Raw genomic sequence first — 55,309 nt, 5'->3', positions numbered from 1 at the left:
GGCGACGCCAGCGCGAACGCGAGTACCGGCAGGCTCGTCAGCAGGCCCGCGACGCCGGCGGAGACGCCGAGGTCGGCGCGGATCGCGTCGACCACCGGGGACACCGCGACGAGGGGCCCACGCAGGTTGAGGGCGACGAGGACGATCGCCGCGACGAGCAGGGGGCCGCCCGACCCGGGGACGTACGGACGTCGTCGGTCCGTCTCGGGCTGCGTGGTCACTCGATCCACCCTCACCCATCCCGTCGGCGCACGACGCCCGGTGTGAGACACGACGCGGGGCGGACGAGGGGTGATGTTGTCGGGGGTCGCTGCTAGACCTCGTCGCATGACGACCTGGGGCGAGGTGGAGTCCGTGGCGCCGGAGCTGGCCGCCGCGGTGCGGGCGTGCTTCGAGCGGGGGAAGCACAAGACGATGGCGACGCTGCGGGCGGACGGATCCCCGCGCATCAGCGGGACCGAGACGGAGTTCGCCGGCGGCGAGCTCACGCTGGGGATGATGCCCGGCTCGGTGAAGCTCGCCGACGTGCGGCGCGATCCGCGGATCGCGCTGCACTCCCCCTCGGTCGATCCGCCGGAGGACCCGTCGGCGTGGCCCGGGGAGGCGAAGGTGGCCGGGCGGCTCGTCGCGGTGGGGCAACCGGGCGCCGAGGGTGCGGCCTTCGTCCTCGACGTCACCGAGGTGGTGCACACCTCGATCGCGGCGTCGGGGCAGGCGTTGGTGATCGCCTCGTGGCGCCCGGGAGGTCAGGTCCGCCGCGTGGAGCGGGCCTGACCCCCGGGAGGCCTCAGTGCGCGATCAGCTGGCCGAGGCGCTTGGTCAGCTTGACGTTCTCCCGGTAGTCCACGGGGATGACGATCACCGAGGGCAGGTCGCGGCGGGCGAACGCCTCCTGCAGGGCCGGGCGGAGCTCGTCGGCGCTCTCGAGCCGGCGGGCGTGGCAGCCGAGGCCCTCGGAGATCTTGACGAGGTCGGGCGACGGGAAGTCGGTGCCGAAGTGGCGGCCGAACTCGACCTCCTGCTTCCAGGAGATCAGCCCGTAGCCGTTGTCCTCCCAGACCAGGTTGACCGGCGCCACCCCGAGCCGCACCGCGGTGGCCAGCTCCGGGCCGTTCATGAGGAAGCCGCCGTCGCCCGACACCGTCACGATCCGCTGGTCGGGGTGGACCAGTGAGGCCGACACCCCGCCCGGGATGGCGATGCCCATCGAGCAGAAGCCGTTGGAGATGATGCAGCTGTTCGGCGTGTACGTCGGGTAGTGCCGCGCGATCCACATCTTGTGGGCCCCGACGTCGGAGATCAGGATGTCGTCGTCGTCCATCTCGGCCCGCAGGTCGGCCAGGATGCGCTGCGGCTTCATCGGGAAGTCGCCGGTCTCGGCCTCGGCGCTCGCGCCGCCCTCGCTGATCTCCTCGGTGAGGTGCAGGCGGGCCTTCGCGTGGACGTCGATGTCGGGGAACCGCTGCCTGTCGGTGAGCCCCTCGTTGATCGCCCACAGGGCGGCCGCGATGTCGCCGACGATCTCGACGGTCGGGCGGTAGGCGCCGTCGACCTCCGCCGGGTCGAAGTCGATGTGCAGGAGCCGCTTGGAGCGGCCGATGTTCCAGCGCGCCGGCGGCCACTCGACCATGTCGTAGCCGACCGCGATCACGAGGTCGGCGGCCTCGAAGACCTCGGTCACGTAGTCGCGCGAGCCGAGGCCCACCGCGTAGAGGCTGCGGTCGTGCCGGTCGGAGAGCGCGCCCTTGCCCATGAAGGTCATGCCGGCGTAGATGCCGGTCTCGTCGACGAAGCGCTCCAGCTGCCGGCTCACCCGGGTGCGCACGCAGCCCTGACCCACCAGCAGCACCGGCCGCTCGGAGCGGGCGATGAGGTCGAGCGCCGCGGCGATCGACTTCTCGTCGGGCACCGGGCGGCGGACCTTCTCCGGCGGGACGATCGGGGCGCTCTCGACCTCGTGCTTCGCGATGTCCTCGGGGAGCTCGACGTGCGTGGCACCGGGCTTCTCGGCGACCGCGAGCTTGAACGCCTTGCGGATGACCTCGGGGATCGTCGTCTGATCGCGCAGCGAGGTGGTCCACTTGGTGATCGGCGTGAACATCTCGACGACGTTCATCGCCTGGTGCGACTCCTTGTGGAGCCGCGTGGTGGCGCCCTGCCCGGTGATCGCGACGAGCGGCGAGTTGTCCATGTTGGCGTTGGCCACGCCGGTCACGAGGTTCGACGCCCCCGGGCCGAGCGTCGACAGGCAGACCCCTGGGTTGCCGGTGAGCCGGCCGTAGACGTCGGCCATGAAGGCGGCGCCCGACTCGTGGTGGGTCGGCACGAAGCGGATCCCCGAGTCGCGCATCGACATCAGGAGATCGGCGTTCTCCTCGCCGGGTACACCGAACACGTACTCGACGCCCTCGGCCTCCAGGCACCGCACGAACAGATCGCTGGCCCTCACGGTCACGCTCCCCTTTGATCGCTGACGGGGAGTCCTGTACCCGGTCACCGGGCGAACTCACCCGTCCCGGACACCCGTGTGACGGTCGGGACGCCCCGTGGGGGGCGGTGAACCGGTCCAGTGCGTCCCCGCCTCAGCTCCGTGGCGTCGTCGTGGCCGTCCGTGGGCGGGGTGCCGACGCCGGGTCGGCACCCGAGCCGGGTCGCCGCGATGCCGTGCTCGGGGGCTCGTCGGCGGTGGCGGGCCGGCTGGCCGCATCGTCCGCGGTCCGGCCGGTGTCACCGTCGTCGGCTCTGTCGGTGGTGGCGGGACCGGACCCGGAGGGCGCGCCGGCCAGCCCCGAGACCGCGGCGAGGTCGTCACCGATCTTGAGGTCGTTGAGGAACAGCGTGCTGTCCTGGCCGATCGACTCGTCGCGGTAGATCCCGGTCTTGAGGTAGGCGCTGCCCTTCACGTTCGACTCGGGCGTCCGGTAGCCCGACAGCGTCTGCTTCCCGTTGCAGTAGGCGTCGATCGTGCCGCCGAAGGTGATGCCGAGCTGGAAGGAGAACGCCCCCGGCCCGACGGGGCAGAAGTCCTTCTGGTTGCCGCCGTTGTTGGCCAGCCGCAGCTGCCCGTTGCCGACCTCGACCGCGAGCGGCGGGCTGCCCGTCCCCGGCTGCTTGAACTGCATGATCAGCTGCCAGGTGCCGGTGTCGGTGGGGAAGCCCTGGTCGAAGAAGCCGGAGTAGCCGACGAACTTCGTCTCGCCCTCCTGGAACTCGGGGACGTCGGGCTCGGCCTCGGTCCGCTTGCCGCCGCCGGGCATCTCGAACCTCACGGCCTCCCGGCCCGGCACGTTCGGCGACTCGGCGCCGCTGGGGTCGGTGGCGTTCTGGTTGTTCCAGGGGGTCGACTTGAAGCCCTCGAGTCCGTCGGTCAGCGAGAAGGCGGCGTCGGTGTCAGTCCCCGCGCTCCCGCCGTCGTCCTCGGGGGCCGTGGTCGTGGCCGGGGCGCGGCCCGAGGTGGTCGACCCCGCCGATGGCGCCCGGCGGGAGGTGGAGCCGGCCGACGTCGTGGCCGGGTCCTCCTCGGCGCCCGGCGCTTCCGTGGCGCGGGTGGTGCTGCGGCGGCCGTCGGTGCCCTCGCTCGCACCCGAGCCGGGCGGCACGGTGGGGGTCACGGAGGCGCCCCGGCGGGTCGCGGTGCCGCCCGGGGCGGCGCCGGTCGTCGGCGCCACGGAGGTGGTCGGTGCTGCGGACCGCGTCGATCCGTTGCTGCGGGCCGATCCGCCGCTCCCGGTCGGCGCCGCCGTGCCGGTGGGTTCAGCCGCACCGGTGGTGAGGTCCCCGCCGCGGGTCGGGGCCGCATCCGCGCCCGTGTCCGCATCGGTGCCGGCGTCCGGCGGTGCGCTGATGGTCGACGCGACGCCGGGCTGCTCGGCGTAGGTGGTCGAGCCCTCCGGCTGCGCCTCGGGTCCGCCGGGCTGCTCGACGTAGGTGGTCGAGCCCTCCGGCTGGGCGTCGGGTCCGCCGGGCTGCTCGGCGTAGGTGGTCGAGCCCCCCGGCTGAGCGGCGGGTCCGCCGGGCGCCGTGGTCGTCGGGCGGGCCTCGGCGGACGGCGTGCCGGGGACCGCGGTCCCCGGCCCGGCGTCGTTCGGCACCGCCGCGACCACCTTGCCCAGCGACCCCACGGCCCACTGCGGCGCCGTCGTGCCCTGCGCGATCGGGAGCTCGGCGTAGCTCGCGTGCACCGGCGAGCCGAGGGCCTGCTCGAGGGACGGGAAGGCGGCGGTGGCGGGGCTGTCGCAGACCGGGTCGCCCGGGGCGCAGATCTCGATGGTGCGGGCGTCGAGCGCCCCGAAGCCCACGGCCCGGGGTGGGAGCACGCCCTGCCCGGTGGTGCCCTCGGGGACGGCCCGGGTGCGCGGGCTGCGCGCCGGGTCGCCGAACAGCCCGACGGCCTGCACCTGACCCGCGGGGATGCGCTGCTCCTGCCCGGTGCCGATGCGCGACGCGAGGTCTCCCGCGACCTGTGCTCCCTCGGAGTAGCCGAACAGCATGATCGCGCCGGACGGGCAGCCCTCGACGTGGTCGCCGATCGCGGCCGACAGCGCGTCGACCGCGGCGGACTCCGCCTGGGCGTACGACCCGCCCGCCGCAGGAGGCGGCACCGTCACGACGGAGACCTTCTCCCCGAACTGCTGCGCGAGCGGATCGGTGACCCCGGTCAGCACCTCGGAGCCGGCCCCGCTGCCGCCGACGGAGTACAGCGTCACCGGCCGGCAGGAGTCGGGCAGGGCCTGCGAGGACGCCAGGGTGGCCACTCCGGTGCCCACCGCCCCGACCAGCACCGCCACCATCACCAGCGCCGCCACCACGAGCGACGACAGCGGCCGGCCAGCGGCTACACGCTCCGGTGCGGGACGGCGCCAGGACGACGAGGCGGGCGCGTCGACGGGCGTCTCGGACCGCGGGACGACCGGCCCCGAGGAGTCGACCCGAAGCATCGTCGGGATGTGGTCATTCGGGGCGACCTGGCGCCCGGTGGCGCCCGGGGGCGTCGTCGGGACGGACCGCACCGCGCCGTCCGGGGTGACCTCGAGGACCGTCGTGTCACCGTCGACGAGCTCGACCCGGAGGACCCGCCCGCGCCGGGCCGCGTGCCGGCGCGCGGCCGCCAGCGCGACCTCGTGCGGGTCGCGGCCGCCGACGGGCAGCTCCCGCCCGTCGGCCAGCACCGTCACCCCGCCCGAGGCGCGCACCACCTCGAGCTGCACGTCCGCCGCGCCCACCCGGTCCTCCGCCTGCTCGCCGTCACCCCGATCCGGACTTCAGGGTCGGCGGTCGACCGCGACCGTGGGTGCGCTTTGGAGAAACTCGTGCCACCGATTTCCCGGCGCCCGTACATGGTCCGTTCGTGACACTGAGCGTCAGCATGGCCGCAGTGCGGACACTCAGACGACCCCGAGCGACTCCCTGAGGAATGCGACCTGCAGCCGCAGCAGGTTCTCGGCCACGACCTCCTGGGGCGTCATGTGCGTGACGCCGGAGAGCGGAAGCACCTGGTGGGGCCGCCCGGCCGCGAGCAGGGCCGAGGAGATGCGCAGGGTGTGCGCGGCGACCACGTTGTCGTCGGCGAGCCCGTGGATGAGCATCAGCGGGCGCATCGGCGCCTCGGCCGTCGCGGGGGTCGCCGCGTCGGAGATGATCGAGGACCGGTCGTAGGCCTCCGGCCACGACTGCGGTGTCCCCAGGTAGCGCTCCGTGTAGTGGGTGTCGTAGAGCGCCCAGTCGGTCACCGGGGCGCCCGCGATCGCCGCGTGCACCGCGTCGGGGCGGCGCAGCACCGCGAGGGCGGCGAGGTAGCCGCCGAAGGACCAGCCGCGGATCGCGACGCGGGACAGGTCGAGGTCCTCGACCTCCTTCGCGGCCGCGGCGAGCGCGTCGAGCTGGTCGGCGAGCACCGGCTCGGCCAGGTCGCCGTGCACGGCCCGCTCGAACGCCGGGCCCCGCCCGGGGGTCCCGCGCCCGTCGGCCACGACCACCGCGAAGCCCTGGTCGGCGAACCACTGGCTCGTCAGGAAGGCTCCGCGCGCGTCGACGACCCGCTGCGAGTGCGGCCCGCCGTAGGGGTCGAGCAGCACCGGCAGCCGCTCGGAGCCGGGGATGTGGTGGCGCGGCAGGAGCACCGCGGTCGCGAGGCCCCGCTCCCCCGCGGCGAAGACGTGCACGCGCGGCTCGAGGTCGGGCGACTCGGCGAACGAGCGCAGCACCGTCGAGCGACCTCCGCCCGACACGGTGGTCACCGCGCCGTCGTGCTCCAGGGACACCTGCGAGACCACGAGCACCCCGCCCGCGAGCCGCCCGGAGGCGACGCCCGACTCCGCGCTGACCACCGAGACGCCGGCCTCGGGCGAGTACATCGCGAGCACCGTCGAGGTCGGCGTCCCGGCGCGCGACGCGGTGAACAGCACGGTCGTCCCGTCGACCGCGGCGACCCCGCGGACCTGGAGCTCGGGTCCGGTGACGACCTGGTCGCCGACGACGAGGCGCCGCGCGTCGTCGACGTCGGAGCACCAGACGAGGGAACCGTCGTCGAGGTGCGCCGGGATGCCGGGCACGAGGTCGACCCAGGCGTCGTCGGTCTCGGTGCGCACCACCGCCGAGGTCCCCGACGAGGGGTCGACCCGGCGCAGGGTCACGCTCCGCTGGTCGCGGGGCGCGGTAGTGACGAGCAGGTCGTGGCGGTCCCACGTGACGTCGGCGAGGTACTCGTCGGGGTTCCCGACGTCGACCCGCGACCCGTCGAGCCCGATCACGTGCAGCGTCACGGTCGCGTTGGTGGTGCCGGCGGCGGGGTAGGCGACGACGGCCGGGTCGCGCTCGGGGTTGGCCGGGTCGGCGATGTGCCAGCGGGTGACCGCGGTGTCGTCGACGCGGGCGACCGCGAGCGCCGAGCCGTCGGGCGCCCACCAGTAGCCCCGGTAGCGGTTCATCTCCTCGGCGGCGACGAAGTCGGCCAGGCCGTAGGTGACGTGCTCGGCCTCGGGGCTCGCGACGACGCTCTCGCGCCCGTCGGCGAGGACGTGCAGCGCGCCGCCGCGCACGAAGGCGACCGCGCCGCCCGTGGGGGCCGGGCGCGGGTCGACCACCGGCCCCTCGACCGGCAGCGGCTCCGGCGCCGACCCCGGGGTCAACGCGACGGTGAACGCGCGGCCGGAGAGGACGAAGGCGGCCGTGGCGACGTCGCGGTCGCAGGCGTAGTCGACGACGCCGCCGGACTGCTCGCGCACGCGCTCGCGGCGGGCCTTCTCCTCGGGCGGCAGGTCGTCCTCCCCCGGCACGTCGAGCGCCAGGGGGTCGACGAGCAGGTGCTCCTCGCCGCTCGCGACGTCGAACACCCACAGGCAGGTCACCGGGTCGTCCCCGCCGCGGCTGCGCAGGAAGACCACCCGCGACCCGTCCGGGGCCACCGTCACGCCGCGCGGCGCCCCGAGGGTGAAGCGCCGGGTCGCGGCCTGGCGGCGGGGGAAGGAGTCCTGTGTCATCGCGGCGCTCACGGCCGGTCATCCTGCCTCGTCCGTCCCGTCGACGAAGCCGACGACGAGGCCGGGCGCGCCCCGGACAGAAGCGCGGGACCTGAGGCGGTCGGTCGTGATAGCCATCGCTGATGCAGCTCCACCAGCTCGAGTACCTGGTCGCGGTGGCCGACGAGGGCGGGTTCACGCGGGCCGCCGAGCGCCTGCGGATCGCGCAGCCGGGCGTGAGCGCCCAGGTCCGCAAGCTCGAGCGGGAGCTGGGGCACCCGCTGCTCGACCGCTCCGGACCGCGCGTCCGCCCCACCCCGGTGGGCGTGGCGGTGGTGGCCGCGGCCCGCGCCGCCCTCGACGCGGTCGCCGGCGTGCAGCGGGTGGTCGACGAGCTCGACGGGCTGCTGCGCGGGGAGGCGCGCGTCGGGATGGTGACCTCGGGGGTGTTCCTCGACGTCCCCGGGGTGCTCGCGGACTTCTCGGCGGCCCACCCGCAGGTGACGTGCTCCCTGCTCGAGGCGGGGTCGGGGCGGCTCCTCGACCTGGTGCGCGCCGGCCGGCTCGACGTCGTGCTCGTGGGGGCTGCGGGCGACCTGCCCGACGACCTCGCGACCCGGACCGTCACCGAGGAGACCCTGGTGCTGGCGGTGCCGCCGGGCGACCCGCTGGCCTCGTCGTCGTCGGTGGCCCCGGGCGGGCTGGCGGGCCGCGACGTCGTCGCGCCGGTCGAGGGCAACGCGCTGCGGGAGGCGTTCGACCTGGCCTGCGCGGGGGTGCCGGTGCGCGTCACCTGCAGCGCGAGCGACCCGGCGGTGCTCGCGCGGCTCGCCGCCCGCGGGCTCGGCGCGGCGGTGCTGCCGGCCTCGCTGTCGGCACTGCACACCGAGGACCTCGTCACGGTGCCGTTCGACGCCCCGCACGTGCGCGCCCGACTGGTGCTGGCCTGGCCTCGAGGGGCGACGAGCCCGGCCGCCGACGCCCTGGTGCGGGCGCTGGTGGCCGCTACACCTCCCGCCACTCCGCCACGACCGTGAAGCCCGGCGACCGCCCCTGCGTCCCCAGGCTCCCGGGCCGCCCCTCGCGCCGCTCGTAGAGCCACACCCGCCAGCCCCGCTCCCGCAGCTGGTCGGCCAGCTCCTCCAGCACCTGCCGGTCGTCGCCCTCGGCCGTGCGCAGCTCGTTGCGCCGCGGCGCGTCGAGGCTCCCCTCGAACAGCCGGGCGTGCAGGTGCCATCGCGGGCTCATGAGTGCACCATACCTGGTGCACAGGCGATCTGCCGTCATGCACTATGTCTGGTGCACGTCACCGTGCTGTGGTGGACCCCAGGGAGGTGCGTGCGCGTCTCGACGCCGCCCTCCGGGAGCGCGAGGCCGCCCGTCGGGCCGCCGAGGCCGCGGAGGCCGAGTTCGTGGCGGCGATGCGCGACGCCCTCGCGGCCGGGGTCACCGTCACCGAGGTCGCCGAGCTGACCGGCTACCACCGCAACAGCGTCCGCCGGATCGTCGACGCCGAGGACGGAGCCGGCCGGGGCGGGGCAGGCCGGGACTGACCTCACACCCGCCCCGCGGCATCGTCGGGAAGACTCGGATCCCGTGGCCACCGCGACCCGCTCCCCCTCGACCCTCGCCACCGTCTTCCGCGTCGTCGCGATCGCCGAGGCGTGCTCGTGGACGGGCCTGCTGATCGGGATGGTGTTCAAGTACCTCGTGGTGTTCGACGACCTCGGGGTGAAGATCTTCGGTCCGATCCACGGCGCGCTGTTCGTCGCCTACGTCCTCGTCACCCTCGCCGCGGCCCGCACCTTCCGCTGGAGCGCCGGGCGGACGGTCGTCGGCCTCGCGGCGAGCATCCCGCCCCTGGCGACGGTGTTCTTCGAGCGCGCGGTGGACCGCCGGGGCGGCCTGGTGCGTCCGACCGGCGGATGATGCGCCGCGCCTGATCAGCCGTGTTGAATACCCGATCGTGACGACGCCCCGCCCCTCGGAGCGGCGCCTGGTGCACGTCCTGTTCGTCGACCTCGTCGGGTTCACCAGCCTCGTCGAGCAGCTCGACGCCGAGGACGTCGCGGTGCTCCAGGAGCACTACTTCTCGCAGGTCGCGGGGCTCGTGGCGGCCGGCGGCGGGCAGGTGGAGAAGTACATCGGCGACGCCGTCCTCGCGACGTTCGGGCTGCCGGTGCTCGGTCCCGACGACGGCGTCGGCGCGGTCCGCGCGGGCCTCGCGGTGATCGAGTCGATGACCCGCGTCGAGGCCGAGCTCGGGCTGCCGGCGGGGACGCTGCGGGTGCGTGTGGGGGTGCACACCGGCGAGGTGGTGGTGACCTGGGCGCCGGACGGGTCGTGGCGCCTGTCCGGCGACGTCGTGAACACCGCGGCCCGGCTGCAGTCGGTCGCGGCGCCGGGCACGGTCGCCGTCGGGCCCGACACCGCGCTCGCGGTGGGCGAGGCGTTCGTCGTGGAGCCGCTCGGGGAGGTCGCGCTCAAGGGCAGGGCCGAGCGGGTGGCGGCGTACCGGGTGGTGCCGCGCCCCGCCGGTGCGGGCGGGCGCGTCGCGCGATTCCGCGACGCCGCCGCCGACCTCGCCCTGCTGGCCGAGGCCCACCGCGGGGCGCGCGGCGCGGAGCGGCTGACCGTGCTCGCCCCGCCGGGAGTGGGCCGGACCCGCCTCGTCGAGGAGTTCCGCGCCCGCACCGCCGCCCCGGTGTGGCTCGCGCGGGTCCGGCGCGACGAGCCCGGCTACGCGCCGGTGGCGGCGCTGCTGACCGAGGCCGGCGTCACCCCCGCGACCGTCGTCGACCGGCTGACCCGCCACGGCGTCGTCGGGCCCCGCGCCGAGGTCTCCGCCCGCCACACCGCGGCGCTGCTCACCGGCGACCGGCTCGACGGCACGCCCGAGGAGCTGTGGACCTCCTGGACCGCGGTCCTCGACGCCCAGGGCGGCCCCACCCCGGTGTGGGTGCTCGACGACGTCCACCTCGCCGGGGCCGACCTGCACGCCTTCCTCGCCCACGCCACCGCCGCGCCCCACCGGACCGCGCGCCTCGTCGTCCTCACCGCGCGACCCGGCGAGCACTCCCCCACCGGCGCGGTCCACGTGCTCGACCCGCTCACCGACGACGACGTCGCCGCGGTGGTCGCCGACCGCGCCGAGCTGGCCCCCGACGTCGTCGCGCGGATCCAGCGGGCCGCGGGCGGCAACCCGCTCTACGTGGTGGAGCTGCTGCGCTCGTGGGAGCTCGCGAACCCGGGCACCGCGGGCGTGCCGAGCACGGTCCGCGCGATCTACCTCGGCCAGCTCGACGCGCTGCCCGCCCCGTCGCGGGCCCTGCTGGGGCAGGGGTCGGTGGCCGGGCGGACCCTGCCGGCGTCCGCGCTGCCCGAGCTCGGCGTGCCCGAGCCCGAGCGGCCCCTGGCCGAGCTCACCGGGGCCGGGCTGCTCACCGGCCCGCACCCCGGGGTCGACGACCCGGCGTCCTACACCTACCGCCACGCCGTCCTGCGCGACACCGCGTACGCGACGCTGCCCCGCGCCCGCCGGGCCGCGCTGCACCTGCGGTTCGCGACGTGGCTCTCCGACCGCGGCGGCCGGGTCGAGCTGGTCGCCCGCCACCTCACCTCGGCGCTCGACGAGGCGCCGGCGTTCGGCGGGCCGATCGACGGGCGTGTGCCCCGCGACGAGCTCGCCCGGCGGGCGGCGGCGGCACTGACCCGGGCCGGCGAGGCGGTGATCGGCAGCGAGCCGCAGCGAGCCGCGGAGCTCTTCGCCCGCGCCCACGACGTCGGCGTCACCGCCGACCCCGCCCCGTCCGGGCTCCGCGCGTACCGGCGCCTGCGCCACGCCGAGGCCCTGCGCCGGGCCGGGCGGCTGGTCGACGCGATGCCCGCCTTCACCGCCGTGGCGGAGGCCGCGGAACCCGGGACCCACGCCGCCCGGGCCGGGGCCGCGCTGGGCTACGAGGACGCGCTGTTCGACAGCCGGCTGCCCCGCGCCGAGTGGGGCGCCCGGTCGCTGGAGCTGCTCGGCGACGCCCTCGCCCTCACCCCGCGCGACGACGCGGGGCTGCGCTCCCGGCTGCTCGCCGCCCTGGCCCGCGCCCACGGCTACGGCGGCGACGCGGCCACCGCCCACGCCCTGGGCGAGGAGGCGATCGCCCTCGCCCGCGGCGCCGACGACCCCGGCGCCCTCGCCTACGCCCTGCTCGCGCGCCGGCCGATGCTGGCGGCGCCCGCGTCGATCCGCGCCCGCCTCGCCGACGACGCCGAGCTGGTGGCGACCGCGCGGGCCGCCGGGGACCGCGAGCGGGAGTTCGAGGCGCTGCGGGTGCACATGGTCGACCGGCTCGAGGTGGGGTCGACCGACGAGGCCGTCGCCCTCGCCGCCGAGGCCGGCCGACTCGCCGAGCGCCCGCTGCACCTCTGGTACCCCGCGATGTGGCGGGCGATGATGCAGCTGCACCACGGCCGGCCCGACGAGGCCGCGGAGGCCGTCGAGCACTTCCGCCGCGAGGGCGAGCGCTGGCACTACGGCGACGCGGGCCAGGTCCACGGCGTCCAGCTGCTCACCCTGCACACCCTGCTCGGCACCCCCGGGCTCGCCCTGCCGATGCTGCGCCGGACCGCCGCGGAGGTGGGCGGGCGGACCTGGATGCACGTCGCCGTGGGCCACGCCCGGGCCGGGCAGCTCGACGAGGCCGCCCGCCTGCTCACCTGGTGCGCCGCCGACGGCTTCGCGATGCTCGGCCACGACGGCGCCCGGGCGTTCCTGCTCGCCGAGGCCGCGGAGATCGCCGACGCGGTCGGCGACGCGGTGCTCGGCGCCGTACTGCACGACCTGCTGGCGCCGTGGGACGGGCTCGCCGTGGTCGTCGGATCGGGCGCGCTGTGCCTCGGCGCCGCCGAGCACTTCCGCGGCCTCGCCGCCCGGGCCGCCGGCCGCGACGCCGCCCACCACCTGCACCGCGCCCTCGAGTTCAACGAGGCGACGGGGGCCGTCCACGCCGCGGCGCGGTCCCGCGCCGCCCTCCGCCCGGAAGGAACCGCCCGATGCTGACCGACGACGAGGCGCTGACCGCCGTCCGCCGCTGCTGGACCTCCGCCCTCGACCACCTCGAGGGCCTTCCCGACGAGGCCTGGGCCGGGCCCACGCGCTGCACCGGCTGGACCGTGCTCGACCTCGCCCGCCACGCCGCCTGGGGCACGTCCATGGAGGCCGACGCCCTGCGCCGCTCGCGGACCCGCGAGCCCGGCAGCGGGGAGGGGATCGAGCCCGCGGACGACGTGCTCGCCGCCCTGCGCGGCTCGGTGGCCGACCTGGTGGGCGAGCTGGAGCGCGCCGACGAGCTCGGTGCGGCCGTGGAGATCCCGTTCGGGGCCGTCCCCACGCCGTTCGCGCTGCAGGTCTTCACGATGGAGGCCGGGTTCCACGCCGACGACGTGGCCGCGGCGCTGGGTCACGACGAGCCGCTGGGCCACGACGTGGTGCGCGCCACCGCCGCCGTCCTGCCCCCGGTGTTCCCGGTGCTCGCGGGAGCGGCCGCCGCGGAGCCCCCGGCCGACGGCACGGTGATCGGGCTCGCCGGGACGTCGTTCGACCTGCGCTTCGGCTTCCTCGACGGGGCGTGGCAGGCGGCGCCCGACGAGCCGCTCACCGCCACGATCGCCGGTTCCGACACCGCGGTGCTGCGGTTCGCCCTGGGTCGGGCCGGACTCGACGGGCTCGCGGTCACGGGCGACGCCGACCTCGCGGCCGGGTTCAAGACGTGGTTCATGGGCCCGTAGGGCTTGTGTCACCTCGGTGACACAGCGGAGGTCGTCCAGTGGACGGACATCGTCGGGTGCGGCGGGCAGGGTTCACCTCGCCCGCAGCACCGCACTCCCAGGAGGCCCGGCGATGACCGTCATGACCGAGTCCTACGGCACCGGCCTCATGACGACCCCCCGCCCCGCACGGCCCGCCCCCCGCCCGGAGCAGGAGTGCGCCACCGACGCCCACGCGCTGGCCGAGGCCGTCGTCGGCCGGCGTCTCACCGGGGCCGAGCGCGCCGACCTCGACCGCTTCTGGCGCACCGACTGGTCGACCCACCGCCTCGTCCTGTCCGACGAGGACGACCGCGCGCTCGCCGCCACCGCCCTCGCCCTGGGCACCCCCGTCATCCACGGTTCCGGCCCCGGCTACGCGCTGACCTCCCACCCCCACCCGGCCGTCGTCCGGGCCCTGCGCCACGGCCTGGGACGACCGGAGTCGTGGACCCCCGCCGTCACGACCACCCGCGAGCGCCTCCTCGACCTCGTCGACGTCGAGGCCCTGCACCCCTCGCCCGAGGAGTTCCTCGCCGGGATCGACGAGCGGCTCGAGCACGGCCCGGTGGCCCTGACGCTCCCGGCCTCGGCCGCGGTGCCCGCCCACCTGACGACGCGCTGCGACGGGGTGGCGACCGTGGAGGTCGTCGTGACGGGCGCGTCGTGCCCCTCGACGGCGTTCCTGGCCGCGGCGCTGGAGCGCGCGGGGGTGGCGTTCCTCGCGACGACCCGCCCCTACGCGACCTGCGCGAGCACCGGCCGGCGCGGGCCGGTGCTCGACCGGGTCGGCGCCGTGCAGAAGGAGTTCGGCCGGATGCGCCCGGGCGCCGTCGTCCTCGCGCACCGCAGCGAGTGGCGGGCGCGGTGGCGCCAGGCCCCGCTGCACGAGGCGGGGTGATGTGTCAGCACTGCGGCCATGCTGACACTCGACGTCACAATCGCCACCGTCACGACAGGCCCGACGACCCCCGCCGCTCCAGCCCCGCCGGGTCCAGCACGACGACGCGGCCCCGGCGCAGCTCGAGCAGCCCCACCGCCGCGAGGTCGCGGAGCACCTTGTTCACCGTTGCCCGGCTCGCGCCCGCCAGCGACGCGAGCTCGTCCTGGGTGAGCGGGATCTGCGTGGGGTCGGAGCTGCCGCGGTAGACGCGCTCGAGGTCGGTGAGCCGGCGCAGCACCCGCGTCTCCACCGGCAGGTGCAGCGCCTCCACCAGCAGCCCGGAGAGCCGGCGCACCTGCGCGGCGAGGGTCTGCAGGACGAAGGCGTCGGCCCCCGCGTTGGTGCGGCGCAGCCGGTGGAAGGTGTCGGCGGAGAACGACCACGCCTCGGTCGCCTCGAGCGCCACCACCGACGCCGACCGGCGCGCCCCGGAGTCGATGAGCGCGAGCTCCCCCACGGTCTCGCCCGGCCCGACGACCGCGAACGTCACCGTGTCGCCCATCGGCGTCGCCGCGCGCACCGCGACCCGCCCGGAGTCGAGGAGCAGGAACGTGTCGGCGGGGTCGCCCTCGTGGAACACCACCTCGCGCGGGGAGAACCGGCGCCGGCGCCCGCTCGCGAGCACCTGGCGGCGGTCCTCGGCCGACATGTCCGCGAGCAGCTCCACGGGGCGAAATCGTAGTGCGGGCGCCGACTAGGCTCGATCATCGTGAGCAGTACGGGAGACGCAGCGGCGCGGAGCTCGACCCCGGGGGCGGCCAGGCGGTCCCTCACCGGCGTCAAGCCGACCGGGGAGCCCCACCTCGGCAACCTCGTCGGCGCCATCGAGCCCGCGATCGCGATGACGGGCGAGTACGAGTCGCTCTACTTCATCGCCGACTACCACGCCCTCACCACGGCCCGGGTACCCGAGCAGCTCGCCCACTGGACCCGTTCGGTCGCCGCCACGTGGCTGGCCGCGGGCCTCGACCCGCAGCGCACCGTGTTCTACCGACAGTCCGACGTGCCGCAGACCTTCGAGCTGACGTGGATCCTGTCGTGCCTCACCGGCAAGGGGCTGATGAACCGGGCGCACGCCTACAAGGCGGCCCGCGACGCCAACCTCGCCGCCGGGGAGGACGCCGACGCCGGGATCAACATGGGCACCTACAACTACCCGATCCTCATGGCCGTCGACATCCTGATCATGGAGGCGCACGTCGTCCCGGTGGGGCGCGACCAGCTGCAGCACGTGGAGATCGCCGCCGACATCGCGGGCAGCTTCAACCACCTCTACGGCTCGCACGGCTACCGCTTCCCTATCCCGGAGGCGGTCATCCCGCCGGAGACCACCGGGCACACGCTGCCGGGCCTCGACGGCCGCAAGATGTCGAAGTCCTACGACAACTACATCCCGCTGTTCCTGTCCGCACCGAAGCTGCGCAAGCTCGTGCGGCGCATCCCCACCGACTCCACGCCGGTCGAGGACCCGAAGGACCCCGACTCGTCGGCGGTGTTCCAGATCCTCGCCCAGTTCGCGCCGGCGGACCAGGTCGCCGACACCCGCGCCCGGCTCGAGGCGGGCGGGGTCGGCTGGGGCGAGCTGAAGAACCAGCTCGCGGACGTGCTCGAGGAGCGGCTCGGGCCGATGCGCGAGCGCTACGAGGCGCTCATGGAGCCCGGCAGCGAGCTCGACGAGGCCCTCGCCCGCGGCGGGGACGTCGCGCGCGAGCGGGCCCAGCGGGTGCTCACGTCGGTCCGGTCGGCCATCGGCATCGACCGGTAGGTCCCGCCGCCGCTCAGCGCAGCGTGGGGACCTCGTTCATGCCCGAGCCCACGTCGCGCGGCCGGCGCGGCGCCGGCACGGCGTCGACCAGCTCGGCCGGGGTGTCGGGGACGCGCGGGATCTCGGCGAGCCACATCGCGAGGGCACCGCGGCGCAGCTCCTCGCGCTCGCGTCCCTGGTCGACCAGGTCGCCGTCGACCGCCGAGCCGCGGCGCAGCAGCGCCCCGAGCCCGAGGGCCGCGAGAACCGAGACGGCGCACCACGCCCCGACGAGAACGGCGACCCATCCGAGGACCGTCATCCCAACCTCCTGCGTCGGCGTCGTCTTCGTCGCGGACGGTGATCGACCCGGAGGTCACCGTTCTCGTCCGCGCACCGTGACTATGGCAGCACGAGGCGTGATGAGGGGCTCAAACCACACGAATGGACGTACAACCTGAGACCGCTGAGCGCGTCGTGCCGACCGTTGGACGTAGCTTCACAGCCAGTTGACCTGACCGCGCTGCGCCGGGCGGCTCAAGCTCCTGCGTCCACCTGCAGCAGCCCGCCGATGCGCTCCGCGACGGACGCCGCCTCGTCCGTGTCCCGATAAGGGTGACGCGGACCGAGGAAGAAGCGCAGTCCGTCCTTCGGGCGACGCGGGATGACATGCAGGTGAAGATGCGGCACCGACTGGCTCACCACGTTGTTGACCAGCACCAGCGACCCGGGCGCGTCCATGGCCGTCTCCACCGCCCGCTCGAGGCGCTGGGCGAGCGCGAAGAAGCCGGGCACCTCGTCGGGCGGCAGGTCGGCCAGGGTGCTGACGTGCCGGCGCGGGACGAGCAGGACGTGGCCCGGGAACACGGGCTTGAGGTCGAGGAAGCCGACCGTGTGGTCGTCGCGGTGGACCTCGTGGGCGGGGGCGTCCCCGGCGACGATCGCGCAGAACGCGCAGGGCTTGGACACGCGCCCAGGATGGTCGTCGGCCCGTCGTGCGTTGCACCCGGCATGGATCCCTCCTCCCCCGGCCCGACGATGCTGGTGATCGGCCACGCCGTGACCCCCGAGACCGTCCTGGTGCAGGCCGGATCGCTCGCGTCGTGGGCCCGCGACCGCGGGGTGACGGTGGTCCCCGGCGTCGCCGGGACCGACCTGCCCGACCCGTCGACGGTCGACGCCGTCGCCGTCCTCGGCTCCGCGGAGGGCGCGTGGGACGACTCCGTGCCCTGGCTCGGCGCCGAGATCGACCTCCTCCTGCGCGCCGTCGAGATCGGCACCCCGGTCCTCGGCATCTGCTTCGGCGGCCAGCTCCTGGCCCGGGTGCTCGGCGGGTCGGCGAACAAGGCCGACGGGCGGAACGAGAACGGGTTCCGGACGATCACGTCGTCCGACCCCGCGATCGACGAGGGGCCGTGGATGGAGTTCCACTTCGACTCGTTCACCGCCCCGCCCGACGCCGAGGTCCTCGCCCGCTCGGAGCGCTGCGACCAGGCCTTCCGCGTCGGGCCGCACCTCGGCGTGCAGTTCCACCCCGAGATCACCCCCGGCCAGTACGAGACCTGGGTGGCGCGCTGGACCGGTACCTCGATCGAGGCCGCCTTCGACGATCTCGGCATCACCACCGAGGGCCTGCGCGCCGAGGTGGCCGAGCGCGCGGAGGACTCCCGGCTCCGCGCGTGGCGGCTCTTCGACGACTTCGCGCGCCGCACCGGGCTCCTGACCGGACAGACCGCGGAGGTGGGCGCGTGAGCGCGGACATGAAGGTCCGGCTGGGGATCGGCGCCGGCCCCTCGCGGGACGACCCGGCCGCCGCCACCCTCGCCCTCGTCGACGGGTGCGAACGCCGCGGCATCGACTCGGTCTGGTTCCCCGACCGCATCGCCGCCCCCGCCGTCGAGCCCCTCATCGCCCTCGGGTGGGCCGCCGGGCGCACCGAGCACCTCAAGCTCGGCACGGGCGTCGTCGTGCTCCCCGGCCGGAACCCGGCCGTCGTCGCGCACCAGCTCGCGTCCCTGGCCGCGCTCGCCCCGCGCCGCATCCTGCCCGTGTTCGGGCTGCAGCCCGCGACCCCCGCCGAGCGCACCTCCTACCCGGTGCCGGGACCGCGCGCCGCGGTGTTCGAGGAGGCCCTCACCGTGGTGCGGCGGCTGCTCTCCGAGCCCGTCGTGACCCACCACGGGACGTTCTTCACCCTCGACGAGGCCGTGGTGGAGCCCCGCCCGACGAAGCCGCTCGACCTCTGGCTCGGCGGGCTCGTCCCGGCCGCGCTGCGCCGGGTCGGGCGCCTCGCCGACGGGTGGCTGGCCTCGTTCGTCACCCCCGCCGAGGCGGCCGCCGCCCGGCGGGTCATCGCGGACGCCGCCGACGCCGCCGGACGGCACGTCGAGGACGACCACTACGGGACGAACCTGCTGGTCCTTCCGCCCGGCACCTCCGACGACGACGCGGCCCGCGCCCGCGCCTCCGCCGCCCACCGGCGCCCCGACGCCGAGGGCGCCGACGACCTCGTCGCCACCGACTGGGACCACGCCCGCCGGCTCGTCGGCGAGTTCGTCGAGGGTGGGATCACGAAGTTCGTGGTGCGGCCCGCCGTCGCGCCGCACGACTGGGACGACTTCCTCGACGGGTTCGCCGTCGAGCTCACGCCGCTGGAGCGGTGAGCACAGCCGGCCCACAGGCCGGACATACCCGCTGATCACCGGCCCGGCCGAGGCTCGTCGTCATGAGTCTGCTGACCCGGCCGCGGTGGAGCGAACGGCACTCTCGCGCACATAGAGGCACCGAGAGTGCCGCTCGCTCCGGCCGGGGTGGCGGCGAACGGTGGTACCGGCTGCTCTTCACGGCCCTGCTCGTCGGCACCGCGGCGCTCTACCTCGTCGGGCTCTCCGCCTCCGGGTGGGGCAACGCGTTCTACGCCGCGGCCGCCCAGGCCGGCTCGGTCAGCTGGAGGGCGTGGTTCTTCGGGGCGTCCGACGCCCCGGCGTCGATCATGGTCGACAAGCCGCCCGCGTCGCTGTGGGTCATGGGGCTCTCGGCGCGGCTGTTCGGGCTCTCGTCGTGGTCGCTGCTCGTGCCGCAGGCGCTGATGGGCGTCGCGGCCGTCGGGTTCCTGACGAGCGCCGTGCGTCGCTGGTCAGGACCCGTCGCCGGGCTGCTGGCGGGCCTCGCGTTCGCCCTGACCCCGGTCGCGGTCCTGATGTTCCGCTTCGACAACCCCGACGCCCTGCTCTGCCTGCTCCTCGTCGCCGGCGCCTGGGCGCTCGTGCGCTCGGTCGACGCCTCGTCGACCCGGTCGTCGACCTGGTGGCTGGTGCTCGCCGCCGCCTGCATCGGGACCGGGTTCCTGACGAAGTCCCTCCAGGCCTTCCTCGTCCTGCCCGCCTTCCTGACGACGCACCTGGTCGCCGGGCCCGGCACCTGGCGGCGGCGCCTCCTCGCCCTCCTGCCCGCGGGCGCCGCGCTGCTGGTCTCGGCCGGGTGGTGGGTGGCCGTGGTGGAGCTGTGGCCCGTGGCGTCGCGGCCCTACGTCGGTGGCTCGCAGGACGACAGCGTGCTGTCGCTGGCGTTCGGCTACAACGGTGTCGGTCGGCTGACCGGGGACGAGACCGGGCAGCTCGGGGGCGGTGGTCGCGGCGGCGGCATGGGTGGCGCGACCTCCACCGACTCCTGGTCGGCCCTGTTCACCGGCTCGATGGCGGCCCAGGTCGCCTGGCTGCTGCCGCTCGCGCTGATCGTCGGGATCGCGCTCCTGGTGCTCGTCGGGAGGGCGGCGCGCGCCGACCGTCGTCGGGCCGGGGTCCTGCTCTGGGGCGGGTCGCTGGTGGTGACCGCCGGGGTGTTCAGCCTCGCGGCCGGGATCATCCACCCGTACTACGCGGTCGCGCTCGCCCCGTGGATCGCGGCGCTCGCGGCCGTCGGCGTGGTCGAGCTCTGGCGCTCGCCGTGGCGCCGGGTGCTGGCGGCGGGGATCGCGGCGACGGCGGTCTGGTCGTGGTGGTTGCTGCGCGAGACCCCGACCTTCCTGCCCGGGCTGCGGGCGGTCGTCCTCGCGGCGGGCGTTCTCGCGGCCCTCGCGCTGCTCGTCGTCGGGGCGCGCCGCCTGCTCGCGGTGGCCGTCACGACGACCGCGCTGCTCGCCGGGCTCGGCGGCCCGGTGGCCTACGCGGCGGTCACGGCCTCGACCGCCCACACCGAGATCATCCCGACCGCCGGCCCCTCCGGATCGGGCTTCGGTGGAGGACACGGCGGGCGCGGCGGGCCCGGGCAGCATGCGGCCGGCCGGGGTGGTCCCGGCTCTCCGGCGCCGGGGCGCGGTGGTCCCGGCGGCGCGATGGCCCTGCTGCGGGCCTCCGAGCCCTCGTCGGCCCTGACCTCGTTCCTGCAGGCGGGCGCGACGGGCCACACCTGGGTCGCCGCGTCGGTGGGCTCGATGCCCGCCGCCGGCTACCAGCTCGCGAGCGGCGCCCCCGTGATGCCCCTCGGCGGGTTCAACGGCACCGACCCCTCCCCCACCCTCGCGGAGTTCCAGCAGCTCGTCGCGCAGGGGCGGGTGCACTACTTCCTCGGGGCGGGCCTCACCTCGGTGCCCGACACCGGCGGCTCGGACGCCACCGTGCAGATCACCGCGTGGGTGAAGCAGCACTTCGCGCCGACCACGGTCGGCGGGACCACCGTGTACGACCTGACCACTCCGGTCGTCGGGATCCCGTGACGTCCCCGGACCGACCGCCGGCGGCGTTGCGGGACGCACACGGCCAACAGCGGCCGGACCCGACGCCCACGGCGTTGCGGGACACACACGGCCGGACGCGGCCGGACCCGATGCCCACGGCGTTGCGGGACGCACACCGCCAGCAGCGGCCGGACCCGATGTTCACCGCATTGCGGGACGCACACGGCCAGCAGCGGCCGGACCCGACGCCCAGGGCGTTGCGGGACACACACGGCCGGGAGCGGCCGGACCCCATGCCCACGGCGTTGCGGGACACACACGGCCGGACAGAGCCGGACCCGATGTTCATGGCGTTGCGGGACACACACGGCCGAGACGAGGCGCGGGAGGACCTGCATCCGTTGCGGCGCGCAACGCAGGACCTGCACCGGACCGACTCGCCGCCAACCGTGTGCGTCACGCAACGCCGGACTGCACCAGACCGACTCGCCGCCAACCGTGTGCGGCGCGCAACGCAGGACCCTCGCCGGACCGACTCGCCGCCAACCGTCTGCGTCGCGCAACGCGGGACCCGCACCAGACCGACTCGCCGCCAACCGTGTGCGGCGCGCAACGCGGCGTCGGACCCCCCGCCCGTGCGGCCCGCCCACGACCCGGGAGCCGACGAGCCGTCAGCGACTCCCGAGGACCCGGGTCAGCGTGATCTCCAGGACCACGCGGCGCGGGTTCTCGCGCGGGGTGCGGTAGCGAGCCGCGTAGCGCGCCTCGGCGTCGGCGACCGACTCCGGGTCGTCGCGGACGACGGCGAGGCCCTCGAGGGTCGACCACCGTGCGCGGTCGACCTGGCTGACCGCCACCCGGACCCCGTCGTCCCCGCCGAGCCGCACGTGGGCGGCCTTGCGGCTGGTGCCCGAGGTGATGATGCGGGCGGTCGCGGTGTCGAGGTCGAGCGTGCAGCCCACCGGGACGACGTGGGGGCTGCCGTCGCGGCGCAGCGTCGTGAGGGTGCACAGGTGGTACTCGCGCCAGAACTCCGCGAACTCCTCGCCGCGGGCGTGCAGGTCGGCTGCGGTGATCGTCATCAGCCGAACCAGTCCATCGCGGAGTTCAACGCGGGGAGCAGGAGCGTGCGCGGGGCGAGCCGGCCCCCGGCGGCGCTCAGCTGGTTGACCAGGCCCGGGACGATGCTCCGGTGCCCGGCGGCCATGGCGGCCACCCCCGCCTCGGCGACGTCCGAGGCCTCCCCGACCGTGAAGCCGGGTGCCTTGTCGAACGCGTCGGTGGAGGCGGCGTCGGCGAAGCCGGTGCGGGTGAGCCCGGGGCTCAGGGTGGTGAGGCTGACGCCAGTCCCGGACAGCTCGGTGTGCACCGCCTCGGAGAACGACTGCACGAACGCCTTGCTCGCCGCGTAGCTCGCCACCCCGGGGAGGGGCTGGAACGCGGTGATCGAGGAGACGTTGAGGATCGCCCCGGTCCGCGTCGTCGACCGGGCCCGGCGCACGAACGCGCCGATGGCCGCCACCGTGAGGTCGTGCAGGGCCAGCACGTTGAGCCGCACCAGGCCGTCGAGCGCCGCCCGGTCCTCCTCGCGCTCCGCGAGCCCGGCGACCCGCCCCGTCACCCCGAAGCCCGCGGCGTTGACCAACCCGATCACGCGCTCGTCGTGCAGGAGGAGGTCGCGCACCGTGTCGCGCCCGTCGTCGTCGCCGAGGTCGGCGGCGTGCACCTCGCTCGTCAGGCCGGTCCGCCGCGAGAGCTCGGCGGCGAGGTCGGTGAGGGCCTCCTCGCGCCGCGCGACGAGCAGCGTCGGATAACCCCGGGCCGAGAGGGCCCGGGCGATCTCCGCGCCGATCCCGGAGGAGGCGCCGGTGACGAGGACGTGGGAGTCAGGACCGGGTGGGGGCAGCGGCACGTCGCCCCTGTACCCCGTTCGGCCTCACCACGACCAGAGCCACGACCACCAGCTCCGCGTCGCCTCCTCCTCGAGGGGCGCCGACCCGGCGCTCGTCTCGTACTCGACGGTCTCCCCGTCCGAGGACTGCGCGGTGTAGACGGTCTTCTCGTCGCCGCCGGAGCTCGTGACGCTGCGCTTGGTGACGCTGTTGCCCTCGTCGTCGGAGGTGGTGGTCTCCTTCACCGTCGACCCGTCGGAGTCCTGCTTCGTGCTCGACTTCACCGACGAACTGGACTTCGACGAGCTCGACCGCGGCGCGGAGCTCGACTTCTCCGCACTCGACCGCGGGGCCGAGCTGGACTTCTCCGCACTCGACCGCGGCGCTGAGCTCGACCGCTGGGACGAGCTGGGCTCCTGGGTCGAGCTCGACCGCTCGCTGGTCGACGACGAGGTCGTCGGGTCGGGCTTCTCCGTGGTGGTGGTGACCTCCACGGTCGAGGAGTCGGCCGACCGCGTGGTGGTCTGGGTGGTGCGCGACCCCGTCGAGGGGTCGACCCGCGTGGACCGCGAGGTCACCGAGCCCGACGACGGGTCGACGGCCCGGCTCCGGGTGGTGGTCACGCCCGTGGTCGGGTCGGTGGCACTCGACTCCGGTTCGTCGAGCACGGTGGTCGACGGCGCCCCGGTCGTCGTCCGGGCGCCTGTGGCCGACGTGGGGGCGGGGGTCGACGTGCCCGTGGCGGCCGGGGCCGACCTGCCGGTGGCGGCGCCCGGGGAGCGCGACGCGGTGGCGCCGCCGGTGGTCGTGGTGATCGCGTCGGACGAGCCGGGCGGGGCGTCGGTGGCGGCCGACCCGAGCGTGGGGATCGGCCAGCCCTCGGGAAGCGCGGAGCCGGTGGTGGTCGCCGCACCACCCCGCGGGACGAGGGTGGAGCCCGTGCCGGTGGAGGTCGCCTCGCCGGGGACGCGGGCCGTGGTGGTCGCCGTCGAGGACGGAGAGTCGGAGCTGCTCGCGCCGAGCATGGGGATCGGCCAGCCGGCGGGCGCGACCGCGGGCAGGGACGGGGCGGCCGACCGCGCCTCCCGGTCCTCGGTGCGCGGCGCGTCCTGGGCAGTCCTCGGGGTGTCCTTCGGCGTCCGCGGCGGGTCGGCCCTCGGGGTCTCGGCAGCCTTCGGGGCGTCGGCCGCACGAGCGCCACTGTTGCCGTTGCCGTTGCCGCCGCGGCCGCCGTCGGCAGGGCCGGGGGCGGGAGCGTCCCGGTCGGGCAGCACCGGGTCGAGCACGCGGCCCGGGAGGTCGAGCACGCCCGGGGCTGCGGGAGCGCCCGTCGGCGCCGGCACCACCGGAGCGGCGGGCGCGGGCACCACCGGGGAGACCGGCGCCGGGTCCACGGGCGACGCCGGAGCCGGGGCGAGCGGGGAGGCCGGCGCGGCGGGCGGGGCCGTCGACGAGGGCGAGGACGGGGCCGGGGACCTCGGCACGATCGGGTCGAGCGGCGGGTCCCACCCCGCCGGTGTGCTCGTGGCAGGCGGCGGGGCACTGCCCGGAGTGCGGGCGCCCGGGACCGGGATGGGGGTCAGCGGCGGGGCGAGGGCGTCGTCGGACGCGTCGGACTCGCCCGGCGACCCCGGCAGGGGCACCACTGTGCTCGGAGCGCCGGAGCCGTACGCGCCCGTTCCCGGGTCGGACGTCGGGCGGCCGGCCGAGCCGAAGCCGTCGGACGGCTCCGCCTCGCTCGTCTCGGGGACGAGCGCGCGCGACGAGCCGGACGTGCCCGCCGCCTGCTCGCTGGGCCCGACCGGCGCCACGACGGTGCGCCCCACGCCCAGTGCGGCCGCGAGCACCGCCACCGCGAACAGACCGGTGACGGCCGTGCTGCGGGCCGACCAGCGCGGCCACCTCTGCCGCCGTCGACCCGTCTCCCATCCTCCCTGGGAGCCCGAAGGCATACGTCCCCTGCTTTCTCCCCGACCCGCCACTCCCGATCCCGCCAGACCAGGAGATCTCCGGACAGTACGCGTCCGTTACGTCTCACGTCAGACGATTCGGAGACCTCGTGACGACCTCACAGGGCACGATGGACGGCGTGGGTGCACAGCAGGCCGTGCAGGCGGAGGACAACGGCCTCGACCCGCTCACCTCCTCGTCCGGAAAGAGCAGTACGAGCCCCCGTCTGGAGCTGGACCTGGGGATCGTCGCCGAGCGGTACCGCGAATTCCGCGCCGCGTTCCCCGAGGCGGAGCCCGCGTACGCGGTGAAGGCGAACCCGCATCCCGAGGTTCTCGCCCTCCTCGCGCGGCTCGGGACGAGCGTCGACCTGGCGAGCGTCGGCGAGCTCGACGCCTGTCTGCTCGCGGGCGTCGAGCCGCGCGCGATGAGCTGGGGCAACCCGGTGAAGAAGGCCTCCGACGTCCGGGCGGCGGTCGCCGCCGGCGTCACGCGCTTCACCACCGACGCCGCGCCCGACGTCGACCTGCTCACCCGCCTCGCGCCCGGCTGCGCGGTGACCGTGCGCCTCGGCGTCGACGACCTGGGCTCGGCCACCCCCTTCGCGGGCAAGTTCGGCGTGGCCCCCGACGAGGCCGCGGTGCTGCTGCGGCGCGCCCGCGACGCCGGACTGCGCGCCCACGGCGTCGGCTTCCACCCCGGCTCGCAGCAGACCGACCCGTCGTCGTGGCGCCGCGGCATCGCCGCCGCCCGCCGGGCCGTGGAGGAGTTCGGCGAACCGGTCGCGGAGCTCAACGTCGGCGGGGGCTTCCCGACGAGGCACGCGGCCGGCCCGGTGCCACCGCTCGCGTCCGTCGTCGAGGCGATCCGGTCCGAGCTCGGCGACTGGCGACCGCACCTCGTCGCCGAACCCGGGCGGGCGCTCGTGGCCGACGCCGGGGTGCTCGTCGCGGAGGTCGTCCTCGTCACCGAGCGCCTCGGACGCCGGTGGGTCTACCTCGACGTCGGGCGCTACCAGGGCCTCGCCGAGACCGAGGGCGAGATGATCGTCTACCGGCTGCGGACCCCCGGGCACGCTGCCGATGCCCCGACCGGCCCCGTCGTGCTCGCCGGCCCCACCTGCGACGGCGACGACGTCCTCTACCGCCGCGCCGACGTGCGGCTCCCGCTGGCGCTCGCGCCGGGGGACGTCGTGGAGTTCCTCGGTGCGGGCGCGTACACCTCCAGCTACGCCTCGGTCGGCTTCAACGGCCTCCCGCCGCTCCCCACCCTGATCCGTTCCACTCCGTGACCCCGAGAGGACCCCTGATTGACGACCCCCCTGACCTCCGACGCCCCCGCGCCCTCGTTCGCCGGCCGCCACGTGCTCGCCGAGCTGCGCGGGGTGTCCCCCGCGCTCCTCGGTGACGACGCCGCCGTCGCCCGCGCCCTGCGCACCGCCCTCGACGACGGCGGCGCGACCACGCTCGACGTCGTCACCCACCGCTTCGAGCCGCAGGGCACCACGGTGCTCGCGCTGCTGGCCGAGTCCCACGCCTCGGTGCACGCCTACCCGGAGGCCGGCGCCGCGTTCGTCGACGTCTTCACCTGCGGAGAGCACGCCGATCCCGAACGGATCGTCGAGGTGCTCGGACGCGAGATGGGCGCCATCGAGGTGCGCGCGCAGATCGTGGCGCGCGGAGCCGGCCTGGCGCCGGACGCCGTCGGGCAGCGCGAGGTCGACGAGCCGCTCGCCGACGGGATGCGGCGGCGCTGGCGGATCGACGAGGTGCTCTGGCGCGGCCGCACCGAGTGGCAGGACATGATCGTCGCGCGCACCGCGCAGGGGATCTCGCTGTTCTGCGACGGAGAGCGGCAGTCGACCGAGCAGACCCAGCTCGTCTACCACGAGGCCCTCGCCGTGCCCCCGCTGCTGCTGGCCGACCGGGTGGACCGGGTGCTGGTGGTCGGGTCGTCGGAGGGGGTCGTGTCGCAGCTCGCCATGGCCGCGGGCGCCTCGGTGGTCGACCACGTCGACATCGACACCGAGTGCGTCCGGCGCTGCGCCGAGCTGCTGCCCTACGGCTACTCGCCCGCGGAGCTCGCGTCGGCCGAGGCCCACGACGGGCCGGTGCGGGTGCACTACGCGGACGGCTGGGAGTTCCTCGCCGCGGCCGCCGCGGCCGGTGACCGCTACGACGTCGTCATCGTCGACCTGCCCGACGAGCCGGTGGAGGTCGACGACCCCGCCCAGCACGCCCGCCTCTACGGCACCCCGTTCCTCGAGCGGTGCGCCGCGGTGCTGGCGCCCGGCGGTGTCGTGTGTTCGCAGGCGGGCTGTCCGACGGTGTGGCGCAACGACACGCTCGGGCGGATGACCGACCGGTTCTCGTCGGTCTTCCCGACGGTGCTGCCGTACTGCTCGGACGAGCACGAGTGGGCCTACCTGACCGGCCGGCTCGACTCCGTCGACGACCCGGTGGCGCTCGCCTCCTCGCGGCTCGACCGGTTCCCGTCGCTGACGTCGATGGACGCCCGGGCCCTGCTGCGGGGCTCGATCCTCCCGTTCGCGATCCGCGCGGGCAGGGACTGATCACCGGGCACCCGGAGGGGTCCCGGGCCTCCCCCGACCCCTCCGGGTGCCCGCTCGGTCAGGCGCCGACGAGGATCAGCAGCCCGATCCCGATCAGCACCACCGGCAGCACCACGTGGCCGTACCGGGCGAGGGCGCGGGCGACCGGGGCGCGGGTCGCGAGGTACCGGCCCAGGAAGCACCAGACGCCCACCAGCACGAGGAACACCGCGACGTAGACGACCAGGCCGGCGCCGCTCGTCGTCGTGAAGACCGGGACGTAGACGCCGAGGTTGTCGCCGCCGTTGGCGAGGGTGACGCCGGCTACGGCGAGCGGGCCGGGCGCCATCTGCGGCTCGTCGTCCTCCCCGCTCCCCCGCCACGCCTGCCACGCGGCGCGCAGCCCCAGCGCGATCGGCACCAGCCCGAGGTAGGGGATCACCGCGGGCGGGAGGAGCGCCGCCCCGAACGCCCCGGCCACCGACAGCACGAGGATCGCGCCGAAGCCCAGGTACTGCCCGACGACGATGCCCGCCGCGGCCCCGCGCCGCCGCGCCTGCCCGAAGAAGAGGGCGAGCAGCAGGAGGTCGTCGATGTTGGTCACGACGAACATGACGACGGCCCGGGTGAGCGTGGAGACGTCCACGAGATCGAGACCCTAGGTCGCCCCAGGTCGACCCGCGCGCCCGAGCGAGGAGCACAACGACGTCGGGGCGTTCGGGCACTCTCGGGTCGTGGCAGACGCGACGAGGGTCCGGCGCACGGGTCCGGCGATCCGGGCCGCCCTGCTCGCCGTGTCCCCCGAGGAGTGCGCGACATTCGAGGCCGAGCTCGGGGCCGCGCTCGACCGAGCGGCCGTCCAGGAGGTCCTCGACCGGTGGTGGGGCACCGCCGCGATCCGGGTCAACCCACTCGACCCGGAGGAGCAGGCGCAGCTGACCCGGGCGCGCTCGGGGGACCTGTTCGGGCTCTGGGAGCAGGACGAGCCCGGAGCCTGGTCGCAGCACTGACCGCCGGTCCTGACGACGCTGCTCCAGGCTCGGGAGTCAGCGGGCCGGCGGAAGTTTCCGGACGACGAGGGCAGTCGCCTGCTCGGCGAACTCGCATGCGTCGTTGCCGGGTCGCGGCTCGCCGCGGCCGACCCACGTCGCCTCGAGTGCCTGCCGGGGACCGAGTCCCGTCGTGAGGGTGCAGATGTTGGGGGCACCCGGGCTGCTCTTCTGACGTACGGCCGGAAAGCCTTCGACCGTCGTCGGAACGAAGACGGGATCGTTCCGAGTGCGATAGGTGTCAGCGAGCAGGTCTCGATCGGCATCGACGGCGAGGCTCAAGCTCTGCTGGTCGGTGGCGACCCAATAGCAGTCGTCGACATCGAGGATTCGCCGTTCTCGACCCGGCGACACGTAGCCGAGCGCCCGTAGCTCCGCAGCCGTGAGCAACGAAGAGCAAGGCCTGTCGACGACTCCCGCAACGTCGACTGGTCGCTCGACCGAAGGCGCACCATATCGATCGGGAAGAACATTGCTGGTCGTCTGCTCGGGAGGGACCTGACGACTGGCGCAGGAGGTCAGGGCCACCAGTGCGAGGACCGCCAGCAACGACCTACGCCTGGCTCGGACCAAAGCCGTACCGATTCGCTACCTCGGCGTTTCTGTACGTCGCGATCTCGGCCCGTACCGCGTCGATGAGGAGGTTGAGCCGGTCGACCCCGGACCGGAGTGCCCAGAGGAGCGAGCCCTGCCCTCCTGTCGCCACCGCGCCGAGCACAGAGGCAGCGTCTCTACTCACCTCGTCGCTCGTGCCGGGATCGACCTTGCCGAGCCTCACGGCCACGACCATCAACTCGGCCAGCTGATCGCGAGCGCTCTCAAGCTCGCGGATCGTCTGCGGAGCGCGCTCGAGGTCGACGCTGAACGAGCCGCCGCTCGGCATCTCCACGGCCCGGCGCGGCAGGACCTGCCCGGTCGACAGCCGCGCCGGGTCCGACGCCTGCACGGGTGGCCCGGGCGGCCGGGGGACGCTCACGGTCGACCACGCTAACCCGACACGGCGCTCGTCGGGACGGCTTCGGCGCAACCGTGTCCATCGGACACGGTTGCCCCGACCCTCTACGCGCGAGCGACCGCCAGCCCCTTCGCGAGCCGCTCCGGCACCGCCACCTTCGTGAACGAGGTCGAGTCCACGCACACGTGCACCAGCTGCACGGTCACCGCGTCGCCCCACGGCTGGTCGTCGGAGGCACGCCGGCGCACGACGAGCCGAGAGGTCAGCGACGTCGTCCCGACCTTCTCGTTCTCCACCCCGATCACCACGAGATCGCCCCAGTGCACCGAGGAGGCGTAGTCGAGCGAGGCGTGCACGATCTGGATGTCGACCCCGTCGGCGATCATGTCGGGGTACGGGTAGCCGAGCGACGCCTGGTACGCCGTGAACGCCTCGTCGCACCAGGTGAGGTAGTGCCCGAAGAACACCACGCCCTGCTGGTCGATCTCGGAGTACCGCGGCACCACCGGGAACGAGAAGCTCACGACCGCAGCCCGAGGGCCTCGTCCGTGAACTCTCCCTCGGGGGTCTCGGTGCCCGAGGGGCGCAGCTCGTTCTCCCGGCCCCTCAGCTCCACCCGACGGATCTTCCCGGAGATCGTCTTGGGCAGGTCCGCGAACTCCAGGCGCCGCACGCGCTTGTAGGCGGGGAGGTGCTGGCGGCAGTACTCGAGGATCGAGCGCGCCGTCGACTCGTCGGGCGAGAAGCCGCGGGCGAGCACCACGTAGGCCTTCGGGACCGCGAGGCGCAGGGGGTCGGGCGAGGGGACGACGGCGGCCTCGGCGACCGCCTCGTGCTCGATCAGCACGCTCTCGAGCTCGAACGGGGAGATGCGGTAGTCCGACGCCTTGAACACGTCGTCGGAGCGGCCGACGTAGGTGATGTAGCCGTCCGCGTCGCGGGAGCCGACGTCGCCGGTGTGGTAGTAGCCGTCGCGCATGACCTCGGCGTTGCGCTCGTCGTCGTCGGCGTACCCGACCATCAGGCCGACGGGCCGCTTCGACAGGTCGACGCAGATCTCGCCCTCGTCGCCCACCTGGCCCGACACGGGATCCACCAGCGCGATCTCGAAGCCCGGCAGCGGACGGCCCATCGAGCCGTCCTTGACCGGGGACCCGGGCGTGTTCGCGATCTGCAGCGAGGACTCAGTCTGCCCGAACCCGTCACGGATCGTCAGGCCCCACGCGTCCCGGACCTGCTCGATGACCTCGGCGTTGAGCGGCTCGCCGGCCCCGACGAGCTCACGCATCGGCACCGTCCACGCCTTCAGGTCCGCCTGGATGAGCATCCGCCACACCGTCGGCGGTGCGCAGAAGGTCGTGACGCCGTGGTCGACGAGGGTCTTCAGCATCGCGTCCGCGTCGAAGCGGCTGTAGTTGTAGATGAAGATGGTCGCCTCGGCGCACCACGGGGCGAACACGTTCGACCACGCATGCTTCGCCCACCCCGGCGAGGCCACGTTGCAGTGCACGTCGCCGGGCTGCAGCCCGATCCAGTACATCGTCGAGAGGTGCCCGACGGGGTAGGAGACGTGCGTGTGCTGCACGAGCTTCGGCTTCGAGGTGGTGCCGGAGGTGAAGTACAGGAGCAGGGTCTCGTCGGCCTTCGTCGGGCCGTCGGGTTCGAAGCTTCCCGACGACGAGTCGGCCTGGCCGAAGTCGTGCCATCCCTCCGGGATGTCCGACCCCACCGCGATCCGCGTGTAGTCGCCCGGGACGTCGGCGAACTTGTCGACGTCGGCGTCCCGCACGACGACGTGGCGGGCGGCCCCGCGGTCGATTCGGTCGCGCAGGTCGGCGGCGCCCAGCATCGGGGTCGAGGGGATGAGGATCGCGCCGAGCTTCATCGCGGCGAGGATCGTGTCCCAGAGCTCGACCTGGTTGGCGAGCATGAGGATGATCCGGTCGCCCCGGCCCACCCCGAGCGACCGGAACCAGTTCGCGACGCGGTTGGACCGCTCCGTCATCGTCGCGAAGGAGTACTTCGCCTCCGAGCCGTCGCCCTCGACGATCCACAGGGCCGCCCGGTCCGCCGACGACGGGTCCCGCCCGATCGCGTCGAAGTGCTCGAGCGCCCAGTTGAACTCGTCGAGCTGCGGCCAGGTGAAGTCGCGACGGGCCGCGTCGTAGTCGGTCTGGCGCTCGACCAGGAGGTCGCGCGCGGCGCGGAACGCCTGGGCGGCGGGAGTCAGTTGCGACGACGACGTCGACACGGCGGGGGAACCTCCGAGGAGCTGCGGAAACGGAGAAGGCGGGCGTCCCGAGGTTCCTATCACCTCGGGGCACCCGCCCACACCGGTCGTCCCGTGCTACTTCAGGAGCTTGCGCAGCAGCAGCAGCCCGATCAACGCGCCCGCGGCGATCACGCTGTACTTGATCTTCGGGTCGGCCCACTTCTCGGCCGCCATCTCCTTGCCCTGCTCCTGCAGACGCTGCGGGTTCGCTCGCTCGGAGAGCTCGTCCAGCGCCCCGGCCAACGCCTCTCGCGCCTGCTCGATCTCCCGCTCGATGGTGTCCGGGTCGCGTGCCACGGAACCCTCCCTCGTCCTCTTAGGTACGTGCCGCAGCACCTCGCTGCCGCCCATCGTGGCGGCATCGTGACCTTCCGGCGCGGTCTGTCGTGGGACGACGCGCCGCGCGGTAGGCCGTCACATACGAGCGGTATCCTGCCCGCCCGTGGCCACCGATAACCGTCTGACCCCGGGTGACGTCGCCCCCGACTTCTCGCTGACCTCCGACACGGGCGAGACGGTGTCGCTGGCCGACCTCCGCGGCGGCCGCGTGGTCGTCTACTTCTACCCCGCCGCCGGGACGCCGGGTTGCACGAAGCAGGCCTGCGACTTCACCGAGAACCTGACCACCTTCAACGACGCCGGCATCACCGTCCTGGGCATCTCGCCCGACAAGCCGGAGAAGCTCGCCAAGTTCCGCGCCGACCAGGGGCTGACGTTCCCGCTGCTCTCCGACGCCGACAAGTCGGTCATGCAGGCGTGGGGTGCCTACGGCGAGAAGACGATGTACGGGCGCACCTCGATGGGCGTCATCCGCTCGACCTTCCTCGTCGACGCCGAGGGCAAGGTCGAGGAGGCGCAGTACGGCGTGAAGGCCACCGGCCACGTGGGCCGGTTGCTGCGCGATCTGAAGCTCTGAGTGCCGGCGATGGGATTCGAACCCACACTGTCCGGTTCCTAGGACCGGTGCCTCCTGCCAGTTGGGCTACGCCGGCTCTGCTCTTGGACTACTTCTTCCGTCCTCGCGCACACCACGTGTCGGTCTGGGCGTGACAGTTGCCGCACAGGATACGGAGGTTCTCGAGCCGGTTGTCGGCGTGGTCACCGTTGATGTGATCGAGCTGGAGCGGGAGCGGCTTGCCCTGCCACTCGGAGAGTCCGCACTGCTCGCACCGCTCCTCCTTGAGCCCCTCGCGGATGAGTCGCCTACGCAGCTCCGAGGAGGACACCGTCGACCCCTCGACCAACACCTTCGCCAGCGACCGCGACCGCCGCTCCGGGAACTCCTTGCCCCGCCACCAAGCCCGGCCCGTGAAGTGTGAGGTGTCCAGGCCGAGCTTTCTGATGCGCCCGTCGATCCACCGGTGGTAACCGCCGTTCGGCTCCTTCCCCAGAGCCCTGATGACCTCGGACAAGCAGGTCGATTCAAGAACGAGCTTCCTCAGCTGGTCGTCTGAACACGTTCCGTCGCGAGAGGCGCGCACTCGGCCATTGACCACGGTGGTGAGGTGCGCACGCGGCAAGCCCAACCGATCAATGTGTTTGAGCATCACCTCGTACTTGCCGGGCTTGAGGCCGAGACGTTGGTGAATCTCCGCGAGGGTGGAGCTGGCGGCGACGGCCTCGCGGAGCTGGTCGTCGGTCCAGGAGCGTTGGCGTGGCATGAGTCGATCATATTCGAACACATGTTCGATCAGCGGGCGATTGCGGCAACCGTGCCCATCTCACCGCTGAGTGGGCGCCGTCGGCTTCGACGACGACCGTGAGCGCCCACTCGGGCGGCGAAGGAGTCAGAGCCGCAGGTGCGAGCGGATCGCCGCCGCCATCTCCCCCGCCGCCTCGATCGGCGTGAAGTGGCCGACCTCGTCGAGCACCTGCACCTCGGCGCGCGGCAGCAACTCCTTCGCGGTGGGGGCGAACTCAGCCGGGAACAGCGGGTCCTTCGCGCCCCAGAGCACCGAGGCCGGGACGTCGACCGGCGTCGGCACCGGGCCGCCGTCGGCGAGGGCCAGCGCGCCGTAGAGCGTGGAGGTCCCCGAGCGGTACCAGTTGAGCGAGGTGCTGAACGCGCCCGGCCGCGAGTAGTCCTCCACCAGCTGCTCGTCCACCACGGCCTCGGGCCGCGCACCCCAGTGCGACCAGAAGTGCTCCAGGTAGGTGCGCACCGCGGCGGGGTTGCCGTCCATCAGCCGCGAGCTCAGCTCGAGCTGGTGGAAGTCCTGGTACCAGTACTCGGAGCGCCGCCGCAGGTCGAGCGCGGCGGGACCCATCGCCGACGGGCCGAGCAGGTTGCCGGTGACGACCGCCCGCACCCGCTCCGGGGCCTCGCGGGCGAGCGCGACGGCCGTCGTCACGCCGACGTCGTAGCCCACGACCACCGCCGGCTCGAGCGACAGCGACTCCATGACCTCGACCAGCGCCGCGACGATGTGGTCGCGGTCGAAGTCCGACGGCGGGCGCATGGCGTCCTCCGGGGTGAACGATCTCCCGAACCCCGGCAGGTGCGGCACCACCACGTCGGCGACGTCGACCAGCAACGGCGTCAGCAACCGGTAGTCCGACGCCCCTCCAGGCCACCCGTGCAGACACAGCACGGGGGTCCCGCTACCGCTCCGCTCCACCGCCAGCATCGATGACCTCCAACACGCGGTATCCCGCGTTCGACGACAGCCTGGACACCCGGTACCCCTGGTCGCCGAGCCAGCGGCCGAGCGAGTCGGCCCCCAGGTTCTTCGAGACGACGAGGTACGACGACCCGTCGACGCGCGGCAGCCACTGGAGCAGCAGGTCGTGCAGTGCGGCCTTGCCCGCGCGGATCGGCGGGTTCGACCACATCCCCGCGAACGTCACGTCGGCGGGCACCTCGTGGGGCCGGCAGACCCGGACGTTCCCGAGGCCGGCCGCCTTGGCGTTGGCCTCCGCCAGCGACAGGGCGCGCGTGTTCACGTCGACCGCCCACACGGTCGCGTGCGGCCGGACCGAGGCGAGCCAGAGCGCGATCGGTCCCCAGCCGCAGCCGAGGTCGAGCAGATCGCCGTCGTCCTCGGGCTCCGGGACGTGGTCGAGCAGCACCCGCGTGCCCTTGTCGAGCCGGCCGCGGGCGAAGACCCCGGAGTCGGTGGTCGCGGCGAACGTGAGCTCCCCGACCGCGAACCGCGCCGGCACGGGCGACGACGGCGCGGAGGGGTCGTCCGCGAAGTACTGGTCGGTCACGTCAGCAGCGCGCGCAGTTCCGGCGCGAGGGCGCGGAACGCCCGGGCCCGGTGCGACACCGCGTCCTTCTCCGCGGGCGACATCTCGGCCGACGTGCGGGTCTCCCCCTCGGGCACGAACGCCGGGTCGTACCCGAAGCCGTTCACCCCGCGCGGCGAGCGGATCAGCCGGCCGGGCCACTGCTCGGTGACGACGGCCTCGCGCCCGTCGGGGCTCACGGCCGCGGCGGCACAGACGAACGCCGCACCGCGCCGCTCCTCGGGGACGTCGGCCATCTGGTCGAGCACGAGCGCGAGGTTGCGGACGTCCTTCTCCCGACGATCGCCCGTGGCGCCCGACCAGCGCGCCGAGAGCACACCCGGCATCCCGTTCAGCGCGTCGACGGCCAGCCCCGAGTCGTCCGCGACGGCGAGCATGCCGGTCGCGGCGCACGCGTCGCGGGCCTTCGCCAGGGAGTTCTCGGCGAAGGTCGCGCCCGTCTCGGGGGCCTCGTCGAACGGCTCCACCTCGTCGAGCCCGACGACCTCGACCCCCAGCTCCGCGACGATGCGCCGCAGCTCGGCGAGCTTGGCGTCGTTCCGCGTGGCGAGGAGGACCTTCATCCGAGCTCCCCCGGGTACGGCTCGGCGAGCGCCTCGGCCTGGATCTCGGTGAGGCGGGCGATGCCCGCGAGCGCCGAGTCGAGCATCTGGTCGAGCGTCCTGCGCGTGTAGGTGGCGCCCTCGCCGGTGCCCTGGACCTCGACGAGCGTGCCGGCGTCGGTGGCGACGACGTTCATGTCGACCTCGGCGCGGCTGTCCTCCTCGTAGGGGAGGTCGAGACGCACGCGACCGTCGACGACGCCGACCGAGACCGCCGCGATGGAGCACGACAGCGGCTGCGGGTCGGCCAGCTTCTTCCTCGCCCCGAGCCAAGTGACCGCGTCGGCCAGCGCCACGTACGCCCCGGTGATCGCCGCGGTGCGGGTGCCGCCGTCGGCCTGGAGCACGTCGCAGTCGAGCTGGATCGTGTTCTCCCCGAGGGCCTTGAGGTCGATCGCGGCGCGCAACGAGCGGCCGATGAGCCGGCTGATCTCGTGCGTGCGCCCGCCGACCTTCCCCTTGACCGACTCGCGGTCGCTGCGGGTGTGGGTGGCCGAGGGCAGCATCGCGTACTCCGCGGTGAGCCACCCCAGCCCTGAGTCGCGCCGCCAGCGCGGCACGCCCTCGGTGACGCTCGCCGCGCACAGCACCCGCGTGTTGCCGAAGGAGACCAGCACCGATCCCGCGGGGTGCTGCTGGAATCCCCGCCGGATCTCGATGGGGCGGAGTTCGTCGTCGGACCTGCCGTCACTGCGTGCCACACGACCACCCTAGGAGGCGGGTCCGACAGCCACGGACGACGGGCTTCTGGGCGGCGGGCCGTCGGACCCCGGGGTTAGCGTGCAGTCCGTGACCACCGCACCCGGGCGCGAGCGGCTCGTCCTCGTCGTCGCCTGCCTCGCGCAGTTCATGGTGGTGCTCGACGTGTCCATCGTGAACGTCGCCCTGCCGGCGATGCGGGAGGCCCTGGGCTTCTCCGCGGTCGGCCTGCAGTGGGTGGTCAGCGCCTACACGCTCGCGTTCGCGGGCTTCCTGCTGCTCGGCGGGCGCGCGGCGGACCTCTTCGGCCGGCGGCGGATGTTCCTGGTCGGGCTCGCGCTCTTCGGCGCCGCGAGCCTCGTCGGGGGTCTGGCCGACTCCCCCGGTCTCGTCCTGGCCGCCCGCGCCGCGCAGGGCCTCGGCGGCGCCGTGCTCTCCCCCGCCACCCTGACGATCCTCACGACGACGTTCGCCGAGGGCGCGGCCCGCTCCCGGGCGCTCGGCGCGTGGGCGGCCATCGGCGGAGTGGGCGGGGCCGTCGGCGGCATCGCCGGGGGCCTGCTCGTGCACTTCCTCAGCTGGCGCTGGATCTTCCTGGTCAACGTGCCGGTGGTGCTCCTGACGGCGGGCCTGGCCGTCCTCGCGATCAGCGAGACCCGGGCCGAGAACCGCCCGCGGCTCGACACCGGCGGCGCTCTGTTGGTGACGGGCGGGCTCGTGGCGTTCGTCCACGGCGTGGTCTCGAGCGAGTCGGCGGGCTGGGGCTCGCCGCTGACGTGGGGCAGCTTCGTCCTCGCGGTCGTCCTGCTGGCCGGCTTCGGGCTCCTCGAGACCCGCATCTCGTCCCCGCTGGTCCCGCTGGGCATCTTCCGGGTCCGCACGGTCAGCGTCGCCAACGCGACCATGGCGTTGATCGCCTCGGCCATGTTCGCGATGTGGTACTTCGTCTCGCTCCACATGCAGAACGTGCTGGGGTTCGACGCCCTGGCGGCGGGGCTCGCGTTCCTGCCGCAGTCGGGGTCGATCGTGATCGGGTCCCAGCTGTCGTCCCGGCTCCTGGGGCGCGTCGGCACCCGTCCACTGCTGGTCGGCGGCGCCTTCCTGACGGCGGCCGGCTTCGCGTGGTTCTCCCTGCTGACGCCGGAATCCACCTGGGTCGGCGGGGTGCTCGGTCCGGGCGTCGCCGTGGGGCTCGGCATGGGCATCGCGCTCACCCCGCTCGCGGGCGCCGCCACCTCGGGCCTGCCGCGCGACCGGGCGGGACTCGCGTCGGGCCTGCTCAACACGTCGCGCCAGGTCGGCGGGGCGATCGGGCTGTCGGTCCTCTCCACCCTCGCCACGGCCCGCGCGGCGACGCTCACCGCCGAGGGCGCCACGACGGCCGCCGCGTCCACGGCCGGCACGACGAGGGCCTTCGCGGTCGCCGCGGTCGCGGTCGTCCTCGCGGGCCTCGTCGCATCCCTGCTGCCGCGCACCTCACCGCCGGCGCGCGAGGCCCCCGAGCCGGTCGACGAGCCCTCCGCCGCCCGCCCCTAGGACGAGCAGCGGGACGGCTCAGATCGTGTAGCGCCCGTCGGGCTCGACCAGCTCGGCCGGGCCGTCGAACTGCGTCCGCGCCTCGGCGAGCAGCTCCTCGCCGTCGTACCAGGCGGGGACGTGGGTGATGAGGAGCCGCGCCACCCCGGCCTCGCGCGCGGTCTGCCCCGCCTGCTTGCCCGAGAGGTGCACGCCGGGCGGGCGGTCGGGCGAGTCGGTCCACGTGGCCTCGCAGAGCAGCACGTCGGCGCCGCGGGCGAGTTCGACGAGGCTGCGGCACGGACCGGTGTCGCCGGAGTAGACGAGCGTGCGGCCCTGGTGCTCCAGGCGCACCCCGTAGGCCTCGCAGGGGTGGTCGACGGGCGCGCTCGACAGCGCGATCTCCCCGACGCCGGCCGGCCCGTCGGCGAACACGTGGTAGTCGAAGACGTCGGTGAGGTCGGTGGCCACGCGCTCGTCGGAGGAGGGCGCGTACGCGACGGCCAGGCGCACCTCGGACTCGCTCGGGCCGTGCAGCGGGAGCACCTTGCCCGGGCCGTCGGGGTGGTAGCGCCGGTGCACGACGAGGCCGGAGACGTCGGCGCAGTGGTCGGGATGCAGGTGCGAGAGGACCACGGCGTCGAGGTCGAACGGGTCCATGTGGCGCTGCATCGGACCGAACGTGCCGTTGCCGAGATCGAGCGCGAGGGTGGTCCCCTCCGTGCGCACGAGGTACCCGGACGCCGGGGAGGTGGGACCGGCACCGCTGCCGGAGCACCCCAGGACGATCAGTTCCACGCGCGCACCCTACGGCCCGATCGGAGAGGGCGACACTCCACCGGAGGGACGGGTGCGGCGATCCGCGGAGGCGACGAACCGGGCGGCGAGAATCCCCGCCAACGCCCCGAACAGGTGGGCCTGCCAGGACACCCCGGGCGTCCCCGGGATCACACCCCAGAGCACCCCGCCGTAGACCAGGAACAGCACGACGGCGAGCACGATCTGGCGGCCCGAGCGGGCGAAGAAGCCACGGAAGAGCAGGAACGCGAGCCAGCCGAAGATCACGCCGGACGCCCCGACCGTCACGCCGAACCCGGTCAGCCAGGTGAGGAAGCCGCCCAGCAGCCAGACGAGGGCGGTCACGGCCAGGAACTGTCCGAACCCGCCCGCGAGCACGAGGAAGCCGAGCACCACGAAGGGCACCGAGTTCGCGATCAGGTGCGCCCAGCCGGCGTGCAGGAGCGGCGCCCAGAGGATCCCCGACAGCCCGTCGATCTGCCGGGCGGCGATGCCGTCCTGGTCGAGCGCGCCGCCGAACACGAACTGGTCGGCGGCCTCGATCGCCCACAGCACGGCGAGGAACACGACCATCCCGGTGGCCGCCCGCATCGGGTGTGCCGGGAGGACCCGCGGCTTGACCGGAACGTCTGGCTTCGTCACGTCCCCGACGATACCGACGGGCGTGCCGGGCCAGGGTGAGGAATTCAGGCCCAGAGCTGGCCCTCGAGCCCCTCCGCGGCTTCCTCGAGCGTGCCGGTGTAGGCGCCGGTGGAGAGGTACTTCCACCCGCCGTCGCACACGATCATGACGATGTCGGCCTCGTCCTCGCCGCCCGCGGCCTTCTCGGCCTGGGCGAGCGCGGCGTGCAGGATGCCGCCGGTGGAGATGCCGGCGAAGATGCCCTCCTGCTCGACGAGCTGGCGGGTCCGGCGCAGCGCGTCGTAGGCGCCGACCGAGTAGCGGCCGGTGAGGACGTCGGGGTCGTAGAGCTCGGGGACGAAGCCCTCGGCCAGGTTGCGCAGCCCGTACACGAGCTCGCCGTAGCGCGGCTCGGCGGCGATGACCTGGCAGTCGGGCTTGTGCTCGCGCAGGTACCGGCCCGCGCCGACGAGCGTGCCCGTGGTGCCGAGACCGGCCACGAAGTGGGTGATCGTCGGCATGTCGCGCAGGATCTCCGGGCCGGTGCCCTCGTAGTGCGCGAGCGCGTTGGCCGGGTTGCCGTACTGGTAGAGCATGACCCAGTCGGGGTTCTGCGCGGCGATCTCCTTCGCCGTCGCGACCGCCTGGTTGGAGCCGCCGGCGGCCGGCGAGAAGATGATCTTCGCGCCGTACATCTCGAGGAGCTGGCGGCGCTCGGCCGACGTGTTCTCCGGCATCACGCACACGAGGTCGTAGCCCTTGAGCTTCGAGGCCATCGCGAGCGAGATGCCGGTGTTGCCCGACGTCGGCTCGAGGATCGTGCAGCCGGGTGTGAGGAGCCCGTCCTCCTCGGCCTTGGTGATCATCCGCAGCGCGGGGCGGTCCTTGATGGACCCCGTGGGGTTGCGGTCCTCGAGCTTCGCCCACAGCCGCACGTGCGGGGCCGGGGAGAACGAGGGCAGCCCGACGAGCGGGGTGTCCCCCAGGGCCTCGATGAGGGAGTCGTACCGCGCCATCGGGTGCTCCAGAGAGAAGAGATAGGACCCCGGGCCGGCATCGGCCCGGGGTGGTCCTCAGCGACCGCCGGCGACCGCGGGCAGGATCGTGACGGTGCCGCCGTCGGGCACCTGCGCGTCGAGGCCGCCGGCGAACCGGACGTCCTCGTCGTTCACGTAGACGTTGACGAAGCGGTGCAGCGCGCCGTCGGTCACGAGGCGGTCCTTGATGCCGGGGTTCTTGGCGTCGAGGTCCGCGATGACCTCCTGCAGGGTCGACCCGTCGGCCTTGACCTGCTTCTCGCCACCCGTGTGGGTGCGCAGGATCGTCGGGATCGAGACGGTGGCGGACACGGCTTTCCTCCAGGAGACGGCTTCGGTTGCTTCACCGACAGCGTCGCACGCCGTCGGGTTGTTCCGGGATCGTCAGGAACGGTCGGGCTCGTCGCCCGCACCCGTGTGGGAGAACATGTAGTTCTCGACGACCTGGACCTCGTCCTCGACGACCTCGCCCGCGTCGTCGAGGAGGAACGAGCGCAGGTCCCAGGGGCCGTCGGCCCCCTCGGGCAGCGCGACGATCGCGAAGTGCACCCCGGGCTGCAGGCCCATGAACTCGATGTCCTTGACCGAGGGGTAGGCCTCGGGCAGGCCGGTGTCGGTCAGGGGGCGGCGCGGTACGCGGGTGTGCGAGTGGAAGACCACCACGGTCTCCTCGTCGCGCGCGGTCGCGTCCTTGTAGACCTGGAACTGCTCGCGCGAGTCGAAGCGGTAGTCGCTGCCCTGGGACTCGTCGTCGGCGTTCGTCATGGGCACGTAGCGCTCGGGCCGGTCGCTCTCCTCCGGGCCCAGCAGCTGTCCGCACGCCTCGCGCGGGTGGTCGCGGCGGGCGTGCGCGACCATCTGCTCGACGAGGTCGGCACGAATCACCAGCACGGGTCCCACCCTACGGGGCGGCCCACGGTCGTGCTCCTAGTGCAGCAGCACGGTGACCAACGAGTCCTGCAACCAGGTCAACCAGTGGTAGACGGGCAGGTGGTCGGCGCGGGGGTCGTCGGGCGGGAGCTGTTCGGGCATGTCCTCGCTCACCTCGAGCGCGGTGCCCAGGGCGAGACGCACGTCGTTCACCGCGGCCAGCCACGACTCGGCCTGCGGGACGGTGAGCTCCACCCGTCCCCCGCCGGCGGGGCAGGAGGTCAGGACGACCGCGATCGCGTCGCGCTTGGCCGCGATGAGCTCGGGCTCGTGGACCGAGCGCATCGCCGCCGAGAGCGCCGCCCCGTCCGCACCGGCGCCACCCTCGGCGTCCGGACGGTGGAAGTCGGGCAGCAGCCGGGCGAGCACGGGGTCGTCGGGGGAGGTCGAGGGTCCGGTGCGGATGCCGGTCAGCTCGGCGAGCTCGTCGCGCGGGGTGGCCTCGTCGCGGCCGGAGAGCATGTCGTCGACCTGCCCGACGAGCCCCCGCAGCACCGACGCCTCGGGCGGGTCGAGCACGGCGACGTAGCGGGCACGGTCACCGCGGCCGTGCCGTTTCCAGGCGCGCACCGGCTACGACGACCGCTGCATCGTCGCCCACAGGCCCGCCGCGTGGAGCTTCGCGACGTCACCCTCGACCTTCTCGCGGCTTCCCGACGAGACCGTCGCGCGCCCTTTCTGGTGCACGTCCATCATCAGGGCGGTCGCCTTCTGCTTGTCGTAACCGAAGATCTTCTGGAGGACGTAGGTCACGTAGGACATGAGGTTGACCGGGTCGTTCCAGACGATGGTCTGCCACGGGGTGTCGGCGCCGACCAGCTCGTCGGGCAGGTTCTCGACGACCGGGGCCGGCTCCACGGGCGCGGAGAGGACGACGCGCATGTCCCCATCGTCTCAGTTCCGCCGGAACCGCTGCACCCTAGGCTGAGCGGATGACGAGCGGCACCGCGCTGATGACCGATCAGTACGAGCTCACGATGCTCGACGCGGCCCTGGCCGACGGCACGGCGCACCGCCGGTGCACCTTCGAGGTGTTCGCCCGCAGCCTCCCGCACGGCCGGCGCTACGGGGTGGTCGCCGGGATTCCGCGGGTCCTCGAGGCGCTCGGCCGCTTCTCCTTCGGCGACGCCGAGATCGCCGCGCTGCGCGCCACCGGGGCGCTCTCCGAGCGGGTGCTCGACCACCTCGCGGGCTACGCGTTCGCGGGCGACGTCGTCGGCTACCCCGAGGGCGAGCTCTACTTCCCGGGCTCGCCGATCCTCTCGGTCAGTGGGACGTTCGCCGAGGCCGTGGTGCTCGAGACCCTCGTCCTGTCGATCCTCAACCACGACTGCGCGATCGCCTCGGCCGCGGCCCGCATGACGACGGCCGCGGGCGGCCGGCGCCTCATCGAGATGGGGTCGCGGCGCACCCACGAGGAGGCCGCGGTCGCGGCCGCGCGCGCCGCCTACCTCGCCGGGTTCGCCGCCACCTCGAACCTCGAGGCCGCGGCCCGCCACGGCGTGCCCTCCACCGGGACCTCCGCGCACGCCTTCACGCTGCTGCACGACTCGGAGGAGGAGGCGTTCCGCGCGCAGGTCGACGCGCTCGGGGTGTCGACCACCCTGCTCGTGGACACCTACGACATCACCGCGGGCATCGAGACCGCCGTCCGCGTCGCGGGCCCGGAGCTCGGGGCGGTGCGGATCGACTCCGGCGACCTCGGCGTGATGGCCCAGCGGGCCCGGGCGCAGCTCGACGGGCTCGGCGCCGTGTCCACCCGGGTGGTGCTCTCGGGCGACCTCGACGAGCACGCGATCGCCGGCCTGCGCGCGGAGCCGGTCGACGCCTACGGGGTGGGGACGAGCGTGGTCACCGGCTCGGGCGCGCCCACCGCGGGCATGGTCTACAAGCTCGTCGAGGTCGAGGGCCGCCCGGTGGCGAAGCGGTCGTCGTCGAAGGAGTCCCGCGGCGGCGCGAAGTCCGCGGTGCGCCGGCACAAGCCGACGGGGACGGCGGTCGAGGAGGTCGTGCACCGGCGGGGCACGCCGGTGGAGATCGGCGAGCACGACCGCGTGGTGCCGGTCGACCTGGTGAAGGCGGGCGAGCCCGTGGCCGGGCTGCCCTCGCTGGACGAGGCCCGCGAGCACCTGCGCCGCAACCTCGTCGCGATCCCGTGGGAGGGCCTGAAGCTCTCGCGCGGGGAGCCGGCGGTCCCGACGACGTTCATCGACTGACCATGGCTGTCGACCGGGGAGACGTCGCTACCCTCGGCGCCATGGCGCGCGCGCTCGTGGTGGTGGACGTCCAGATCGACTTCTGCGAGGGCGGCTCGATGGGGGTGGCCGGCGGTGCGGCGACCGCCGCCGCGATCTCGTCGTACCTCGCCGACGAGGGCTCGCGGTACGCCCACGTGGTGGCGAGCCGGGACTACCACGAGGACCCGGGCGCGCACTTCTCCGCGACGCCCGACTTCGTCGACAGCTGGCCCCCGCACTGCCGGGTCGGGGAGGCGGGCGCGGCCTTCCACCCCGAGCTCGACGTCGCCCGCGTCGAGGAGGTCTTCTCGAAGGGCCGGTTCACCGCCGCCTATTCGGCGTTCGAGGGCACCTCGGCGGCCGGGGAGCGCCTCGTCGACTGGCTGCGCAACCGGGGCGTCGACGACGTCGACGTCTGCGGCATCGCGACCGATCACTGCGTGCGCGCGACCGCCCTCGACGCGGCGGACGCGGGGTTCCGGACGACGGTCCTGCTCGACCTGACGGCCGGGGTCGCGCCGGAGACCACCGAACGCGCCCACGCGACCATGCGCGAGGCCGGCATCACCCTCGCCCGGGCCTGATCTCCCCCGGGCCGTCCTCGGGCGCCTCGCGGGCGATCACCTCCAGCGAGTAGCGGTCGACGTGGTGGTTCCAGGTGGTCGACGTCGCCTCGAGCAGTACCCCGAGCTGCAGATCGGCGACGAACTCGACCTCGAGGACCTCCTCCCGGGCGATCCCCGAATACGCCTCCGGCTGCCGCAGGGAGGTGCGACCGGAGAGCCGCGGACGGTCGGGCGCGTCGTCGACGATCCGGACGTCGTCGAGCAGTCCCAGGAGACGGTGCGGGAGGACCAGCTCCTCCACCCAGTGCTCCGACCAGGCGGACCAGAGCGCGGTGGGCACGCGCGCGTCCCCGAGCTCGGCGTCCACCGGCGCCTGTCCCGGGTAGCCGAGCAGGAGCCGGTCACCGTCCCGCTCGTAGACCCCGCCGTCGTCCCGCGTCACCTGCCAGTGCTCCGGCCCGTCGACGACGAGCAGGCAACCGACCTCGACGGTCCCGGTGCGGGTCGGCCCGTCGTCGCGGAACGGCGAGTAGCGGAGCGGGATCTCCGCTGGTGGCGGGCCGGCGACGGTGGTCACGGTGGCCGACGCCCGGAAGCGGCCGCGTGTCGGCCTCGTGGCCGCGAGCACCAGACGTCCGAGCACGTCGGCTGCCGGTTCGATCACGTTGCTCCTCCTCCCGCGGGCGGCGTGCCCCGGTCAGGAGCACTGGATCTCCTGATCGTTCTGCTCGTAGGCGGAGGCCGAGTACGTCCCGTTCGGCAGGACGACGGTCCCGAAGGCCTCCGTCCGGTAGCGGTACCGGCTCCCCGGCTCGCAGGGCGCCGTCACCGTCTCACGATTGTTCTGCACGAAGGCGCCGGGAGGCTTCGTCGTGACCGGCGCCGACTCGCCGACCAGCTCCCAGCCCCAGAACCGCAGTCGGTAGGTCCTGCCCGAGACGGTGTTGGCCATCGCCGGGACCAGGCAGAAGCTCTCGATGCGCGTGTGGATCTCCTGGTACTGCCGGCTGAAGTGCGGTCGGTTCACCCGGACCCCGCAGTCCTCCGCGGCACCGGTGGCCGGGGCCGCCGAGGCGGTTCCCGGGACGAACGGGAGGAGGACGAGGGCGGCCAGGGCGACGGCGAGACGTCTCACGGTGCGGCTCCGGAGGTCGGGGACTCTTCACCTCCTCGGACTGCGCGCGGCTCGCCGCGGATCCCCGGATCACTCGGGTGGAGCAGCGGGTCGGCGGGCCCGATGCGCTCGGCGCGGCCCGGACGGGGTATGGACGGGCATGACCGACGACGGGCCGGTGCGCTCCCCGAGCCGCATGAACGCCCTCGAGGCGATGATGTGGCGCGCGGAGGTCGACCCGCGCCTGCGCTCGCCCGTGACGATCGTCGACGTGCTCGACCTGGAGCCCGACTGGGAGCGCGTGGTCGAGGCCCACGAGCAGGCCACCCGCTTCGTGCCCCGGCTGCGCGACCGAGTCCTCGAGCCGTGGTGGGGCTGGGGGCTGCCGGAGTGGTCGCCCGACCCGGGGTTCACGCTCTCCGACCACCTGGAGCGACGGCGGCTGGGCGGCACGGGCGGTCGTCGGGACCTGCTCGACCTCGCCGCCGCGTGGGCCTCCGCCCCGTTCGAGCGCGACCGGCCGCCGTGGGCGGCGATGCTGGTCACCGGCCTCGAGGACGGGCGCGCGGGCTACCTGCTGAAGATCCACCACAGCCTCGCCGACGGGCTCGGCCTCGTGCAGATCCTGAGGCTGCTGCACGGCTCGGAGCGCGACCCGGCCCGGGCGCGCCCGCTGCGGGCGGTGCCGGACCGCGACGGGCCCTCCCGGCTCGGGCTGACCGGCCGGCGGGCGGTCGGCCTGCTCGACGCGGCGCCGGGCGCGGTGCTCGCCGGGCTGGGGTGGGCGGCCGGGGCGGCGGAGCGCGTGGTCAGCGACCCGCTGGGCCGGACCCGGGACGGCGTGACGTTCCTGGCCTCGGCCGCCCGGGCGGCGGTCCCGCACCGGGTCCCGCCGTCACCCCTGCTGCGGGGGCGCTCCCTGGACCGACGGTTCCTGACCTGGGACGTCGACCTCGAGGAGCTCAAGCACGCCGGGCGGGCGGCGGGCGGCTCCCTCAACGACGCCTACCTGGCCGCGGTGCTCGGTGGGGTCGCCCGCTACCACGCGCGCTTCGGGGTGGTGCCCGAGAACGTCTCGGTCGGGATGCCGATGAACACGCGCGGGAGCGACGACGCCCTCGGCGGCAACCACTGGGCGGGGCTGCGCTTCGCCGCGCCGCTGCGTGAGACCGACCCGGCGGCCCGGATCCGTCTCGTGCGGGACGTCGTCGCCGACCTGCGCCGCGAGCGGGTGATGGACGGCCTCGGCCTCATCGCCCCGCTGCTCGCCTCCCTGCCGCCGGTCCTGCTCGCCCGGGTGCAGGGCGGCGCGACCCGGCGCAACGACCTGCAGGCCAGCAACATCCCCGGGCTCAGCCGTCCGGCGTTCATCGCGGGGGCGCAGATCGAGCGCAGCTACGCGTTCGGCCCGCTGCCGGGCGGGGCGGTGATGGTGGCGCTGATGTCGAACCGCGACACGTGCTGCATCGGGGCCACGGTCGACCCGGCGGCGGTCACCGAGCCCGACGTGTTCGCCGCGTGCCTGGACGAGGCGTTCGCCGAGGTGCTCGCCCTGGGCCGACCCGGACACCGGGCCTGACGCCTCAGCGCGGGAAGGGACCGTTCTCGGCGTCCAGCGCCGCCGCGACGGCGCGGTAGGTCGAGCCCTTCTCGGTGATCCGGGCGACGAGCGAGTCGCTGTCGACCTCCGCCTCGGCCACCATCTCGTCGCCGTCGGCCAGGCTGATGCGGGTGCGCTGGCCGAGGGGCTGCAGCCGGGCGCTGCTGCGCCCGTCGTGGAACACGGTGACTCCCCCGTCGTGGGAGAACTCCGGCGGCGGGGTGTCGCCCGCGTCCTGGCCCGCGGCCCGCTCGACGGCGGCACGCAGAGCGGACACGCGGTCGTCGGGGGACGTCGCGGAGGGCTCGTCGGGTCGCATGCCGGGACGGTACCCGTCGGGTCCGACGGGCTCGTCCGTCAACACGGGAGGTCGGCCCCCGCGTAGGCGTCCGACCAGGGCAGCCGCGCGGTGGAGACGGCGACCGGCCCCACCCGCGGGCCGCCGGCGAGCTCGGTGACGGACAGGCAGAACTGGACCCACATGTGGAGCTGGATCTCCTTGCCGACGCGCAGGTGGTCGAAGGCGAGGTCGGCCAGGCGGTCCCCGGCGCGCGACCAGGTCTCGATCTCGAAGGCCGGGCCCTGCGGGCCGTCGAGCACCCGGAACTCGATCTGGCCGGCCTCCAGGTGCTTGCGCAGCGTGGCGAACCGGAACGAGGTCGCGTCGCGGCGGATGACGCGGACCGGGCCGTCCCACGGGGCGGGCATGCGGACGCGGTACTCGTCGCCGGGCACCAGCTCGCCGACCCGGCCGCGGAGCTTGCGGAACGAGACGACCTCCGAGGGCGCCGCCCGGTCGAGGTCGGCGGTGATGCGGTCCATGACGACCTCGGCGGCGGTGCCGTCGGCCATGTCGACCCGGAAGAGCCGGTGGAACAGCGGACCGGACCCGTCGTCGAGGGTCTTGACCTCGTCGTCGAGCAGGTCGGCCGGCAGGCGCGGCGGCAGGTCGTCCTCGGTGCCCCCGTGCTCGCTGCGACGGACCTCCGAGCGCCACCACAGGTACCGCGCCGTGCTGACCGCCAGGCCGACGGGGAACATCGCGATGGTGTGGGCCCGCTGGAGCAGGGTCGGCTGCGGGGTGGGGGCGGTCCTGGTCATGACCTCACGGGTGCCCGGGTGTGTCCCGCACCGAACCCGAGGCTCACGATCGGGGCGAGACCTCGGCCACGGTCGCGGTGCTCTCCGCGGCGGTCCCCTGCGCGGGGACCTCGACGTCGGCCCGCGCCGCCTGCGCGGCGCGCTCCCGGACCGCGGCGGGCCCGGGGTCGACGAACTCCCCCGGCGCGGGCCCGGGGAGCCCGGCGGCGTGGTGGAGCCCGAGCATGTCGAGCAGCTCGCGGCAGTCGTCGACGCCGGTGCTGCGCGAGGCCACCACCCGGACCGCCCGGACGCGGGCGTCGGCCGCGGACGCCTCCTGCTCCTCGTAGACCCGCGCCACCCGCAGCTCGGTGGAGCTGAAGCGCGGACGCGCGTTCACGCGGCGCTGCCGGCGGCGAGCAGGTCCGAGGGCGAGCGTCGTTCGCCAGCGGTTTCCGCGCCCTTGAGCAGCTCCGCGGCCCGCTCGGGCGGCGTCTCCGGCGGGATGACCATCAGGCCGACGCGGGACCGGCCGGAGCCGCGCACGACGAGCCAGACGGTCGCCTCCTCGATCGACCGGAACCCCTCGAGGGGGATGCGGCCGTCCCGGGTGGCGAGGCGCCGGACGTCGACCGCGTCCCAGCCGGAGAGACCGAAGGCGACCCGCTCCACCCGCCCGGCGCGCTCCCCGACGGCCGCGAGCAGGGCGGGCAGCTCGACCGCCAGGTCGCGGCTGCGGGGCCACCAGGCACCGTCGACGAACCCGCTGCCGCTGTGCGAGCGGTCGCGCAGCGAGAGACGGACGTCGTCGGGCGTGACGGCGCCCGACGGAGGGTTCTGCAGATCGACTGGTCCCGACATCGTCGGCGCCCCGTCCCAGGCCGCCCGGCGGCCGGTATGGCAGTGAGTCGGGGACGGCCGACGTGAGCGCCGGGCTCGAACGCCCCGATGTGCGCAGCGTACGCGCCCCGGACCGACACCGAGCACACATCGGACACGTCACCCGAGGCTTCACCGGTGGTGCCAGCGGGCATCACGGGAGGAGAGACGCGTCGCCTCCTGGACCACGAACAGACCGTCGCCGGCCCGGCATCCGCCGGGACCGTCTGCACGACGATCAGGACCGGGGTAGCTCCGTGACCGCAGGGACCACCGTGACCGAGGGGACCTTCGCGGACCTCACGGCGCAGATCAAGCAGGCCGGGCTGCTCCAGCGGCGCCCCTGGGCCTACGCCGCGGTGTTCGCGAGCAACGCGGCGCTCGCCGCGGTGGGCATCGCCGCCTTCGTGCTGCTGGGCTCGTCGTGGTGGCAGCTGCTCACCGCCGTCTTCCTCGGCACGGTCTCCACCCAGCTCGCCTACATCGGCCACGACGCGGGCCACCGCCAGATCTTCGCGAGCCGCCGGGCGAACGACGTCGTGGGCTACCTGCACGGCGCCTTCGTCGGGATGAGCTACGGCGCGTGGGTCGACAAGCACAACCAGCACCACGCGTCGCCGAACCACGCCGACTCCGATCCCGACATCGACATCCCGGTGCTGGCGTTCAGCGTCGAGCAGGCCGCGTCCCGCCGCGGCATCGCCCGGTGGATCGTCGCGCACCAGTCGGTGATGTTCTTCCCGCTGCTGCTGCTCGAGGGCTGGTCCCTGCACGCGCTCGCCTTCTCGACGGCGCTCAAGGGCCAGGTCCGCCGCCCCGCCCTGGAGATCGGCCTGCTCCTCCTGCACGTGGCCGCCTACCTCACCGCGGTGTTCTGGGTGCTCTCCCCGCTGCAGGCCGTCGTCTTCATGCTCGTGCACCAGGGCGTCTGGGGTCTGACGATGGGGCTGGCGTTCGCGCCGAACCACAAGGGCATGCCGGTGATCCCGGCCGGCACCACCCTCGACCACCTGCACAAGCAGGTCCTCACCGCCCGGAACGTGCGCGGCGGACGGGTGCTGGGCTACCTGCTCGGCGGCCTCGAGCACCAGGTCGAGCACCACCTCTATCCGCGGATGCCGCGGCACAACCTGCACCGCGCCCGCGTGCTGGTCGAGGACTTCTGCCGGCGGTACGACCTGCCCTACACCCGCGTCGGGCCGATCGAGTCCTACGGCCAGGTCCTGCGGCACCTGCACGCGGTCTCGGCGCCGCTGCGCCGCCCCGCCTGACTCCGATCGGCGCAATCCCGGGGTGACCCGGAACCGTCGCACCGTCTCCGTACTCTGGTTCTCCGACGAGGGCCGGACGCGGGTCCGGACGCGGGCGGGGGTGCACCGATGGCGCAGCTGACGGATTCGGCTGTCGGCACGACCGCCCCCGTCGCCGATCTCCTGGCGGCGGCGGTGGAGGCCCTCGGGGGCGCGGAGCGGACCGGGCAGCAGGAGATGGCGGCCGCCGTCGAGCGGGCCCTGCGCACCGGCGAGCACCTCGCCGTGCAGGCCGGCACCGGCACCGGCAAGTCGCTCGCCTACCTCGTGCCCGCCATCCGCCACGCGCTCGAGGCCGACCAGACGGTGATCGTCTCCACCGCCACCATCGCGCTGCAGGCCCAGCTGGTCGACCGGGACCTCCCGCGCCTGACGAAGGCCCTCGAGCCCGTCCTGGGCCGGCGCCCGACCTTCGCGATCCTCAAGGGCCGGGGCAACTACCTGTGCCGGCACAAGATCGAGTCGGGGGCGCAGGCCGAGGACCCGGGCGACGAGCAGCTCTTCGACCCCTTCCAGGTCTCCGCCCTCGGCCGGCAGGTCACGCGGCTGCACGAGTGGGCCGAGGAGACGAAGACCGGGGACCGGGACGAGCTGGTGCCCGGCGTCACCGACCGCGCGTGGCGCCAGGTGAGCGTCACCGCGCGGGAGTGCCTCGGGGCGTCGCGCTGCCCCGTGGCCGAGGACTGCTTCTCCGAGCTCGCCCGGCACAAGGCCGGCGCCGCCGACGTCGTGGTCACCAACCACGCCCTGCTCGCCATCGACGCCATCGAGGGCCGGGCGGTGCTCCCGGAGCACGACGTCGTGGTGGTCGACGAGGCGCACAACCTCGTCGACCGGGTCACCTCCGTCGCCACCGGCGAGCTGACGGCCTCCGGGGTGAGCGCCGCCGCCCGCCGCTGCGCCAAGCTCGTCGACCAGACCCTGGCCGACCAGCTCCTCGACGCCGCCGAGGGCCTCGACGCCGTGCTGACCGACGCCCCGCTGGGGCGCTGGGAGGCGATCCCCGAGCCGGTCGGGCGCATGCTCTCGGCCGTCCGCAACGCGGCGTGGGCGGCGAAGCAGGCGCTCGGCCCGGAGCGGGAGAAGGGGGCCAAGGAGAACGACGCCGACGCGGCCGCCCGCCGGTTCGCCTCGGCGATGGTCGAGGAGGTCCACGACGTCGCGGGCCGCCTGCTCACGGCGTTCGACCGCGAGGACCCGGCCACGCGGCCCGACGTGGTGTGGCAGTCGGAGCGCGAGTTCAACTCCGTGACCTCCCGCGCCCTGCACGTGGCGCCGCTGTCGGTCGCGGGGCTCCTCGCCGCGCGGCTCTTCGGGCAGTCGACGGTGGTGCTGACCAGCGCGACCCTCGTGCTCGGCGGCTCGTTCGACGCCCTGGCCCGCCAGTGGGGCCTCCCGACGAAGGCGAAGGTGGAGGCTCCGCCCGACGACGGGGGCGGGCACGGCAACGACCCGGCCACCAACCTCGTCTGGCACGGCCTCGACGTCGGCTCGCCCTTCGCCCACGCCAAGGCCGGCATCCTCTACGTGGCGCGCCACCTCCCGCCGCCCGGCCGCGACGGCCTCTCCCCCGCGATGCTCGACGAGATCGACGGGCTGGTCCGCGCCGCCGGGGGCCGGGCGCTCGGGCTGTTCTCCTCCATGCGCGCGGCGAAGCAGGCCGCCGAGGACCTCCGCGGACGGTGGGACGGCACGGTGCTCTGCCAGGGCGAGGACTCGACGAACACCCTCGTCCAGAAGTTCGCGGCCGACACCGCCAGCGTGCTGTTCGGCACGATCTCGCTGTGGCAGGGCGTCGACGTGCCGGGCGAGTCGCTGCAGCTGGTGATGATCGACCGCATCCCGTTCCCCCGGCCCGACGACCCCCTCGTCGCGGCCCGGCAGCGGGCGGTCGACGCCCGTGGCGGCAACGGCTTCCTCACCGTGTCGGCCACCCACGCCGCGCTGCTGCTGGCCCAGGGCGCCGGGCGGCTCCTGCGCGGCACCGGCGACCGGGGCGTCGTCGCGATCCTCGACTCCCGGGTGGCGACGAAGCAGTACGGCGGCTTCCTGCGCGGGTCGCTGCCGCCGTTCTGGACGACCCAGGACCCGGCGGTGGTGCGCGGGGCGCTGGAGCGGCTGCGCGACGGCTAGAGCGTCGCCAGCAGGGCGTCGGCCAGCAGCCCGGCCGCGTGCGGCGCCCGGCGCAGGAACAGCTCGGGCTCGATGAGCTCGAGCTCCATCACCGCGGGCTCGCCGTCGAGGCGCACCAGGTCGACCCGGGCCGCGTGCACCGGGGCGGGTGAGCACGCCAGCGCCCGCTCGGCCACGGCGAGCTCCCGCGGGGTCGGCTCGTGGTCCTCGAGCCGGCCGCCGTGGCGCTCGTGCACGAGGAAGCCGCCGGCCACCGGGAACTTGCGCACCGCGTGCGACCACCGGTCGCCGAGCCGGACGAGCGACACCTCGCCCTCGGTGTCGATCGAGTCGACCGCGGGCTGCACCAGGACGTCGCCGTGCGCGGCGAGCTCGGCCAGCGTCGCGTCGAGCTCCGGCCCGAGGCCGCGGTGGGTCCCGCGCCCGCCGGCCGAGACCGCCGGCTTCACGACGACGCGCGAGGGCCCCAGGGGCCCGGGCTCCGTCCCGGCGGGGACGAGGCGCGTCGGCACCACGGGCACCCCGGCCTCCGCCAGCTCGACGAGGTAGCGCTTGTGGGAGTTCCACTCCAGCACCGCGAGCGGGTTCTGCAGCGCGGCGGAGCCGGCCACCCTCGCGGCCCAGGCGAGGAACTCGTCGCGCCGGTCGGTGTAGTCCCAGGTGGTCCGCACGACGACGAGGTCGGCGGTGCTCCAGCCGGCCACGTCGTCGGGGGCGTCCCACGGCTCGACGCGGGCCTGCGCCCCGCGCTCGGCCAGGGCGGCGACGAGGGGCTGGTTCTCCGCGTCGATGCGCTCCGAGCGCACGCGGGTGCTCGCGACGACGACGGTGGTCATGGTCGAGCTCCGATGCGCTGCGTCTCCGGCACGGCCGTCAGCCTGGCCGACGGACCTGCCCCAGGCACGTGACCGTGCCCGGCGCCACCTCGGTGAACCCGGCGTCGCGCACCGGCGCCACCCCGTGGCGCTCCCACGCCGCCCGCGGGTCGGCGAGCGCGGCGCACCAGGTGTCCCAGTCCTCGCGGGAGGCCGTCCGGACGACCGGGGCGGTCACGTCGTCGGGGTCGCCGCCGGTCCAGGCGACGACCGTCGCGAGGATCATGCTCGCGTGCCCCACCTGCGCGGCTGCCTTGCCGGTCGACTGCTCGACGTGGGGGTTGAGCCAGATCACCGGCCCGTCGTCGGGGACCGGGCCGGCGGGCTCGTCGGGAACGTCCGTCCCCCCGATCTGCAGCCGCCGGACCTCGTGCGGGACCTCGTCGACGGGCCCGGGCACCAGCGCCCGGACCAGGCCGGACACGGTGACGCCGGGGACGTCCTGCACCGCGCGCCAGTGCGAGGTCCGGGCGCGGCGGGCGAGCTTGCGGATGCGGCCCGCGCCCGCCCACGCGGCGACGGCGTCGAACCACTCCCCCTCGGGCGCGGAGCGCTCGTCGAGGCAGAGCGCCAGCGCTGCCGCCGCTGCCGCCTCCAGCAGGGCCGTGGCCGTGGCCGGCTCGTCGCGCTCGATGCGCAGGACGAGCGGCATCGCCCGCACGGGTGCGCCGTCCTCGTCGGGACGGTCCTCGTCGGGCACGGGGTCCTCCGCCACCCACGGGCAGACCCGCGAGGCGAGCGGCGCGAGGGCCTCCAGGCGCCTCCCGCCGACGTCAGAGGGGGACACGCCGGAGCAGACCCTCGGCGGCGTCGGCGACCTCGATCTCGTCGCGGGTCACCCCGAGCACGAACAGGACCGCGTCGAGGTAGGGGTACGACAGCGCGGTGTCGGCGGCGGCGGCCACCACCGGCTTGGCGTTGAACGCGATCCCGAGCCCGGCCGCGGCGAGCATGTCGAGGTCGTTCGCGCCGTCGCCGACCGCCACGGTCTGGTCGATCGGCACGTCGTGCTTGGCGGCGAAGTCGAGCAGGCACCGCGCCTTGCCGGCCCGGTCGACGACCTCGCCGACCACCCGGCCGGTGAGGTGCCCGTCGGCGATCTCCAGCTCGTTGGCCGCGGCGTAGTCGAGCCCGAGGTCGGCCACGAGGTAGTCGATGATCTGGGTGAACCCGCCGGAGACGACGCCGCAGCGGTACCCGAGGCGCTTGAGGGTCCGCACGGTGGTGCGGGCGCCCGGGGTCAGCTGGATCTTCATCGCGACGTCGTGGAGGCACGACGCCGGGAGCCCCTCGAGCGTGGCGACCCGCCGGTGCAGCGACGCCGCGAAGTCGATCTCGCCGCGCATGGCTGCCTCGGTGACCTCGCGGACCTCGGCCTCGCGCCCGGCGTGCGCGGCGAGCATCTCGATGACCTCGCCCTGCACGAGCGTGGAGTCGACGTCGAACACGATGAGGCGCTTCGCGCGCTGGGCGATGCCCACGCGCTGCACGGCGACGTCGACCCCGGCCCGCTGCGAGGCCCCGATGAGGGCCTGGCGCAGGACCGCGTCGGGCGGCGGGGAGAGGCGCGGGACCGAGATCCGCAGCTCCAGCCCGGTCACCGGGTAGTCGGCGACCCGCCGGACCCGGTCGATGTTGACCCGCTGGGCCGCGAGCGTGCGGGCGACCTCCGCGAAATCGGCCGCGGTGATGGGCCGGCCGAGCACCGACACGACGTGTGTGGAGTAGGGGTGCACGGACGACGCGTCGCCGCCGGTCTCGACCGTGACGGCCAGCCCGAGGGACGGGATCGCGACGTCGAGGCTCGCCGCGAGCCGGTGGGGGTCACCCGTGACCCCCACCAGCACCGACAGCGTGAGGTGCCCGTGGATCGTCGCCTGTTGGACGTCGAGCATCTCCGCACCGTGCTCGGCGAGCACGGTGAACAACGTGGCCGAGACGCCCGGGAAGTCGGGACCGGTGACCGTGACGAGCAGTGTCGTCCGCGGACCGGCCGGCTCCCCGGGCCCGGCGAGGGTGAGATCGTCCTCGGTCGGCCGGCTCACTTGTTCCGGGGGTCGCTACCGGGGAGGTTCTCCTGGCCGACCTTGCCGGTCGCCGCCTCGCCGATGCTGCTCGAGGAGCCCACGTGGGCCTCGAGCCGGATGCGCTCGGTGAGGTGCGGGTAGTGCAGCTCGAACGCCGGACGCTCCGAACGGATCCGGGGCAGCTCGGTGAAGTTGTGCCGCGGCGGCGGGCACGAGGTGGCCCACTCCAGGGAGTTGCCGTGGCCCCACGGGTCGTCGACCTCGACCGGACGCCCGTAGCGGTAGCTGGCGAACACGTTCCAGATGAACGGCAGCGTGCTCGCGCCGAGGATGAACGCCCCGACCGACGAGATCGTGTTCAGCGTGGTGAACCCGTCCGACGGGAGGTAGTCGGCGTACCGACGCGGCATGCCCTCGTTGCCCAGCCAGTGCTGCACCAGGAACGTGGTGTGGAAGCCGACGAACGTGGCCCAGAAGTGGAACTTGCCCAGGCGCTCGTTCATCATGCGGCCGGTCATCTTCGGGAACCAGAAGTAGATGCCGGCGTAGGTCGCGAACACGATCGTCCCGAAGAGGACGTAGTGGAAGTGCGCGACCACGAAGTACGAGTCCGAGACGTGGAAGTCCAGCGGCGGGGCCGCGAGCAGCACGCCGGTGAGGCCACCGAAGAGGAACGTCACCAGGAAGCCGACCGAGAACAGCATCGGCGTCTCGAACGTCAGCTGCCCCTTCCACATCGTGCCGATCCAG

Annotated in this window: 60 protein-coding genes and 1 tRNA gene (1 of these 61 cut by a window edge); 21 read left to right on the top strand and 40 right to left on the bottom strand. The window is 74.4% G+C overall.

Annotated features, from left to right (window positions below; all coding sequences use genetic code 11):
* On the bottom strand, positions 1–221 hold the start of the coding sequence (locus ACFPBZ_RS14915; RefSeq protein ID WP_378036857.1) for an MFS transporter. 991 nt of this gene lie to the left of the window's left edge; the window shows 221 of its 1,212 coding nt (coding positions 1–221); it begins with the start codon at positions 219–221; its stop codon lies beyond the left edge, outside the window.
* 106 nt (positions 222–327) lie between these two features.
* Between ACFPBZ_RS14915 and ACFPBZ_RS14910 the strand changes: the two genes are divergently transcribed.
* Entirely contained in the window at positions 328–774 is a 447-nt protein-coding gene (locus ACFPBZ_RS14910; protein WP_378036856.1) for a pyridoxamine 5'-phosphate oxidase family protein, read from the top strand.
* 13 nt (positions 775–787) lie between these two features.
* Here the strand turns inward: ACFPBZ_RS14910 and ACFPBZ_RS14905 are convergent, their stop codons facing one another.
* The 3 genes from ACFPBZ_RS14905 to ACFPBZ_RS14895 all read right to left on the bottom strand — a co-directional run bounded on the left by ACFPBZ_RS14905 (position 788) and on the right by ACFPBZ_RS14895 (position 7,478).
* On the bottom strand, positions 788–2,449 hold the full coding sequence (locus ACFPBZ_RS14905; protein ID WP_378036855.1) for an acetolactate synthase large subunit: 1,662 nt from the start codon (positions 2,447–2,449) through the stop codon (positions 788–790).
* A gap of 133 nt (positions 2,450–2,582) precedes the next feature.
* On the bottom strand, positions 2,583–5,222 hold the full coding sequence (locus ACFPBZ_RS14900; protein WP_378036854.1) for a cutinase family protein: 2,640 nt from the start codon (positions 5,220–5,222) through the stop codon (positions 2,583–2,585).
* Between the two features lie 162 nt (positions 5,223–5,384).
* A complete protein-coding gene (locus tag ACFPBZ_RS14895; RefSeq protein ID WP_378036922.1) occupies positions 5,385–7,478 on the bottom strand; it encodes a prolyl oligopeptidase family serine peptidase in 2,094 nt (697 codons plus the stop codon).
* A gap of 122 nt (positions 7,479–7,600) precedes the next feature.
* Between ACFPBZ_RS14895 and ACFPBZ_RS14890 the strand changes: the two genes are divergently transcribed.
* The gene (locus ACFPBZ_RS14890) at positions 7,601–8,494 is read left to right on the top strand and encodes a LysR family transcriptional regulator (RefSeq protein WP_378036853.1); all 894 of its coding nucleotides are present in this window, start codon (positions 7,601–7,603) and stop codon (positions 8,492–8,494) included.
* On the opposite strand, the gene ACFPBZ_RS14885 is transcribed toward ACFPBZ_RS14890, so the two are convergent.
* Positions 8,463–8,705, bottom strand: coding sequence for a hypothetical protein (locus ACFPBZ_RS14885; protein ID WP_378036852.1), 243 nt, complete (start codon positions 8,703–8,705; stop codon positions 8,463–8,465). The two genes, ACFPBZ_RS14890 and ACFPBZ_RS14885, sit on opposite strands and share 32 nt — an antisense overlap.
* A 71-nt stretch (positions 8,706–8,776) precedes the next feature.
* Between ACFPBZ_RS14885 and ACFPBZ_RS14880 the strand changes: the two genes are divergently transcribed.
* From ACFPBZ_RS14880 to ACFPBZ_RS14860, 5 genes are all read left to right on the top strand, one after another.
* On the top strand, positions 8,777–9,010 hold the full coding sequence (locus ACFPBZ_RS14880; protein WP_378036851.1) for a hypothetical protein: 234 nt from the start codon (positions 8,777–8,779) through the stop codon (positions 9,008–9,010).
* A 43-nt stretch (positions 9,011–9,053) separates the two neighbouring features.
* The gene (locus ACFPBZ_RS14875) at positions 9,054–9,386 is read left to right on the top strand and encodes a DUF3817 domain-containing protein (RefSeq protein ID WP_378036850.1); all 333 of its coding nucleotides are present in this window, start codon (positions 9,054–9,056) and stop codon (positions 9,384–9,386) included.
* A gap of 37 nt (positions 9,387–9,423) precedes the next feature.
* The gene (locus ACFPBZ_RS14870; RefSeq protein ID WP_378036849.1) at positions 9,424–12,510 is read left to right on the top strand and encodes an adenylate/guanylate cyclase domain-containing protein; all 3,087 of its coding nucleotides are present in this window, start codon (positions 9,424–9,426) and stop codon (positions 12,508–12,510) included.
* The gene (locus ACFPBZ_RS14865) at positions 12,504–13,238 is read left to right on the top strand and encodes a maleylpyruvate isomerase family mycothiol-dependent enzyme (protein ID WP_378036848.1); all 735 of its coding nucleotides are present in this window, start codon (positions 12,504–12,506) and stop codon (positions 13,236–13,238) included. The genes ACFPBZ_RS14870 and ACFPBZ_RS14865 overlap by 7 nt, the downstream gene beginning before the upstream one ends.
* A 112-nt stretch (positions 13,239–13,350) precedes the next feature.
* Positions 13,351–14,157, top strand: a complete 807-nt coding sequence (locus ACFPBZ_RS14860; protein WP_378036847.1) for a hypothetical protein — start codon at positions 13,351–13,353, stop codon at positions 14,155–14,157.
* A gap of 49 nt (positions 14,158–14,206) precedes the next feature.
* Here the strand turns inward: ACFPBZ_RS14860 and ACFPBZ_RS14855 are convergent, their stop codons facing one another.
* Positions 14,207–14,866 (bottom strand): Crp/Fnr family transcriptional regulator, encoded by a 660-nt coding sequence (locus ACFPBZ_RS14855; protein ID WP_378036846.1) that lies wholly within the window; start codon positions 14,864–14,866, stop codon positions 14,207–14,209.
* A 42-nt stretch (positions 14,867–14,908) separates the two neighbouring features.
* Here ACFPBZ_RS14855 and ACFPBZ_RS14850 point away from each other — a divergent pair, with 42 nt between their 5' ends.
* Entirely contained in the window at positions 14,909–15,964 is a 1,056-nt protein-coding gene (locus tag ACFPBZ_RS14850; RefSeq protein WP_378036845.1) for a tryptophan--tRNA ligase, read from the top strand.
* A gap of 13 nt (positions 15,965–15,977) precedes the next feature.
* On the opposite strand, the gene ACFPBZ_RS14845 is transcribed toward ACFPBZ_RS14850, so the two are convergent.
* Positions 15,978–16,265: a hypothetical protein gene (locus tag ACFPBZ_RS14845; RefSeq protein WP_378036844.1), complete on the bottom strand. Its 288-nt coding sequence runs from the start codon at positions 16,263–16,265 to the stop codon at positions 15,978–15,980.
* Positions 16,266–16,480: 215 nt separating this feature from the next.
* Positions 16,481–16,912: an HIT family protein gene (locus ACFPBZ_RS14840; protein WP_378036843.1), complete on the bottom strand. Its 432-nt coding sequence runs from the start codon at positions 16,910–16,912 to the stop codon at positions 16,481–16,483.
* Positions 16,913–16,954: 42 nt separating this feature from the next.
* On the opposite strand from ACFPBZ_RS14840, the gene ACFPBZ_RS14835 reads away from it, so the two are divergent.
* The 3 genes from ACFPBZ_RS14835 to ACFPBZ_RS14825 all read left to right on the top strand — a co-directional run bounded on the left by ACFPBZ_RS14835 (position 16,955) and on the right by ACFPBZ_RS14825 (position 20,657).
* A complete protein-coding gene (locus ACFPBZ_RS14835; RefSeq protein WP_378036842.1) occupies positions 16,955–17,695 on the top strand; it encodes a type 1 glutamine amidotransferase in 741 nt (246 codons plus the stop codon).
* The gene (locus ACFPBZ_RS14830) at positions 17,692–18,606 is read left to right on the top strand and encodes a TIGR03854 family LLM class F420-dependent oxidoreductase (protein ID WP_378036841.1); all 915 of its coding nucleotides are present in this window, start codon (positions 17,692–17,694) and stop codon (positions 18,604–18,606) included. The genes ACFPBZ_RS14835 and ACFPBZ_RS14830 overlap by 4 nt, the downstream gene beginning before the upstream one ends.
* A gap of 62 nt (positions 18,607–18,668) precedes the next feature.
* Complete coding sequence (locus ACFPBZ_RS14825; RefSeq protein WP_378036840.1) at positions 18,669–20,657, top strand: mannosyltransferase YkcB-related protein; 1,989 nt, start codon at positions 18,669–18,671, stop codon at positions 20,655–20,657.
* A gap of 632 nt (positions 20,658–21,289) precedes the next feature.
* On the opposite strand, the gene ACFPBZ_RS14820 is transcribed toward ACFPBZ_RS14825, so the two are convergent.
* From ACFPBZ_RS14820 to ACFPBZ_RS14810, 3 genes are read right to left on the bottom strand one after another with little or no spacing between them, the layout of a single operon-like run.
* A complete protein-coding gene (locus tag ACFPBZ_RS14820; protein ID WP_378036839.1) occupies positions 21,290–21,700 on the bottom strand; it encodes a pyridoxamine 5'-phosphate oxidase family protein in 411 nt (136 codons plus the stop codon).
* Entirely contained in the window at positions 21,700–22,530 is an 831-nt protein-coding gene (locus ACFPBZ_RS14815; protein ID WP_378036838.1) for an SDR family NAD(P)-dependent oxidoreductase, read from the bottom strand. The genes ACFPBZ_RS14820 and ACFPBZ_RS14815 overlap by 1 nt, the downstream gene beginning before the upstream one ends.
* Positions 22,531–22,554: 24 nt before the next feature.
* On the bottom strand, positions 22,555–24,363 hold the full coding sequence (locus tag ACFPBZ_RS14810) for a hypothetical protein (RefSeq protein WP_378036837.1): 1,809 nt from the start codon (positions 24,361–24,363) through the stop codon (positions 22,555–22,557).
* Positions 24,364–24,590: 227 nt separating this feature from the next.
* Between ACFPBZ_RS14810 and ACFPBZ_RS14805 the strand changes: the two genes are divergently transcribed.
* Together ACFPBZ_RS14805 and speD are read left to right on the top strand one after the other, a co-directional pair.
* Positions 24,591–25,751: a type III PLP-dependent enzyme gene (locus ACFPBZ_RS14805; RefSeq protein WP_378036921.1), complete on the top strand. Its 1,161-nt coding sequence runs from the start codon at positions 24,591–24,593 to the stop codon at positions 25,749–25,751.
* 18 nt (positions 25,752–25,769) lie between these two features.
* Positions 25,770–27,032 (top strand): adenosylmethionine decarboxylase, encoded by a 1,263-nt coding sequence (gene speD, locus ACFPBZ_RS14800; protein WP_378036836.1) that lies wholly within the window; start codon positions 25,770–25,772, stop codon positions 27,030–27,032.
* Between the two features lie 58 nt (positions 27,033–27,090).
* Here speD and ACFPBZ_RS14795 read toward each other — a convergent pair whose 3' ends face one another.
* The gene (locus tag ACFPBZ_RS14795; protein WP_378036835.1) at positions 27,091–27,657 is read right to left on the bottom strand and encodes a cadmium resistance transporter; all 567 of its coding nucleotides are present in this window, start codon (positions 27,655–27,657) and stop codon (positions 27,091–27,093) included.
* Positions 27,658–27,745: 88 nt separating this feature from the next.
* Here ACFPBZ_RS14795 and ACFPBZ_RS14790 point away from each other — a divergent pair, with 88 nt between their 5' ends.
* The gene (locus ACFPBZ_RS14790) at positions 27,746–28,021 is read left to right on the top strand and encodes a DUF6247 family protein (protein WP_378036834.1); all 276 of its coding nucleotides are present in this window, start codon (positions 27,746–27,748) and stop codon (positions 28,019–28,021) included.
* Between the two features lie 36 nt (positions 28,022–28,057).
* On the opposite strand, the gene ACFPBZ_RS14785 is transcribed toward ACFPBZ_RS14790, so the two are convergent.
* From ACFPBZ_RS14785 to ACFPBZ_RS14765, 5 genes are all read right to left on the bottom strand, one after another.
* The gene (locus ACFPBZ_RS14785; RefSeq protein WP_378036833.1) at positions 28,058–28,588 is read right to left on the bottom strand and encodes a DUF3558 domain-containing protein; all 531 of its coding nucleotides are present in this window, start codon (positions 28,586–28,588) and stop codon (positions 28,058–28,060) included.
* Between the two features lie 25 nt (positions 28,589–28,613).
* Positions 28,614–29,036 (bottom strand): hypothetical protein, encoded by a 423-nt coding sequence (locus ACFPBZ_RS14780; protein WP_378036832.1) that lies wholly within the window; start codon positions 29,034–29,036, stop codon positions 28,614–28,616.
* A gap of 83 nt (positions 29,037–29,119) precedes the next feature.
* On the bottom strand, positions 29,120–29,539 hold the full coding sequence (locus ACFPBZ_RS14775; RefSeq protein WP_378036831.1) for an acyl-CoA thioesterase: 420 nt from the start codon (positions 29,537–29,539) through the stop codon (positions 29,120–29,122).
* A complete protein-coding gene (locus ACFPBZ_RS14770) occupies positions 29,536–31,266 on the bottom strand; it encodes an AMP-binding protein (protein WP_378036830.1) in 1,731 nt (576 codons plus the stop codon). The genes ACFPBZ_RS14775 and ACFPBZ_RS14770 overlap by 4 nt, the downstream gene beginning before the upstream one ends.
* 96 nt (positions 31,267–31,362) lie before the next feature.
* Positions 31,363–31,584, bottom strand: coding sequence for a DUF3618 domain-containing protein (locus ACFPBZ_RS14765; protein ID WP_378036829.1), 222 nt, complete (start codon positions 31,582–31,584; stop codon positions 31,363–31,365).
* A 145-nt stretch (positions 31,585–31,729) separates the two neighbouring features.
* On the opposite strand from ACFPBZ_RS14765, the gene bcp reads away from it, so the two are divergent.
* Positions 31,730–32,203 (top strand): thioredoxin-dependent thiol peroxidase, encoded by a 474-nt coding sequence (gene bcp, locus ACFPBZ_RS14760; RefSeq protein WP_378036828.1) that lies wholly within the window; start codon positions 31,730–31,732, stop codon positions 32,201–32,203.
* Position 32,204: 1 nt separating this feature from the next.
* Here the strand turns inward: bcp and ACFPBZ_RS14755 are convergent.
* From ACFPBZ_RS14755 to rph, 6 genes are all read right to left on the bottom strand, one after another.
* Positions 32,205–32,279, bottom strand: a tRNA-Leu gene (locus tag ACFPBZ_RS14755).
* A gap of 12 nt (positions 32,280–32,291) precedes the next feature.
* Positions 32,292–32,948 carry an HNH endonuclease signature motif containing protein gene (locus tag ACFPBZ_RS14750; protein ID WP_378036827.1) on the bottom strand — a complete coding sequence of 219 codons (657 nt, stop codon included), beginning with the start codon at positions 32,946–32,948 and terminating at the stop codon, positions 32,292–32,294.
* A 126-nt stretch (positions 32,949–33,074) separates the two neighbouring features.
* On the bottom strand, positions 33,075–33,914 hold the full coding sequence (locus ACFPBZ_RS14745) for an alpha/beta fold hydrolase (protein WP_378036826.1): 840 nt from the start codon (positions 33,912–33,914) through the stop codon (positions 33,075–33,077).
* A complete protein-coding gene (locus ACFPBZ_RS14740; RefSeq protein ID WP_378036825.1) occupies positions 33,889–34,497 on the bottom strand; it encodes a class I SAM-dependent methyltransferase in 609 nt (202 codons plus the stop codon). The genes ACFPBZ_RS14745 and ACFPBZ_RS14740 overlap by 26 nt, the downstream gene beginning before the upstream one ends.
* Positions 34,494–35,099, bottom strand: coding sequence for an RdgB/HAM1 family non-canonical purine NTP pyrophosphatase (gene rdgB, locus ACFPBZ_RS14735; protein WP_378036824.1), 606 nt, complete (start codon positions 35,097–35,099; stop codon positions 34,494–34,496). The genes ACFPBZ_RS14740 and rdgB overlap by 4 nt, the downstream gene beginning before the upstream one ends.
* A complete protein-coding gene (gene rph / locus ACFPBZ_RS14730) occupies positions 35,096–35,839 on the bottom strand; it encodes a ribonuclease PH (RefSeq protein ID WP_378036823.1) in 744 nt (247 codons plus the stop codon). The genes rdgB and rph overlap by 4 nt, the downstream gene beginning before the upstream one ends.
* A gap of 88 nt (positions 35,840–35,927) precedes the next feature.
* Here rph and ACFPBZ_RS14725 point away from each other — a divergent pair, with 88 nt between their 5' ends.
* Positions 35,928–37,373, top strand: coding sequence for a DHA2 family efflux MFS transporter permease subunit (locus ACFPBZ_RS14725; RefSeq protein ID WP_378036822.1), 1,446 nt, complete (start codon positions 35,928–35,930; stop codon positions 37,371–37,373).
* An 18-nt stretch (positions 37,374–37,391) separates the two neighbouring features.
* Here the strand turns inward: ACFPBZ_RS14725 and ACFPBZ_RS14720 are convergent, their stop codons facing one another.
* From ACFPBZ_RS14720 to clpS, 7 genes are all read right to left on the bottom strand, one after another.
* Positions 37,392–38,150 (bottom strand): MBL fold metallo-hydrolase, encoded by a 759-nt coding sequence (locus ACFPBZ_RS14720; protein WP_378036821.1) that lies wholly within the window; start codon positions 38,148–38,150, stop codon positions 37,392–37,394.
* 9 nt (positions 38,151–38,159) lie between these two features.
* Positions 38,160–38,792 carry a rhomboid family intramembrane serine protease gene (locus ACFPBZ_RS14715; protein ID WP_378036820.1) on the bottom strand — a complete coding sequence of 211 codons (633 nt, stop codon included), beginning with the start codon at positions 38,790–38,792 and terminating at the stop codon, positions 38,160–38,162.
* A gap of 44 nt (positions 38,793–38,836) precedes the next feature.
* The gene (locus tag ACFPBZ_RS14710; RefSeq protein ID WP_378036819.1) at positions 38,837–39,787 is read right to left on the bottom strand and encodes a PLP-dependent cysteine synthase family protein; all 951 of its coding nucleotides are present in this window, start codon (positions 39,785–39,787) and stop codon (positions 38,837–38,839) included.
* A 57-nt stretch (positions 39,788–39,844) separates the two neighbouring features.
* The gene (locus ACFPBZ_RS14705) at positions 39,845–40,120 is read right to left on the bottom strand and encodes a MoaD/ThiS family protein (RefSeq protein WP_378036818.1); all 276 of its coding nucleotides are present in this window, start codon (positions 40,118–40,120) and stop codon (positions 39,845–39,847) included.
* Positions 40,121–40,192: 72 nt separating this feature from the next.
* On the bottom strand, positions 40,193–40,699 hold the full coding sequence (locus ACFPBZ_RS14700; RefSeq protein ID WP_378036817.1) for a M67 family metallopeptidase: 507 nt from the start codon (positions 40,697–40,699) through the stop codon (positions 40,193–40,195).
* 36 nt (positions 40,700–40,735) lie between these two features.
* Positions 40,736–41,308 (bottom strand): DUF2017 domain-containing protein, encoded by a 573-nt coding sequence (locus tag ACFPBZ_RS14695; RefSeq protein WP_378036816.1) that lies wholly within the window; start codon positions 41,306–41,308, stop codon positions 40,736–40,738.
* Between the two features lie 3 nt (positions 41,309–41,311).
* Positions 41,312–41,620: an ATP-dependent Clp protease adapter ClpS gene (gene clpS / locus ACFPBZ_RS14690; RefSeq protein ID WP_378036815.1), complete on the bottom strand. Its 309-nt coding sequence runs from the start codon at positions 41,618–41,620 to the stop codon at positions 41,312–41,314.
* 50 nt (positions 41,621–41,670) lie between these two features.
* On the opposite strand from clpS, the gene ACFPBZ_RS14685 reads away from it, so the two are divergent.
* Positions 41,671–42,954, top strand: coding sequence for a nicotinate phosphoribosyltransferase (locus ACFPBZ_RS14685; RefSeq protein WP_378036814.1), 1,284 nt, complete (start codon positions 41,671–41,673; stop codon positions 42,952–42,954).
* 41 nt (positions 42,955–42,995) lie between these two features.
* On the top strand, positions 42,996–43,559 hold the full coding sequence (locus tag ACFPBZ_RS14680; protein ID WP_378036813.1) for an isochorismatase family protein: 564 nt from the start codon (positions 42,996–42,998) through the stop codon (positions 43,557–43,559).
* On the opposite strand, the gene ACFPBZ_RS14675 is transcribed toward ACFPBZ_RS14680, so the two are convergent.
* Together ACFPBZ_RS14675 and ACFPBZ_RS14670 are read right to left on the bottom strand one after the other, a co-directional pair.
* Entirely contained in the window at positions 43,540–44,205 is a 666-nt protein-coding gene (locus ACFPBZ_RS14675; RefSeq protein ID WP_378036812.1) for a hypothetical protein, read from the bottom strand. The two genes, ACFPBZ_RS14680 and ACFPBZ_RS14675, sit on opposite strands and share 20 nt — an antisense overlap.
* 33 nt (positions 44,206–44,238) lie before the next feature.
* Positions 44,239–44,676, bottom strand: a complete 438-nt coding sequence (locus ACFPBZ_RS14670; protein ID WP_378036811.1) for a hypothetical protein — start codon at positions 44,674–44,676, stop codon at positions 44,239–44,241.
* A gap of 139 nt (positions 44,677–44,815) precedes the next feature.
* Between ACFPBZ_RS14670 and ACFPBZ_RS14665 the strand changes: the two genes are divergently transcribed.
* Entirely contained in the window at positions 44,816–46,234 is a 1,419-nt protein-coding gene (locus ACFPBZ_RS14665) for a wax ester/triacylglycerol synthase domain-containing protein (protein ID WP_378036810.1), read from the top strand.
* A gap of 4 nt (positions 46,235–46,238) precedes the next feature.
* Here ACFPBZ_RS14665 and ACFPBZ_RS14660 read toward each other — a convergent pair whose 3' ends face one another.
* From ACFPBZ_RS14660 to ACFPBZ_RS14645, 4 genes are read right to left on the bottom strand one after another with little or no spacing between them, the layout of a single operon-like run.
* Entirely contained in the window at positions 46,239–46,574 is a 336-nt protein-coding gene (locus tag ACFPBZ_RS14660) for a hypothetical protein (RefSeq protein WP_378036809.1), read from the bottom strand.
* A gap of 38 nt (positions 46,575–46,612) precedes the next feature.
* The gene (locus tag ACFPBZ_RS14655; RefSeq protein WP_378036808.1) at positions 46,613–47,356 is read right to left on the bottom strand and encodes a DUF1990 family protein; all 744 of its coding nucleotides are present in this window, start codon (positions 47,354–47,356) and stop codon (positions 46,613–46,615) included.
* 43 nt (positions 47,357–47,399) lie between these two features.
* Positions 47,400–47,735: a hypothetical protein gene (locus tag ACFPBZ_RS14650; protein ID WP_378036807.1), complete on the bottom strand. Its 336-nt coding sequence runs from the start codon at positions 47,733–47,735 to the stop codon at positions 47,400–47,402.
* Positions 47,732–48,196: a DUF5994 family protein gene (locus ACFPBZ_RS14645; protein WP_378036806.1), complete on the bottom strand. Its 465-nt coding sequence runs from the start codon at positions 48,194–48,196 to the stop codon at positions 47,732–47,734. Before ACFPBZ_RS14645 ends, ACFPBZ_RS14650 begins: the two co-directional genes overlap by 4 nt.
* Before the next feature lie 275 nt (positions 48,197–48,471).
* Between ACFPBZ_RS14645 and ACFPBZ_RS14640 the strand changes: the two genes are divergently transcribed.
* Both ACFPBZ_RS14640 and ACFPBZ_RS14635 read left to right on the top strand, forming a co-directional pair.
* On the top strand, positions 48,472–49,485 hold the full coding sequence (locus ACFPBZ_RS14640; RefSeq protein WP_378036805.1) for a fatty acid desaturase family protein: 1,014 nt from the start codon (positions 48,472–48,474) through the stop codon (positions 49,483–49,485).
* 108 nt (positions 49,486–49,593) lie between these two features.
* A complete protein-coding gene (locus ACFPBZ_RS14635; RefSeq protein WP_378036804.1) occupies positions 49,594–51,657 on the top strand; it encodes an ATP-dependent DNA helicase in 2,064 nt (687 codons plus the stop codon).
* Here the strand turns inward: ACFPBZ_RS14635 and ACFPBZ_RS14630 are convergent.
* From ACFPBZ_RS14630 to ACFPBZ_RS14615, 4 genes are all read right to left on the bottom strand, one after another.
* Positions 51,654–52,493, bottom strand: coding sequence for an ATP-grasp domain-containing protein (locus ACFPBZ_RS14630; protein ID WP_378036803.1), 840 nt, complete (start codon positions 52,491–52,493; stop codon positions 51,654–51,656). The genes ACFPBZ_RS14635 and ACFPBZ_RS14630 overlap by 4 nt on opposite strands.
* A gap of 37 nt (positions 52,494–52,530) precedes the next feature.
* On the bottom strand, positions 52,531–53,289 hold the full coding sequence (locus tag ACFPBZ_RS14625) for a peptidyl-tRNA hydrolase (RefSeq protein WP_378036920.1): 759 nt from the start codon (positions 53,287–53,289) through the stop codon (positions 52,531–52,533).
* Between the two features lie 16 nt (positions 53,290–53,305).
* Positions 53,306–54,577 (bottom strand): phosphoserine phosphatase SerB, encoded by a 1,272-nt coding sequence (serB, locus tag ACFPBZ_RS14620; RefSeq protein ID WP_378036802.1) that lies wholly within the window; start codon positions 54,575–54,577, stop codon positions 53,306–53,308.
* Positions 54,574–55,309 (bottom strand): cytochrome c oxidase subunit I (locus tag ACFPBZ_RS14615; RefSeq protein ID WP_378036801.1); only part of this gene is annotated, 736 nt, incomplete at its 5' end. The genes ACFPBZ_RS14615 and serB, both read right to left, overlap by 4 nt.

Origin of the sequence: Actinomycetospora atypica (genome assembly GCF_042653685.1) — a bacterium.
In the GTDB taxonomy this organism is placed as follows: domain Bacteria; phylum Actinomycetota; class Actinomycetes; order Mycobacteriales; family Pseudonocardiaceae; genus Actinomycetospora; species Actinomycetospora atypica.
Note: the sequence above shows the minus strand (reverse complement) of the source record. Positions and strands in the feature narration are given on the sequence as shown.

Coding starts and splice junctions, on each gene's coding strand:
- ACFPBZ_RS14910 (WP_378036856.1), top strand. CDS start 328: ATGACGACCTGGGGCGAGGTGGAGTCCGTGGCGCCGGAGCTGGCCGCC.
- ACFPBZ_RS14665 (WP_378036810.1), top strand. CDS start 44,816: ATGACCGACGACGGGCCGGTGCGCTCCCCGAGCCGCATGAACGCCCTC.
- ACFPBZ_RS14805 (WP_378036921.1), top strand. CDS start 24,591: ATGGACGGCGTGGGTGCACAGCAGGCCGTGCAGGCGGAGGACAACGGC.
- rdgB (WP_378036824.1), bottom strand. CDS start 35,099: ATGAAGGTCCTCCTCGCCACGCGGAACGACGCCAAGCTCGCCGAGCTG.
- ACFPBZ_RS14745 (WP_378036826.1), bottom strand. CDS start 33,914: ATGCTGGCGGTGGAGCGGAGCGGTAGCGGGACCCCCGTGCTGTGTCTG.
- ACFPBZ_RS14645 (WP_378036806.1), bottom strand. CDS start 48,196: ATGTCGGGACCAGTCGATCTGCAGAACCCTCCGTCGGGCGCCGTCACG.
- ACFPBZ_RS14845 (WP_378036844.1), bottom strand. CDS start 16,265: ATGACGGTCCTCGGATGGGTCGCCGTTCTCGTCGGGGCGTGGTGCGCC.
- ACFPBZ_RS14750 (WP_378036827.1), bottom strand. CDS start 32,948: ATGCCACGCCAACGCTCCTGGACCGACGACCAGCTCCGCGAGGCCGTC.
- ACFPBZ_RS14655 (WP_378036808.1), bottom strand. CDS start 47,356: ATGACCAGGACCGCCCCCACCCCGCAGCCGACCCTGCTCCAGCGGGCC.
- ACFPBZ_RS14660 (WP_378036809.1), bottom strand. CDS start 46,574: ATGCGACCCGACGAGCCCTCCGCGACGTCCCCCGACGACCGCGTGTCC.
- ACFPBZ_RS14710 (WP_378036819.1), bottom strand. CDS start 39,787: ATGGCGCGGTACGACTCCCTCATCGAGGCCCTGGGGGACACCCCGCTC.
- ACFPBZ_RS14635 (WP_378036804.1), top strand. CDS start 49,594: ATGGCGCAGCTGACGGATTCGGCTGTCGGCACGACCGCCCCCGTCGCC.
- ACFPBZ_RS14865 (WP_378036848.1), top strand. CDS start 12,504: ATGCTGACCGACGACGAGGCGCTGACCGCCGTCCGCCGCTGCTGGACC.
- ACFPBZ_RS14825 (WP_378036840.1), top strand. CDS start 18,669: ATGAGTCTGCTGACCCGGCCGCGGTGGAGCGAACGGCACTCTCGCGCA.
- ACFPBZ_RS14680 (WP_378036813.1), top strand. CDS start 42,996: ATGGCGCGCGCGCTCGTGGTGGTGGACGTCCAGATCGACTTCTGCGAG.
- ACFPBZ_RS14890 (WP_378036853.1), top strand. CDS start 7,601: ATGCAGCTCCACCAGCTCGAGTACCTGGTCGCGGTGGCCGACGAGGGC.
- ACFPBZ_RS14860 (WP_378036847.1), top strand. CDS start 13,351: ATGACCGTCATGACCGAGTCCTACGGCACCGGCCTCATGACGACCCCC.
- clpS (WP_378036815.1), bottom strand. CDS start 41,620: ATGCGCGTCGTCCTCTCCGCGCCCGTGGAGCCGGCCCCGGTCGTCGAG.
- ACFPBZ_RS14895 (WP_378036922.1), bottom strand. CDS start 7,478: ATGACACAGGACTCCTTCCCCCGCCGCCAGGCCGCGACCCGGCGCTTC.
- ACFPBZ_RS14835 (WP_378036842.1), top strand. CDS start 16,955: ATGGATCCCTCCTCCCCCGGCCCGACGATGCTGGTGATCGGCCACGCC.
- ACFPBZ_RS14820 (WP_378036839.1), bottom strand. CDS start 21,700: ATGACGATCACCGCAGCCGACCTGCACGCCCGCGGCGAGGAGTTCGCG.
- ACFPBZ_RS14685 (WP_378036814.1), top strand. CDS start 41,671: ATGACGAGCGGCACCGCGCTGATGACCGATCAGTACGAGCTCACGATG.
- ACFPBZ_RS14885 (WP_378036852.1), bottom strand. CDS start 8,705: ATGAGCCCGCGATGGCACCTGCACGCCCGGCTGTTCGAGGGGAGCCTC.
- ACFPBZ_RS14630 (WP_378036803.1), bottom strand. CDS start 52,493: ATGACCACCGTCGTCGTCGCGAGCACCCGCGTGCGCTCGGAGCGCATC.